Consider the following 45588-nt stretch of genomic DNA (forward strand, 5'->3'; position numbering starts at 1 on the left):
GCACGGGCATCGCCGCCCGTGCCACCGACGAGTGCGGGGTCGTCACTCGGCGCCCCAGATCGCGAGGAAGTCGTCGCGGAACGTGGCCGGCCCGAACCATTCGCCGGATGCCTCGGCCTCGGCGCTCAGCTCGACATCGCCGATCGTGTCGCGCGTGAAGAGCCGGAACGGGATCTCGTACTCGGGCAGCTCCGTGCCGAGCTGCATGCGCATCGCGATGTCGGCGGCGACCCAGCCCTGGAACACCGAGGCCTGCCCGGCGGCGGCGTAGAGGAAGTTGTCGGCCTCGAGCTGCTGCAGCGCACCGAGCTGCGCGGCGCTCACGGCGCCCTTGGTGTCGGCGAGGCGACCGGCCTGCTCGACACCGCCCTGCGTCGGCTGCAGGTGGTTCGCGAACTGCGGGAACACGTAGCCGATCTCGGGGTGCTGCAGCAGCGCCGAGCTCGTCGACGACGGGATGAGCGGGAAGTTCGAGCTCGAGATCTCGTTGACGATGATCTCCCCGTCGGGGAGCACCCCGTTTGCCTGCTCGAGCGCCTCCTCGGCGGTCAGCGCCGCCGAGCCGTCGGTGGCCTCGTTGAAGAGCACCTTGCCGGTGCCGCCCGAGTCGAGCGCGATCCACTGGAAGAGGCCGACGAGCTGGTCGACAGCGGCGTCGGGGCCGTACTGCAGCGTCTCGGATGCCGGGTGCTCGGGCATCTCGTAGTTGTTGTTCAGCACCACGGGGATACCGGCGGCCTGCGCCGCGTCGAGCGCATTCGACGCCATGCCGTAGGGAATCGCGTCGGTGATGATCGCGGCGGCGTCGGCCTGCGTCGCCTGGGTGATGCACGAGTCGATCTCGGTCGGCGTCGCATTGCCGTTGCAGATCTGCACATCGACGTCGACCGCGGCGAACGCCTCGGTCACCGCTTCACCGGTGACGTTGAACTGCGGCGACTGCTGGGTGAGCGGCACGTAGTAGACGGTCGTGCCGGCGAGCGAGGCGACATCGCCCGTCGGCTCGGTCGGCACGGGGTACTCGTCGCGCGGTTCGAGCAGCGCCGCGACCGCCGCCTCGAGGTCGGAGCCGGAGCCGTCGCTCGCGCCCGGCGAGGCCGAGGGGTCGGCCGTCGCTCCGCCCGAACAGGCGGAGAGCAGGATGACGGCGGCGCCGATCGCGCCGGCCGTGACGAGGGCGCGCCCGCGGCGCGACCGTCGGTTGGTGCTGGTGATGGGAGTGATGTGCATGGTGTGCCTCCTGGGCATCGTTGCGAGGAGCGGATGGTGCGGTGCGGTGCGGTACCGTGCAGTTCGGTGCGATTCGGTGCGGATGGTGCGGTTTCAGCGTCTTCGGCTGAGCACGGTCGACAGGGTGACGGCGATGACCAGCACCCCGCCGTAGAAGACGTTCGAGACCCACGACGAGGCGCCCAGCAGCTGCAGGCCGAGCACGCCGGTCGCGAGGAAGTAGACGGCGATGAGCGCGCCGAGCGGGGTGAAGCGGCCTGGCTGCAGGATCGCGGTGCCGAGGAACACCGCGGCGAACATCGGCAGCAGGTACATGTTCGCCACGTTCGGGTCGAAGCCGCCCGTCGCCGAGGCCGCGATGACGCCGCCGAGTCCGGCGATCAGGCCGGCGATGACGAACGCGCCCATGCGGATGCGCGTCACGCGCACGCCGGCGAGCCTCGCCACCTCGCGGTTCGCGCCGACGAAGCGCATGTTGCGACCGAGCGGCGTGAAGGCGAGCACGTAGGCGAACCCGAGCATGAGGGCGAGGCCCAGGTAGAAGGTGATCGGCAGGCCGAGGAGGTTGAACTGCAGCGCCTGGCCGAGCCAGCCGGGCAGCCCGCTCACCGCGGTCATGTTCGCGATGCCGAGCGAGATGCCGAGCAGCACCGTCGACATGCCGAGTGTCACGACGATCGTGTTGACGCCGACCTTCACGATGAGCCACGCGTTCACGAGCCCGACGAGCGTCGAGGCGACGATCGCGGTGATGATCGCGAGCCACACGTTCCAGCCGTACGTCGTGTAGAGCACCGGCACGACGATCGCCGCGAACCCGAAGTTCGCCGCGACCGACATGTCGACGAACTCGCCGACGATGATCGTGACGAGCAGGGCTGCGGCGAGGAAGACGAGCGCCTGCTGCCCGCCGAAGATCGCCCGGAACGCGCCGTAGGTGAGGAACGTCTGCGGCAGGAGCACCGCGAACAGCACCGCCATCGCGATCCAGACGCCGATCACGGCGAACCGCTGGGGAATGTCCCTGGCCCACGAACGCGGCGGCGGCGTCGGGTCGACGCGCTGCACGACGGCCGTCTCGGGGATGGTCTTCATCGCGGAACCGGGCATGGCGCGGTCACTCCTGTCTGCGCTTCGTCGCGCGACTCGGCTCGCGGCGTGTGCGCCGCGGGATCTGGGTGCCGTCCGGTGACGGCAGATTCTTGGACTAGATGGGCAGGTCGAACATGCGCTTCGCGTTGCCCGACATGACGAGCTCGCGGTCGGCGGCCGAGATCTCGACCTCGTGGTCCATGAACTCGACGCCCTGGCTCATCCAGCTGTAGAAGACGGGGAACGAGGAGCCGAAGAGGTAGTGGTCGGCGCCGTTGATCTGCAGCGCGGCCTCGATCTGGGTCTTGCCCCACGAGTGCGGGTGCGTGAGGTCGAAGAAGATGTTCTCGCGCAGGTACTGCTGGATCTTCTCGCCGCCGGTCGGGTCGAGTCGCTGCAGCGCCTCCGCCTTGTTCGGCCGGTGGGGTGTCATCAGCGCCGTGTTCGCGAACCAGTTGCCGCCGAGCATCGTGTGGATGAAGCGCAGGTTCGAGAAACGGTCGAACATGCCGCTGAAGAGCTCGCGACCGACGGCGGTCGACTGGTCGATGATGCGGCCGTACTCGCGGCGGAGGTTCGTGTAGTCGACGACCGAGCGCCACTCGACCGGCAGCGGGGTGTGGTGCACGATCACGGGCAGCCCGAGCTCGTTCAGCACCTCGAGGTAGGGCTCGAAGGTCGGGTCGTCGAGGTAGAGCTGCCCGTAGTGGCAGGCGAGCTGCACGCCGACGGCGCCGCGATCGACGCAGCGCTTGAGCTCGTCGATCATGTCGGCGCGGCCCCACGGCGGGAGGCACACGGTGGCGAAGAGCCGGCCGCCCGATCGCTCGGCGATCGAGAACGCGTTGTCGTTGACCGCCTTGCAGGTCTCGAGGTCGAGCCACTCCTGCCAGACCGGCACCCGCATGATGCCGTAGTCGACGCCGGCCTCGTCCATCGCGGCGAGCTTCGCCTCGGCCGAGTAGTCGCCCTCGACGTAGTTGAGGTTCTGGTGGCCGGCGGGCTTCTCGAGGATGAGGTGCCGCTTGCCGGACTCCATCGTCTCGACCCTGGCGATCTCGCCGAAGCCGCGCGGCGCGCTGCCGAGGAACCCGTTCAGGATCTTCTCGTTCGAGAACAGATCCTCGGGCAGGTGGTGGATGTTGATGTCGACGACCGTCATTGGTCCGGCTTCCTCTGCGTGGGCGGTGGGGCGATGGTGCGGTGCGAGTGGCACTGGCCGCAAATGTACGTTGCGGATGCCGCGGGCGACAGGCCGCGGCCTGCACGCTTAGTTTGCACAGATCGCGGGTCCGTCATGCCCTCCCCGTGGCTAGCCTGCAATCACGCCCGCTGTCGCCGGGCGGAACCGAACGCCGCTCCGCACCCGGAGCAGCCCGCACCCAGAGGGAGGCACGACGTGCGTCGATATACTTCGAACCCGTGCGGACGCCTTCCCCGGAGCGCGATCCGCAGCGTCACGGACCCGAAGGAGCGTAGTCGTGGACCGGTTCGCCGTCATGCGGACGCTGGTCTCAGTCGCACATGCGCCCTCGTTCAGCGCCGCAGCGGCCGAGCTCAGCATCTCGCCCTCGCTCGTCTCTCGTCATGTCGCCGACCTGGAGAGCCAGCTGGGCGTGCGACTCGTGAACCGCACGGCCCGGTCGGTCTCGCTCACGCTCGACGGCGAGCAGTACGCGGAGTTCGCGGAGCGAATCCTGTCGGAGATCGACGAGCAGGATGCCACGCTGTCGCACACGAAGCGCTCGTCGGAGGGCCGGCTGTCGATCATCAGCCCGAAGTGGATCGGCCTGCAGGAGCTCGGCCTCGCGGTCGGCGAGTTCCGGCTCGAGCACCCCGGCATCCGCGTCAAGCTGCAGCTCGGCGGCATCTCCGACCGCACGCACGACTTCCTCGACCAGGGGTTCGACATCGCGTTCCATGCGCGGCATCCGTCGGACTCGCGGGTCAAGGTGCGACGCATCACGGACCTGCCGTTCATGCTGGCCGCGTCGTCGGGCTACCTGGAACGCCGCGGTACGCCGGCGTCGCCGCCGGAGCTCAGCGATCACGACCTGCTGACGCACACGGGCGACCCGGTGTGGCATCTCGGCGAGGGCGATCAGGCGACACGGCTTCGCGTGCAGGAACCGGCGTTCACGTCGAACGCGTACTCGATCATCGAGCAGATGATCGAGCTCGGATGCGGCATCGGCCACGTGCCGCGAACCCTAGTGCAGCATTCGACGCGCGCGGCCGAGGTGGTCGAGGTGCTGCCGCACCTGCCCCCGCCGACGCGCTCGCTGTACGCCCTGCACGCACCCGGCGACGCCACCCCCGAGCGGGTCAAGATCTTCCTCAGGTTCATCACCGACTGGTTCAAGCGCGCTCCGTCGAGCTGACGAATCGTCGCAGCCGGTGCCCGGCACCGCGTTCCCCGAAAGGAGCGCCATGCCTGCGCTGACCGCCCGTGACCTCGAGATTCTGAACATCGAGACTCGTGACCTCGAGACCCGTGACGTCGAATACGGCCACGACGGCACGCGGATGATCGGCCTGCTCGTCGCCCCCGAGGGCGCCGTCGGCCTGGGGACCGTGCTGCTGCTGCACGACGCGTTCGGCCTCGGCGAGGACACCATCGCGCACGCTCACCGGTACGCCGACCTCGGCTACGCCGTGTTCGCCGCCGACGTGTGGGGCGATCGGCACCAGCCGGCGGGCGGCCCCGACATCGGCCCGCTCATCGGCGCCATGGCGGCCGACCGCGGTGAATGGATGGCGCGCGTCGCCGCCGCCCATCGCACCGCTGCGGCCCGGCCCGAGGTCGACGCCGAGCGCATCGTCGCGCTCGGCTACTGCTTCGGCGGTGCCGGCGCCCTCGAGTTCGTGCGCACGGGCGGCGACGTCGTCGGCGCCGTCAGCATCCACGGCGGCCTCGACCTGCTCGACCGAGACTGGGCTGCCGCGACATCCGGAATCGACGTGCTCGTGTGCACCGGCTCGGCCGACCCCATGGCCACCGCCGAGCACCGCTCGGCGCTCGAGGCCGACCTCGACGGCGCGGGCATCGGCTGGGAGGTCGCCCTCTATAGCGGCGTCAGGCACGCGTACACGAACCCGAGATCCGACCTGCCGGGCATGCCGCCCGGTGTCGGCTACAGCGCACGCGCTACGGCGCGCTCCTGGCAGTCGACCCGGCAGTTCCTGGCCGAGCGCTTCGGCGAAGAGACTCGCGCCGGCGCCTGAGCGTCGACTCGATACGACCAGCGCGCGAAGGTGCGCGCATGAGAGAGGATCCATTCCACTATGCACGACATCGCGATCATCGGTGCGGGGCCCGGCGGCCTCGTCACAGCCCTGCGCCTGCACCAGCAGGGAATCCGCACGCGCATCTACGAGAGCGTCCCCGAGCTGAAGCCCCTCGGCGTGGGCGTGGACATCAAGGTCTACGGCACGAAGGAGATCGAGGAGCTGGGACTGCTCGAGGAGTTCCGCGCCATGTCGGTCGACGCCGTCGACTCGATCTTCTACAACCACTACGGCCAGGAGATCTACGCCGAGAAGTGCGGCGTGCACATGGGCTACGAGCACGAGCAGCGCTTCGTGCACCGGGGCTCGCTGCAGATGCTCTTCTACCGCACTGTGCTCGAGCGACTCGGCGAGGAGTCGGTCGTGCTCGGCGCCCGGGTCGTGCAGTACACGCAGGACGAGACGGGCGTCACGCTCGACATCGAGCACCGCGACGGCCGCACCGAGCAGGTGCGTCACGACGGGGTCATCGCCGCCGACGGCATCAAGTCGCCTGTGCGCCGCCAGATGCACCCGAACCAGGCGGAGCCGGTCTACTCGGGCATCACGATGTACCGCGGCACCACGCTCCGTGAACCGATCCGCGACGGCCACACGATCCTGCACATCGGCGACCCCCGCATCTCGACGATGATCGTCTACCCGATCGTCGACGACTTCGAGGGCACCGGCAAGCAGCTGGTCAACTGGGTAGTCGAGAAGGAGGGCGAGGAGACGATCGAGGACTGGAACCAACTCGGTTCCGTCGACGACATCGTGTCGCTCTACGAGACGGTCGACATCGACTACGTCGACATCCAGCAGCTGATCAGGGACGCGCGCGAGGTCTACCTCTTCCCCCTCATCCGCCACGAACCGCTCGACAACTGGGTCGACGGCCGCGTGGTGCTGCTCGGCGACGCGGCGCACGCGATGTACCCGCGCGGCGGCAACGGCGTGTGCCAGGCGTTCCTCGACGCGCGCGTCGTCGCCGAGCAGCTCGCGAACCACGACGACCCGCACGCCGCGTTCGTCGCCTACGACACTGCGCGCCGCGAAGGCGTCAACCGCATCATCATGTCGATGCGCGGTGAGGGCTACGAGGTGATCCGCCGCATGGTCGCCGAGCGCACCGACGGCAAGCCGTTCGACGACATCGAGCAGGTGCTGCCCCTGGCCGAGGCGGATGAGATCTTCAGCGGCTACCACCGCCTGGTCGGCCAGCCACGACCCGGTTTCGAGGCCGGGGAGGCAACCGGCTTCCGCACCCGCGACGCTGAGGAAGCCGCGCGATGACCAAGGTGACGACGGCGGATGCCGCGACCGCCGGGGCATTGCGCGCGGTCGAGGAGCGCCGGCTGCAGGCCCTCTTCGACGGCGACCTCGCGACCCTCGACGCGCTCTTCGACGAGACGCTCGTGCACATCCACGCTCCCGGACTGACGCACTCGAAGACGCAGTTGCTCGAGCACGTCGCGACCCGCCGGCCCTACCTCGGCACGAAGCGCGGCGACCTCGACATCCGCCTCATCGGCGACGTCGCCGTCATGACGGGCGACCTCGAGAACCGGCTCCGCACCAAGGAAGGCGGTGAGCGCACGCTCGGCGGAGTCGCCACCCAGGTGCTGGTGAGGGCAGCGGATGCCTCCTACGGCTGGCGGTTCATCCTGTTCCAGTTGACGCCGACCGCCGAGCAGGCCTGGGGCGCGCTGCCGTCCGAGCAGGACGCCCAGGCACGACAGGAGACCCGATGAAGCTCGCGCGATTCCGCAGCGGCGACGGCCCGATCAGGCTCGGCCGGGTGGACGGCGACACGGTCACCGACCTCAGCGCCGTGCCGGGCGTCGACACCTCGCTCCGGGCGATCCTGCCGCGGCTCGGCGAGCTGCGCGCCGCGATCGAGGGTGCTGCCGGGCCGGTGCACCGCATCGCCGACGTGCGGCTCGAGGCACCCATCGACGACCCGCAGAAGTTCCTCGGCATCGGCATGAACTACCGCGAGCACGCGGTCGAGGCCGCGGCCGCCGGCATCCCGACCCCCACGAGCCAGATGTGGTTCAACAAGCAGGTCTCGTGCATCAACGGACCGTTCGACGACATCGAGAAGCCGCTCGTGTCGGACGCGCTCGACTACGAGATCGAGCTCGGCGTGGTGATCGGCCGGCGCTGCCGGCACGTCGCCGTCGAGGACGCACGTTCCGTCATCGCCGGCTACCTCGTCGTGAACGACGTCTCGGTGCGCGACTGGCTGCAGAAGCGCTCCCCCACGTTCACGCTCGGCAAGTCGTTCGACACGCACGGCCCGATCGGCCCGTGGCTCACGACCGACGACGAGATCGACGACCCGCTCGCGCTCGACATGCGCCTCACGGTGAACGGCGACGAGCGGCAGCGCTTCGGCACCGACGACATGATCTACGACATCTACGAGCAGATCGCCTACCTCACGCAGGTCATGACGCTCATGCCGGGCGACATCCTCGCCACCGGGACGCCCGCGGGCATCGGCGCACCGACGGGCCGGTTCCTCGTGGACGGCGATGTCGTGCGCGCCGAGATCGAGGGGCTGGGCGCAATCGAGAACCGCGTGGTGCTCGCGGGGCGTTGAGATGGCCCGTCGGCGCAGCATCCATCTTCCGGGTCATCTGCATCGCAACCCGATTCCTGCCGCGAGCCGCATCGGCGCGCACGTCCAGTCGGGGGCGCTGACGGGCCGCGACCCCGCGACCGGTGCGATGCCGCCCGGCCTCGACGCGCAGTGCGCCAACGCCTTCCGGCAGATCCGCGCCGTGATGGCGGCGGCCGGCGGCTCCCCCGACGACATCATCAAGCTCACGGTGCAGCTCGTCGATCCCGACGACCGCGAGGCGCTGAACCGCGAATGGCTCGCCATGTTCCCCGACCCTGACGACCGGCCCGCGCGGCAGGTCATCGCGGCTCGCTTGACCGGCGGCGCCCTGGTGCACTGCGACCTCGTCGCGGTCCTCGACGACTGAGTCCGAAGCTCCGGATGGCGCAACCTGACGTTGAACGGACCGCATCACTCGGCGCGAATCTATATGTGACGATATATATGTCGATTGGAACATCGACAGCCCTCGGACCGGCGCAAGGGTGCGCCGGCGGGCCTATGTGAGGAACTCCACATGAGCGATCGCAGCATCCTCGTCGTCGGCGGCGGCATCGGCGGTCTCGCCACCGCCATCGCCCTCCGCGCCAACGCGGGACTCGACGTCACCGTCATCGAGAAGCAGGCCGACGTGCACTCGTCGGTCTTCGGCGTCGGCATCATCCAACCCGCGAACGCGATGCGCGCGCTCGACGCGATCGGCTGCGCCGAGGCGTGCATGGCCGACGGCTACGGCGCCACTGAGTGGGGGTCGATGCACGACCTCGACGGCGGCAAGCTCCGCGACATGACGGCGACGCGCATCGAGGGCGCCGAGTACCCGGCGATGAACGGCATCACGAGGCCGCGACTGCACGAGATCCTCACCGCGAGGGCGCTCGAGGTCGGCGTCGTGATCCGCTACTCGACGGCGTTCGACACACTCGAACAGCACGAGGACGGCGTGACCGTGCGCTTCGAAGACGGCGGCTCCGAGCGGTACGACCTCGTCGTCGGCGCCGACGGCGTGCGATCGAAGGTGCGCGAGCACGTGCTCGGCGTCGAGCTCCGGCCGTACTACATCGGCCAGAGCGCGTTCCGCCTGAACATGCCCCGACTGCCCGAGATCGACCGCATCATCCTGCAGCCCGGGCCGACCGGCATGGCGGGCTTCGTCCCGATCGGCAAGGACCTCGCCTACTTCTTCTTCAACGCCGAGTACGAGCGCGACCAGCGGCCGAAGGGCGACGAGATCTACCCGGCGCTGAAGCAGCACCTCGAGGGCTTCGGCTGGCTGACCGGGCAGCTGCGCGACGAGTTCCTGCGGCCCGACGCCGACATCGTGCTGCGGCCCGAGGAATCGCTCATCGCCCGTGCGCCGTGGCATCGCGGGCGCGTGGTGCTGATCGGCGACTCCGTGCACACTGTCACGCCCCACCTCGGGCAGGGCGCGGCGCAGGCGATCGAAGACGGCATCGTGCTCGCCGAGGAGCTGCGACGGCATGACGACGACCACGAGCCCGCGTTCGACGCCTACACGGCCCGCCGCTACGAGCGCTGCAAGCTCGTCGTCGACACGTGCCTCGCGATCGCGGAGTGGGAGAAGGGCCAGAAGCCGGGCTTCGACAACATCGCCGCGACGAACCTCGTGCTCGACACGCTCGCGCAGCAGTACTGAGCAGTGACCGACCCGCTCGCCGACCTACACTTTGCCCAATGGGATCGACCGACCGTGACACGCGCGCACCTCGCCTGCTCGAGCAGGATGCGTCGCTGCAGCGCGTCGCGATCACGCTCAGGGAGCTCGCCTGGACCATCCACCGGCGGGCTCCCGAGCGCGCCCACGTCGGGCCCATCCCGACGACCGAGGTCGCGCTGCTGAAGCAGGTCGTCGACGGCCCCGGGGCCACGGTGGGCGAGCTCGCCCGCACACTCGGCCTGCGTCAGTCGAACACGTCCGCTGCGCTCCGCTCGCTCGAGGGTCGCGGTCTCATCACCCGCGAGAGCAGCGCGGCCGACCGCCGGGTCGTGCGCATCTGGGCGACACCCGACGGCGTTCGCGAGCACGAGGCGATCGCCGACGCGTGGAGCGCCGATGTCATCGACGCCGTCGCGGCGCTTCCCGAGCGGGAGCGCGCGAGCATCGAAGCCGCGACCGAGGCGCTCGCGCTGCTGCACGAGCTGATGCGGAAGCGAGCTGAACTCGACCGCTCGTGAACGAAGGCTGCGCGGGGAGAAAGACCCGAACCTTCCCCCCGCGCGATCACCATCGCCACCTCGGCGTACGAACCCGAACCGTCCCCCGATGGTCGATCGCATTTGCGTGATCAGGTGGTGATGGAGTCACGCGCCCTATGTCGCGTGTTCGTCACGCTAGGGGCATCGGACACCGAGCGGCAACACGAAGTTTTCAGATGATGAACAGCGGTGCCATCACGCCTGAGAGGCCGGCTTGCGCCACACCGACACGTGCTTCGTCGAGTCGTCGGTGAACGCGCTGCCGTCCCAATCGGCGACGCGCCGCTCCAGCTCGAGCCCCGCGATGCGGGCCATGAGGTCGAGCTCTGCCGGCCAGGCGTAGCGGTGGCGGGAACGACCCGGGCGGTACGCGTCGCCCTCGCGCGTGAAGTGGTGCGACGTCAGGATCTGCTCGGCGAGCTCGAAGGTGTCGAAGCCGAGGTGCTCCTCGGAGACGTCGAAGGGCACCGCGACCTGCCCGGGCGGCAGCCACCGCAGCGGCGGCACGCCGAGCTCGACGACGAAGCGCCCGCCGGGCGCGAGGTGCCGCGCGGCGTTCATGAAGCACTCGACCTGTTCGTCCTGCGTGAGCAGGTTCGAGATCGTGTTGTAGACGAGGTAGACGAGGCTGAACTCGCCGGCGACCCGAGTGGTCGCCATGTCGCCGATCGTGACCGGAAGGGTCGCCTCGTCGACCTTGCGCCGCAGCACCTCGGCCATCGGCTCCGAGAGCTCGATGCCGACGACCTGGACCCCGCGTTCGCGGAGCGGCACGCCGACGCGACCCGTGCCGATCGCGAACTCGAGCGCCCTCCCGTCGCCGGCGAGCTCGGCGAGAAACTCGACGGTCGGCCCGAGCACGGCCGGCGACGTCATCTCGCGCTCTTCGGCGTCGTACCGTTCGGCGGTCGCCCGAGTCCAGAGTTCGCTGCTCGTCATGGATTCCACTCTGGCACGGCCGACTGGCGGGCGAACAGGCGGATCAGGCGAACACGCGATCAGGCGCCCGACTGCCCCAGGCGATCGGTGCCGATCTGCAGCGAGAGGCGCGACGCCGCGTCCTGCAGGCGCTGCACGAGCGACGGATCAGCGTGGGCGCCGACCTCGCTCGGCAGCGACACGGCGAGCGAGGCGGTGATGTCCGCGGCCGTCACGGGCACGGCGATGCAGGTGTAGCCGATCGCGTACTCCTCGCGGTCGACAGCCCGCTCGCGCGAGCGCTCGAGCTGGTCGAGCAGCACGCGCCGGTCGCTGATGGTGTGCGGCGTGAGTTCGGCGAGCGGATGCCGCGACACGTAGTCGAGCCGCTCGTCCTCGGGCAGCACGGCGAGGATCTGCTTGCCGAGCGCCGTCGCGTGCGCGCTGCTGTGCAGCCCCACCCAGAGCTCGACACGCGGATTGTGCACGGCATCGACGATGTCGACGAGGTGCACCTCGCCGTCTTGATATCGCGAGAGGTACGCGGTGGCGCCGAGCTCCTCGGTCACGCCGCGCAGCGCCGTGCGCACGCGCGAGAGGAACACGCCGTGGGCGGCGTCGGCCGTGACGAACGCCGGGAATCGGGTGCCGAGCAACAGGCCGTCGGGCTCGCGGGCGAGGTAACCCTCGTGCACGAGCGTGCGCACGAGGTTGTAAGTCGTGCCGGGGGTGAGGCCGCTCTTCGCCACGAGGGCCTTCACGGGCATCGGGCGGGGTTCGTTCGCGACGATGTCGACCAGTCGAAGGGCGCGCTGCACCGAGCCGATCAGAGTCGGATCCGAGTCTCGGGCGTCGGGTGACGGCATCGGTTTCCCCCCTCCGACAATGGTAGCCCCGCGCCTCGGCATCGAGTTAGATGGTCGGTGACCCTTCGATGAAGACGAGGTACGTGCATGACGGTTGTGGAACGTTCCGGCCCGGTCTGCATGGCTCTCGCCCTCGTGCTCGGGCTGGCCGCGTGCACGGCCGGAGAGGTCGCACCGACGAGCCCGGTCGTGCAGCTCGGCGCCCCCGGCGAGGAGAACCACACCCTCTCCCCCGACGAGTCGCTGAACCTCGAGTCACCGAAGCACACCGAGGCCGACGAGCAGTTCATGCTCGACATGATCGCGCACCACGACCAGGCCATCACGATGACGGGGTTCGTCGACGATCGAACGGATGACCGCGACATCCGGCTGCTCGCCGAACGCATGCAGGTCAGCCAGCAGGATGAGATCGACCTCATCACCCGGTGGCTGCAAGACCGGGTGGTGCCGCTGAACGACGCGCGGGCGGGCGGGCACGACGGCCATGACGCCGACGGACACCAGATGCCCGGCATGCTCACCGAGGAGCAGCTCGCCGAGCTCGAGGCGGCCGACGGGGCGGAGTTCGACCGGCTGTTCCTCGAGTACATGATCCAGCACCATCAGGGTGCCGTGCAGATGGTGGACGAGCTCTACGCCGCCGGCGGCGGGCACGAGTCGGAGATCGACCAGTTCGCCCGCCACGTCGAGTCCGACCAGGGCGTCGAGATCGCGAAGATGCAACAGCTGCTCGCCGCTCGCGCCTCCTGAGGGCGCTCGCCCTTCGTGAGGTGGCGCCCGGAGGCCGCTAAGCGGTCTCCGGGCTCCCTCATCAGAAGGTCGCTGCGAGCGCGTTCAGCGCCTGCACCAACGCGGAGTCGGCGGCAGCGCCCGACTTCTTGGCGGCGTTGTCGAGTTGCGCCGCGACGGCGTTGCCGCTCGCGGGGCCGTCCGCGAGCTTCTCGGCCTTGTCGACGTGCTTGAGCACCTCGCGCAGCGCCTTGCCGCTCAGGCTGCCATCGCGCTCGGCCTGGTCGATGTACGACCGGGCCACGGCGAAGCTCGCCTCGTGCACGAGGCGAGTCTGCAGCTGGGCGTTGAACTGCGCGAGCTCGATCTCGCCGGCCGCGGCGATCTCGTTCTCGGACAGCTGGTCGCTCGCGGTGAGCGCGAGGCTGTCGAAGCCGCGCGCGATCTCACTGCCGAGCACGTTGCCGTTGTACCAGTAGGTCGACCAGTACCCGGCGAGGTTCAGCCCGGCCGGGTTCGGCGTGTTCACCGGACCGCGGTCGAGGTAGGCGATCTCGGTCGGGTTCGACGTGTCGGTGAAGTCGATGACCGAGAGGCCGCCCTGGTACCAGGCCTGCACCATGATGTCGCGACCGGGCACCGGGATGATCGAGCCGTTGTGCGCCACGCAGTTCTCCTGCGCCGTCTGCGGCACCGGCAGCTTGTAGTAGCTCCTGAACTCGAGCTTGCCGTCGACGATGTCGAAGAGCGCGTTCGCGCCCCACTCGGGCTGGTCGGTCACGCGGCAGCGAGCGGCGGTGCCGCCACCCCACTCGTCGGTGAAGACGACCTTGGTGCCGTCGTTGTTGAACGTCGCCGAGTGCCAGTACGAGTAGTTCACGTCGGAGACCGCGTCGAGCCGCACCGGATTCACCGGGTCGGAGATGTCGAGCAGGATTCCGTTGCCCTGGCACGCGCCGGCGGCGAGCCCGATCTCGGGGAACGCCGTGATGTCGTGACACGTGTTGGTGTTCGGGTTCGGCGAGTACGGCGTGCCCGACGGGTGCAGCGGCTGCGTCGGACCGTTCTGCAGTCCGTTGAACGCTCCCGTCGCGGGGTCGCTGAAGATGCGCGGCTGGCTCACGACGGCGGCCGAGGCCGGGTCGGCGAGCGGCACCTTGATGACGTCGATGCGCCACTGCGTCGGGTTGCCCGTCGTGACCGGCGTCGTGCTCGCGGGAGCGTTCTCGCAGCCCGGGAGCTCGAGGGGCGAACGCACGCCCGACGTGCCCGAGTTGTAGATGTACACGTTCTCGGTGTCGTCGGGGTCGGCGACGAGCGTGTGCGTGTGCGAACCGCGGCAGGTCTGCACGCCGGGCAGCTGCACCGGGTTGTCGATGTCGCTGATGTCGAAGATGCGCACGCCGCGGAACCGCTCGGCATTCACCGCACCGGGCGCGCCCTGCGTGCCGCAGTCGATGCGGCCGCGCGTCTCCTCGACCGACATGAAGAGCAGGTCGCCGTAGACCGACACGTCACCCTGGCCGCCCGGACACACGAAGGATCCGCGCAGCGTCGGCGCCGCGGCATCCGATACGTCGTAGACCTGGAAGCCGTTGAAGTTGCCGACGATCGCGTTGTCGCCCGAGAACGCCAGGTCGGAGTTCACGAAGCCGAAGTTGCCGGGATTCGCGTCGAACGGCGCGACGCGCGGCGTGCTCGAGAGCAGCTCGATGTTGCTCGCCGCCGTCTGGGCATCGAGATAGCCCGGCGGCAGGTCGATGCGCGGGTCGTCTTCTGCGGCGGCCGCGCCGGCCGTCGCAAGGGACGAGCCGAGCAGCAGAGCTCCGGCAAGGGCGAGCGCGCGTCGGCGCCATCGGATGTTGCGGGGTGCGGTTCTCATCGGTAGTTCCCCTCTCTCGCTTCATTGCGATCGATGCCCTCCGACGGGCGGGCGGCACAACGTCGTGCCGCACGCGGCCCCAGGGAGGCCGATCTCTGGGTCCAACGTATCGGGAGGCAGGGGATCTGCGCAGCTACGAATTTCGGCGCGCAATCGTCTCGCGGTGCACGGTCAAGCCCCACACCTGGGGGTTCCGCCTCCGGGGCGGGCATCGATGCCTGAGCAGCGGCGAAGCCGCATCCGATCGTTTCGCGAAATGCGTATGCCAGTTCCGCCTCAGCGCTGAGGCGGAACTGGCATACGTATTCGGACGAAGATTGGCGCGGCTCGAGAATCGCACGAATCGGGCGCGAGTGCGGGTTCGAACTCCGGAGTCGAGCGCGGGCCGTTGGAACGCTCGCGTCCGCAACGCCGCGTTGCGGCAGACCGCGAGCGCGAGCGCGAGTCAGCCCGCGCTGAGCACCTCGCGTGCGTGCCGGTACTTCTCGGCGAGGCGCACCTGCACGTCGAACTCGAGGCGACGCACACGCCACGGGGCGGTGTTGTCATCGAGGTCGGCGAGCTTCACGCGGCGGGCCACGGGGTGGCGGCTGATGCGGGCGTAGTACGCGTCGTCTGCGACATCCGGAGTGCGGGTCAGGAGCTGCACGATCTCGACGACCTCGGGCTGGACGCCCGCCTCGAGGAGGTTCTGGGCGGTGACCGCCGTGTCCTCGAGCACGTCGTGCAGCCAGGCCGCCGCGACGAGCACCGGCTCGTTCACCGGGTCGAAGCGCTCGGCCACGCGGCCCGGGTGGTCGATGTACTCGGCCCCGATCTGGTCGAGCTGGCCGCGGTGGGCGGCGAACGCGATGCCCTTGGCGAGCGCGACCTGAGCCGCCGCGTCGACGTCGTGCCCGAGTCTGGGTGCGGGTCCGGGCGCGAGCGGCGCGACGGGGCCCGTCACCGAGATCGGCATCTGGGTGACATTGGCGGGCATCGCGGATGCCGCGGGCTCGACCTGCTCGAACCTGTTTGAACCGATCACTGGGTGGTACTCCTCGATCATCTGGTCGTCATCGTCATCGTGGGCTTGGGGGTCGGTGGCCGTCGGCAGCGCGAGCGTCGGCTCGGGCGTCGAGTCGACGAACTGGGCGAACGGTACGTGCACCGGCACCGGATACTGCAGCTCGATCACCTCGGTCGGCTCGCCCTCGGCGAGCGCGAGGTCGTCGTCGGCGGGCTCGAGAACCGGCGGCGCTGCCGGATGGACCGACTCTGCGACATCCGTCGGCACCGCGACATCCGCCGGCTCCGTGATGCTCACCGGCTCCGCGACATCCATCACTGCAGCCTCCGCAGCCGCCTCAGCCGCCTCGGCCGCCTCGGCGAGCGGGTCGCGCCCGAGCACCGGGCGCACGAAGTCGAGTTCGGCCTGCAGCTCGGCCATCTCGCGCGCGTCGAGTTCGAGGAGGGATCGGGCGTTGCCCTCGCCGCGACGCACGAAGTAGTCCTCGTCGACCTCGGTCAGCTTCTCGCCGTCGCTCGTCGTGAAGTAGCGGAGGCGCCCGGCATCGGTCACCGGGATGATGACCTCGACGAACTCTCCGCTCGGCTCCTCGCTGCAGAGGTAGTAGCGCTGCACGTCGCGCGGTGACGGTTGCCTCCCCCACTCCGGCGCCGGAAGGCGTCGCGGGCGCAGGGTGCCGCCGGCGTCTGCGCTGCGGCGACCCGGCCGTGGCGCGAGCTCGCCGTCGGACGCGCCGAGCCCGTACACGGGCTGGTCGTCGGGGTGGGTCGTCACTCGGGCTCCTGGGCTGCAGCACCGACAGGGCGGGGGGTCGACTCGGGCGACGTCGGGTGGGGGTGCCGGTGCGCTCCTCCGATGCTAGGGCGGTTCGGCGCGCAGCGCATGCTTTTCGCCGTGTGGCGCAGTATCGGCAGTCCGGCTGACGACCCCGGCGCCGGTGGCGTCAGCTCGGCGGCCGCCAACCACCCTCGGAGCGGACGGCGCCCGTGATCCGCCGGCTGATGACGCTCAGCTGCTGGGACTGCGCCTTGGTGAGGGAGTCGAACACGAGCCGCCGCACGAGTTGGACGTGTCCGGGTGTCGCCGCGCGAACGAACTCGAGGCCCTGACTCGTCAGCGTCGCGAGGGTGATCCGCCCATCGGCCGGGTCGGGCGCGCGGCGCACCCAGCCCTCGCGCTCGTGCCGGTCGACCGCGCGCGAGAGCCGCGACAGCGTGCTGTTCGCGAAGCCCGCGAGATCGCTCATGCGGAGAGTGCGATCCTCGGCCTGGGAGAGGGCGAAGAGGATCCCGAAGTCGAAATGGCTGATCCCGGAATCGCGCTTCAATTGCGCGTCGAGCGCCGCGGGCACCCATTCGAGGAGTGTCGCGAAGGCCGACCAGGTCGCGAGCTCGTCGCGATCCAACTCGTCGGCGGAGTCCGGGGCAGTCATGCGCCCAGACTAGCGAAAACTTGCTCAGGAAAGTGAATCGGCGTAACGTTCACTTTCTCAGGAAAGTAAATTGCTGCGAATGGCAGCCGGGAAGGACGACATACGACATGGACCTCGAGCTCGCAGGCAGGAGAGTGTTCGTCAGTGGATCCACTCAGGGGATCGGGTACGCCGTGGCCGAGGCATGTCTGGCCGAAGGCGCGTCGGTCGTCGTCAACGGGCGTGGCGAGCGTCGCGTCGCCGACGCCGTCGAACGACTTCGCGCATCAGCCCCTGGCGGCGACGTGTCGGGCATCGCGGCCGACCTCGCCGACGCCGTGCAGACGCGCTCGCTCCTCGACGCGCTCGGGGAGGTCGACGTGCTGATCAACAACGCCGGGCTCTTCGACGTCGCACCGTTCGCCGACATCGATGACGAGGACTGGTCGCGGTACTTCGAGATCAACGTCATGAGCAGCGTCCGCCTGTCGCGGCGACTCCTCGAGCCGATGCTCGAGAAGGGCTGGGGGCGGATCATCTTCGTCGGCACCGAGTCGGCGATCGACGTGCCCGGCGACATGATCCACTACGGCGCCACGAAGGCCGCGTCGCTCGCGCTGAGCAACGGACTCGCCAAGCTCACCCGGGGCACCGGAGTCACCGTGAACACCGTCCTCGGCGGACCGACCTACTCCGACGGGGTCGCTGCGACGGTCGAGCAGATCGCGTCCGCCCACTCGATGGACCCCGACGAGCTGAAGTCGAGCCTCGTGCGCAGCTCGTCGCTCATCCAACGGTTCATCGAACCCTCGGAGATCGCCAGCCTGGTCGCGTACCTGGCCAGCCCGCTCTCGTCGGCGACGAACGGGGCTGCCCTCAGGGCCGACGGCGGGGTGCTCCCCACCGTCAGCTGAGTCGGCGTCAGCGCTCCCGCACGATGCCGTCGGCCCGCACCGCCACCCACTGCACGAGCGGCAGCATGTGCTCCATGAGCTCCCGGCCGAGGTCGGTCAGCGCGTACTCGACCCGCGGCGGCACCTCGGGATACGACGTGCGCGCGACGATGCCGTCGGCCTCGAGGGTGCGCAGCGTCGAGGCGAGCATCTTCTCGCTGATGCCCTGCACCTCGCGGCGCAACTCGCCCCACCGGTGCGTGCCGTCGGTGAGGGCGAGCAGCACGAGCACACCCCACTTGCTCATGATGTGATCGAGCACGACGCGCGTCGAGCACCCTTCGGAGAAGACCTCGCCCGATGTTTCGCGGATCTCCGCAAGACTTACCACCATGCCCGTACCCTACCGGGCGGCAGTGAGCGCGGCACCCTCCCTCGGCTGCAGTGCGTCGAGCGGGTAGGAGCGAAGCGGGAACGGCGCGGGCGTCTCGGTGAAGAACGAGTACGAGACCGCGCCGTCCACGTCGTGATGACGCACCCAGGCGCGGGTGTACGGACCGCCGGCACCGACGTGCTCGACCACGATGAAGTCGTACGGCGCCGAGGCATCCGCGATTCGGATGCCTCGGGCCGCGACGGCACCGGACGGAGCGGCCAGCAGCGCGAGGTAGCCGTCGACGCCGTCGGCGACGGGGACCGCCGGGTCGATGTCGTCGAGCGCGGATGCCGCGAGCCGAAGCACCGAGAACGACGCGACGGTATCGGATGTTGCGTACATGGGACTCCAATCGGGGAAGGGTGAGCGGGATGCCGCATCTCGGGGCGGCACCCCGCTCTGCCCTGGGAACGACCGTGGACCGATCGCCGAGCCCCAGGGCGGCTTCGAGGTCACGGGCTCTCGACGGCCCGCGACGGTGCTCGCGAGGTTGCTCGCGACGTCACCAGCGGCGCTCGACCTCTTCGACGTGGCCGAAGACGTCGCTGAACTCCACGACGTCGCCGCCGTCGAGCTGGATGACGCCCGAGTAGTGGCCGAAGCACGTGTCGCTGCGACTCAGGATGATCCACCGGTCGAACGCGTGCTTCAGGTGGCGCTGCGGCGTGAACTCGACCGAGACTCCGGGGCCGCGCAGCGTCCACGGGGCGAGCCAGTCGCTCGGGTCGTAGCGCCAGTCGAGGTGCGAGCTGATCTTCGTGAGGCGGCCGTCGATCCGCACCCAGTTCTCGGTCGAGGGCGTGCCGTCGGTCCACTTGCCGCCGAACTGCAGGCCGAGCTCCTCGCCGTTCGCGGTTCGGCCGTTGCCGGCGCCCCAGTTCCAGAACGTGAAGTACGGCCAGCGACCGCGACCCCGGTCGTGCACGGCGTACGACGTCGCCGCCTCGATCTCGTGCGTCACCCCGTCGACGACGATCACGCCCTCGGCGCGCAGGCAGTTGTCCTTCTTCGTGTACTGGAACTTGCGGTCGCTCCAGGGAACGACGACGCCCATCGACTCGTGGCCGTCTTCGGCGAGCACCCGGACGTCGACCTCGATGCGGGGCGACCGCGCGTGCAGCACGGTGTCGTCGCCGGCCGGGGTCATGCGCACCACGACGTCCTTGCGGGATCCCTCCATCGGCTCGCCGAGTCGGCGGTCCTTCAGGCCGCCGCGCTTCGGGAACCAGGTGTTGCCGCCCTGCCGGATCTCCTCGTACGTGGATCGGTCGAGGTGGGTGACCGAGACGTTGGCGCGGTAGTCGTGGTGCGAGATGTTCATCGTGAAGATCAGCGTCGGCGTCACGATCGACCAGTACTCGAAGCGCTTGTTGCGCCCCCACCCGCGCAGCTGCGTGCGGTGCAATGCGGTGCGCGTCCACCCCACGGCCGCCGGGTTGAGCAGCCCGTTGTCGAGGCAGAGGTCGACCGGGGCGGTGATCTCGCGCTCGGTGATGCGTTCGCCGCCCGGCATGACTTCCTTGACGGGGAGTCTCACTGACGTTCTCCATTCATTCGGTTCATTCGATGTTCGACTGCAAGCACGGTCGTTCCGCGGTCGAGCCGCGTCATCCCTTCGTGGCGCCGTCGGCGAGGCCGCGGATGAGCCACTTCTGCACGATGAGGGCGAGGATGACGACCGGCACGACCGTCACCATGCCGGCGGCCGAGAGCGCGCCCCAGTTCGCCCCGGTCTCGGTGTCGCCGGCCATGCCCGCGATGGCGACGGGGATCGTCGTAGCGTTCCGGTTCGTCAGCACGAGGGCGAAGAGCAGTTCCTCCCAGGCGAGGATGATGCTGAAGATGAAGGTCGAGATCAGGCCGGGCGCCGAGATCGGCACGATGATGCGGAAGAAGGCACCCATCCTCGAGCAGCCGTCGAGCATCGCCGACTCCTCGAGCTCCTTCGGCAGCGCGAGGAAGAACCCGCGCATGAGCCACATGACGTACGGGATGACGAACGAGCAATAGGCGAGGATCAGCGTGATGTGAGTGTCGGTGATGCCGAGCGTGCGCGCCACGAGGAACATCGGCACGGCGAGCGCGATGGGCGGCACCCCGCGCGACACGAGGATGAGCACGCCGATGGTCGCCGCGCCGCGGATCTTCAGGCGCGAGAGCGCGTAGCCGGCCATCGCGCCGGCCACGAGCGAGACGATGCCGGCACCGAGCGCCACGATGATCGTGTTGATCAGCTTCGGTCCGAGGTCGCCGCGCTCGAAGGCCGAGAAGTACTGGTTCAGCGTCGGCTCGAAGAAGATCGTCGGCGGAACCGTGAAGATGTCGCGCTGCTCCTTGAACGACGTCAGCAGCATCCAGAGCAGGGGCAGCAGGAAGAGGATGCAGATGATGACGCCCGACCAGATGCGGGCGCGTTCGCCGCGGGTTCGCGGGGCGACCGGGGCCGGCGCCCGCTCGGCGGAGGGCAATTGCCCGTCCCCGGTGCGCGTGCGGGAATCGGTGCGCCTCCGATCGGTGAGGGTGCTCACAGTCGGTCCTCCAACTTCTTGCTGCCGTAGAGAAAGACGAAGGTCAGCGCCATCGTGATGACGAGTACGATCACGGCCATCGCCGACGATTCGCTGAACTTCAACAGGCGGAAGGCCTGCTGGTAGATGTAGAGGTTCACGACGTTGGTCGCCTCACCGGGCCCGCCGTTGGTCGTGGCGAGCACGACGTCGAACATCTTCACGGCGCCGAGCCACCGCACGATGAACGTCGCCGCGATGATCGGTGCGAGCAGCGGCAGGCTGACGGAGCGCAGCGTCTGCCACCAGTTCGCCCCGTCGACCTTCGCCGCCTCGAAGATGTCCTTCGGCAGCGCGAGCAGCGCGGCCGAGGCGATGAGCGCGACGAAGGGAACGGAGCGCCACGTGTCGATCAGCACGATGCTGACCATCGACATCGTGGCGTCTCCGAACCAGTCGATCGGCGCGACGCCGAACAGCCCGAGGAACCAGCTGACCCCGCCCCAGAGCGGATCGAGGATCATCTTCCAGATGCCGCCGGAGACCACCGGCGCCACGACCATCGGGATGAGGAAGAGCGCGCGGATCGCTCCGCGCCCCTTCCACTCCGCGTTCAACAGGTACGCGATGGCGAAGCCCAGGACGATCTGGAGCGGCAGGGCCATCACGAGGTAGATCGCGGTGACGACGAGCGAGTTCTGGAACGTCTCGTTCTCGAAGGCCGCGGTGTAGTTGTCGAAGCCGGCGGGGCCCGACGGTGCGAACGACGCGAGATCGAACTCCGAGAAGCTGATCTGGAGGGTGTACATCAGGGGGTACGCCAGCACGGCGACCAGCAACAGCGTCGCGGGGAGCATGAACGTCCACCGGCTGATGATGTCGCGCAGCCGCGATCGCTGTCGTGCCCTGTTGCTGCTTCTCGAGAGTTCGATGCTCATGCGTCTGCTTCTTCTACTTCTTCAACAGTTCGTCGATCTGCGTGGCGGCCTTCTCGAGCGCCTCGGCCGAGGAGACCTGCCCCTGAACCGCCGCGCTCGTCTGGTCGGCGAGGATCTCCTGGATCGCGTTCGACTCCGGGGTGCGCGGGCGCCACATCTCGCCCTCGGCGGCGACGTCGTACGCCTCCTGGAGGGTGGTCAGGACGGGCACGAGCCACTCCTCGCTCGGAGCGGTCGCGAGCGTGGACTTGCGAGCGGGGAAGGAGCCGAGCGTGTTGGTGGTCCAGACCTCCCCCTCCTTCGAGCTCATCCACTGGAGGAAGGTCCAGGCGGCCTCGGGGTTCTTCGAGTTCTTGAAGACCGAGCCGCTCCAGATGCCGCGGTGGGTGCTCGCGCTGACGTCGCCGGCGGGCATGGTCTGGATGCCGACCTGGTCGGGCGTGAGCGTGGTGACGGCCGGATCGACCGCGGCGCTCTTGTAGGCACTCCCCCACGTGAAGATCGTGGCGATCTTGCCCTGGCGGAACGCGTCGAGCGGTTCGGTGTAGTTGTAGGTGCCGGCACCGGGCGGCGCGTACTCGAGCAGGTCGACCTGCGTCTGCAGTGCCGCCTCGCCCTCGTCCGTCTCGAAGGCCGGGTCGAGCGAGTCGTCGAACAGCGCTCCGCCGTTGGAGTTCAACACGGCCTGCCAGAACGGCGGCGAGAGTGCGCCGCGCATCCAGGTGAGGCCGACGGCCCAGGAGTCGACCTTGCCGTCGCCGTCGGTGTCCTGCACGAGCTTCGGAGCCTCGTCCATGTACTGGTCCCACGTGAGCTCAGGAGTCGGGGCATCGAGGCCGGCCTTCGCGTAGAGGTCCTTGTTGTAGAACATCAGGAGCATGTTGGAGCGCAGCGGAACGCCGTACTGCCCGCCGTCCCACTCGCTCGATGCGAGCGGCGCCGTGTTGAAGTCGTCCCAGTCGTACTCGGGATCGGTCCACTCGTCGGCGTCGCCCTTCAGCTCGTAGAGCACGCCGGCGTCGGCGAGCTGCGGCGTCCACGGGTCGTCGAGCGTGATGAGGTCGTACTCGGGGTCGACATCGGTGCCGTTCAGCATGCCCTTGGCGAGCAGTTCGGTGTACGGAATCGAGTCGATGGTGACGTCGATGTACGGGTACTTCTCGTTGAACTCGGGAACGAGCTGCTCCTGCCACACCTGGGCGAAGGCGTCGTTCGACATCATCGTGATCTCGACGTGCTGGTCGGCGGTTCCGAGACCGCCGCCATCCGCGGCGGGAGCGTCGTTCGAGCCGCTGCACGCCGAGAGGGCGAGTACCGACATGAGGGTTGCTCCTGCGAGAAGCGTCACGCGATTCCGCGGACGCCTCCGACCTGTCTGAGTCATGCTGTTCATCTCCTCGTCGTTGAATGGATGCGCGCGGCTGCTCGGTGCAGAGCTTCCGGTCGGAGCGCCGCGAACTGCGCCGTGCTCCTCGATCCCGCTGGCGTCCGGGTCGTCCGGGCGGCGGCCGCAGAGACACTCAATCAGAACATTCCACATATTGCAACGTGGAAATACTGATTTGTGTCAACGTTGCAACATGCTTCACTACGATGTGAGCGTGGAACCGACTGACGACCTCCCCCCGCCGAAGAAGAACGGGCTGCCGACGCTGAAGGACGTCGCCGCCGTCGCCGGCGTCTCCTATCGCACCGTCTCCAACGTGGTGAACGGCCACAAGTACATCAGCGACGCCACGCGAACCAGCGTCGAGGCCGCCATCCGCGAGCTCGGGTACCGACCGCAGCACGCGGGACGGCAGCTCCGAAGCGGCCGGAGCAAGCTGCTGACGTTCTCGGTGCCGTTCATCTCGCACCCGTACTTCGCGCAGCTCGCGCACGCGGTCGTCACCGAGGCCGAGAAGGTCGACTACGACGTCGTGATCGACGAGACGCGCGGCCTGCTCGAACGCGAACTCCGCGTGGCGGCCGGCTTCCGCACGATCCTCACCGACGGCATCCTCTTCAGCCCGCTCTCGATCGATCTGGCGAGATTCGAAGCCGAGCGCGGCGATACCCCGCTCGTGCTCCTCGGCGAGCGCTTCCGCAGCGCGAAGATCGACAGCGTCGTCGTCGACAACGTGCAGTCGAGCTACGACGCGACCACGTGCCTCATCGAGGGAGGTCGGCGACGCCTCGCCTTCCTCGGCAAGGTGCAGGCGGGAACGATCGGCGCGGCTCCCGCCGACCTGCGCATGCGCGGCTTCCTGCAGGCGCTCGAGGCGCACAGCCTGAGCGCCGACCCGGCCCACATCATCGAGGTCTCGCGATGGGATCAGCTCCACCCCGACGGCGACTACTCGCGCGAAGAGGGCTACGAGCGCACGAAGGAGCTCATCCCCCGCATCTCGGAGGTCGACGGCCTCGTCTGCGCGAACGACCTGCTCGCCATCGGCGCCCTCCGGGCGTTCCGGGAGGCCCGCATCAGCGTTCCCGACCAGATCGCGGTCGTCGGCTGGGACAACACGGCCGAGGCGGCGTACGCGGCCCCCTCGCTCACCACGATCGCGCCCGACCTGGGCGAGATCGCGCGGCTCGCCGTGCATGCACTGCTGCGGCGCCTCGATCATCCCGATGCCGTGCCGAAGACCGATTCGGTTCCGTACACGCTCGTTCAGCGAGAGTCGACCGGCGCTCCCGAGACATCGGCCTGAATTCTCGCAAAACTGACGAGATCGTGCGTACCTTACGTGAAAGTGGGTACCTCCAATGGGGAAGGTTTGCACGGGGCATCCGGTTGGCAGGTGGTGACCGCAACCGGAAGGACCGCTCCACCATGACCATCCTCATCACCGCTGCCTCGGGCCAGCTCGGCCGTCTCGTCGTCGACGCGCTGCTCGCGCGCGGCGCCGCGCCCACCGACATCGTCGCGACGGCCCGCGACACCTCGAAGCTCGAGCAGTTCGCCGCCCGCGGCATCCGCACCGCCGAGCTCGACTACGCACGCCCCGAGACCATCGCGCCGGCACTCGACGGCGTCGACACCGTGCTGCTCATCTCGGCATCGGTGCCCGGCGGGCGCGTCGCGCTGCACCAGAACGTCATCGACGCCGCGAAGGCCGCCGGCGTCGAGAAGCTCGTCTACACGAGCGCGCCCCGCGCCACCACGACGAGCCTCGTACTCGCGCCCGACCACAAGGCCACCGAAGAGGCCATCGCGGCCTCCGGCGTCCCCGCCGTGATCGTGCGCAACAACTGGTACACCGAGAACTACGCGGCGGATGTCGCGCGCGCCGCGTCGACCGGCGTCATCGCGTCGTCCGTGGGCGACGGTCGCGTCGCGAGCGCGACCCGCGCCGACCTCGCCGAGGGCGCCGCCGTGGTGCTCCTCGAAGACGGTCACCTCGGCGAGGTCTACGAGTTCGGCGGCGACGTCGCCTGGAACTTCGACGACCTCGCCTCCGCGGCCGGCGACGTGCTCGGCCGCGAGGTCGTGTTCACCCGGCTCACCACCGAGGAGCAGGTCGCCGCACTGCAGTCGGCAGGACTCGACGCCGACACGGCCGGGTTCGTCACGGCGATCAACACGGGCATCCGCGAGGGCGACCTCGCCGAGACCGATGGCACGCTCTCGCGCCTGCTCGGCCGCCCGACGACGACGCTCGTCGACGGGCTGCGTGCGGTCACCGCCGTGCAGGACGACGCAGCGGCCTGAACGAAGCGGCGGGGCGCGCTCCCACTCCACGTGGGGTGTCGCCCCGTCGCGCTGCTACCCGTTGCGGCGGCCGAAGCGAGCGAGCAGGTGCCATGCCTTCTTGACGTGCTGCGGGTCGAGATCGGTACGTGATCGCACCAGCCCGAGCCGGTGCGGGTCGAGTGCACCGCCCGCGTTCTCCGCGACGCCCGCAGCCAGTTCGGAGATGCGCTCACCTCGATACTCCGGGTGACTGCGCAGCAGTGCCGACGAAGCCGCATACCCGGAGTGCCACTCGATCGGGCAGCCGAGCCTCCGTGCGGCGGTCTCGACGCCCGAGTCGCGATACGAGGGATCGAGCACGAGCGCCTCGACATCCGCTTCGAGGTCGATCGGACCGTGCACCTGGGCTTCGACGTAGGCATCGAGCGGATCGTCGAATCCATACTCCTCGACGGCGTCGTCGAGGTCGAACCGGTCGGCGGTGCCGAAACGCGTCGGGCCGAGCACACTGTCGGGGACGCAGAACGTCGTGCGATCGAGCACGTCCTCGCGCAGCCGCAGGTGGCTCGAACCGAATCGCGGCGAGCCGCCGTACTCGTCGCCATCGAGGCTCAGCGAACCGTACTTCGGACGTGCCTCGGGTTCGCTCTCGTCGTAGTGGCCGCCGAACAGCCGGCGCTCCCACCGCCATCGATCACCGCCCGGCTTCGCAGTGAGCCCGCCGTTGCTGATGCCCGTCTCGAACTGGGATCGGTACGTGCGATCGAACGCGAGCGCCTCGATGACGGTGCCGCCCCGGTACAGCGCATCGGGGTGGAAGTGCACGGTGATCTTCGCCCCGCGCCGCAGCGCGCCGCCGGTCGAGACGGCGCGCACGTGGTCGAGTGCGGCTTCGATCCGGTCGTTCTCCTTCGACACGACGTCGATTCTGGCAGACGGTGCGAGCCGTCGACCGGTTGTCGACGGCCTACAAGGCGTTCGCGGCATCCGGTCGGGCACGCAAGACTCGACGGCATGCCCGTGACACCTCGACGCCTGGCCCTCGGCATGAGCCTGTGGATCCCGAACCTGTTCAGCGGCATCCGCGTGAAGCGATTCGCCCCCGACTGGACGAGCGCGACCGTCGAGCTGCACGTCAACGTCTTCACCCGCAACTACGTGAAGACCGCGTTCGGCGGATCGATGTCGGCCATGACCGACCCCTATTTCTTCATGCTCGTCATGCACCAGATCGGCCGCGACTACATCGTCTGGGACACCCGCGGCGAGATCGAGTTCGTCAAGCCCGGCCGCGGAGTGCTGACCGCGCACTTCGCGGTGTCGCCCGAGAAGACGGCCGAGCTCCGCGAGCGCGCACGCGGCGGCGCGAAGGTGCTCGAGTGGTTCGAGACCGAGATCACCGACGGTGACGGCGATGTCGTCGCCCGGGTGCGGCGCGAGGTCTACGTGCGCGAGAAGAAGCGCGTGACCGCACCCGGCTCCGTCTCGTAGTCGCGCGTCGATCCGGCGTCGGAGCGCGCTGCGAGTGCGATGCCGACGGTGCGGGCGCTGACGGCGGGGCGCTGCCAGAGCATCCTCCGAGCGTTGCCGTCAGAGCTGTGCCAGGTCCCCCTCATCAGTGAGGGGGAACTGGCATGCGCGTTGCCGAGATCTGCTTCGCGGCCGAGGGCCGTTCGAGGTCGAGCACGAATCGACCGCACGAGACCGAGCGAGTGACGGATGCCGCGGCATCCGCTCAGCGCTTGACGTCGTAGACCTGCTTGACGATGCCGTTCGAGTAGGCCTCGCACTCGACGAGGTCGAGCTGCGTGTGCGGGTCGCCGTCGCCGAAGAGGCGCTTGCCGTCGCCGAGCAGCACCGGGAAGACGAGCAGGTGGTACCGGTCGACGAGGCCGGCCGCGGCGAGGCCCTTCGCGAGGGTCGCGCTGCCGTGCACGATGATCGATGCGCCGTCGCCCTCCTTGAGCTTCGCGACGTCGTCGAGCGAGCGCAGCACGTGGGTGTTGTTCCACTCGGGGTCGGTCAGCGTGCTCGAGACGACGTACTTCGGCATCGCGTTGTACTCGGCGAAGTCGTCTTCCATCGTCGGCCAGATCGGTGCGAACTCGTCGTAGCTGACCCGTCCGATGAGCATCGCTCCCGCTTCGAGCTGCTCCCGGCCCTTGAGCTCGTAGGCCGCTTCGACGAAGGGGACGTCCTTGAACGTCCAGCCGGCCCGCGGGTGCGATCCGCCGCCGGGCGAGTCGATGACCCCGTCGAGGCTGATGAACTCGGTGACGATAAGGGTGCGCATTTCGTGATTCCTTCCGAGTCGGTATCTCCGCTCTCATTCTGGACGTCGAACGGGAACGCGCCAGATCGACATCGAGCAAGAAGCCAGCACCAGCACCAGCACCAGCACCTGCACCTGCACCTGCACCTGCACCTGCACCTTGTGAGGCTCACCCCGGCGGGCGGATACTGACGCCATGGCTCCGGCCGACACGCTGCAGGTCATCGACTGGGTCGCGCGCTACGACGAGCTCGCGGCCCGTCGAGCCGTGCTCACCGCCGGTGAACTCGACGCCTTGGGCCTCGCAGCGTGGTTCCTCGGCCGTGAAGCCGAGAGCGAGCGTGCATGGGATGACGCGCACCTCGCCTACCTCGACGCCGGCGACGCGGATGCCGCGATCCGCTGCGTGTTCTGGCTCGGCTTCACCCTGGCCGACCACGGCGAGGCCGTGCGGGCGGGCGCGTGGATGGCGCGGCTGTTCGAGCTGACCGGCTCCGTCGAGGCGACGCCGGACAACGCCGCGACGGCGGCGCTCTGCCGGGCGGTCGGGGCATTCGCGAGTGGTGAGTTCGAGGCATCCGTCGACCTCGGCGAGCGCGCGGTCGACCTCGCACATCGCACCGGAGACGTCGACACGGAGGTGCTGGCGACCATGGGCCTCGGGCGTGCGCTCATTCACGCCGGCCGCATCGGCGAGGGCTTCGCGTGCATGGACCGCGTCATGCTCGCCATCTCGTCGGGCCGGGTGAGCGATCGGGTGGCCGGCCCCGCCTACTGCGCCGTCATCGCGAGCTGCCTCGATCGCTGGGACGTCGATCGTGCCCGCGTCTGGACCCGCAGCCTCGGCGACTGGTGCGACGCGCAACGCGGGCTCGAGCCGTTCCGCGGCGAGTGCTCCGTGCACCGGGCGGGCGTGCTGCGACTGCTGGGCGAGTGGCCCGAGGCCGTGCTCACCCTCGAAGCCGTCTGCGAACGCGAACGCCGCGCCGAGACGCTCGAAGACGCCTACTACGGGCTCGGCGAGCTCTGCCGGCTCGTCGGCCGCCGTCGCGACGCCGAGGCCGCGTACCGGCGGGCTGCCGAGCTCGGGCGCGAGGTGCAGCCCGGCTTCGCACTGCTCGCACGCGACGCCCGACGATTCGCGGCCGCCCGCAGTGGCGTCGCCCGTGCACTCGAGACGAACCCGGTTCCAGGAGCCCGAGCCGAACTGCTCGCCGCGCAGGTCGAGCTCGAGGTCGAGCACGGTGACCGCGCGGTCGCCGCCCGGGCCGCGACCGCGCTTCGCGCGATGGCCGAGCAGCTCGGCACCGTCTACCTCGAGGCGCAGGCCGACCGAGCAGAGGCCCGACTCCTGATCGGCACGGATGCCCCGGAGCAGGCGCTGCCCCTGCTGCGCCGGTCGTGGGCGGTCTGGCGCCGACTCGAGGCCCCCTACGAGGCGGCCGTCACCCGTGTGCTCATGGCGCGGGCGAACCGAGCCTGCGGCGACGAGGAGGCGGCGCAACTCGAGTTCGACGCCGCACGCACGGTGCTCGCGGGGCTCGGTGCCGTCGCCGACCTCGACCGACTCGAACGCCTGGCCGCCGAGAGCGGGGGTGCCGCGGCATCCGCCGGCCTCACGAGGCGCGAGCTCGAGGTACTGCGACTCGTCGCGAGCGGCCGCTCGAACCGGCAGATCGCGGGAGACCTGTTCCTCAGCGAACGCACCGTGGCGCGGCACGTCAGCAACATCCTCGGCAAGCTCGGCCTCGGCAGCCGGTCCGCCGCCACGGCCTTCGCGTTCGAGCACGGGCTGAACACGCCGAGCTGAGCGCCCGGCCGGATCGGGCGTTCCCGATCTGGTCATTTCTGCCGACGCGGCCACCCTGCGCCGTCCGTAGCGTCGCGTGAAAAGGAGGGCCTCATGTCCACCACCATCGACACCGCGGTGATCGGCGCCGGCGCCGCCGGCCTGATCGTCGGCAAGCACCTCGCCGATCACGGCGAACGCTTCGAGCTGTTCGACGAGCACCCGCGCGTCGGCGACTCCTGGCGCGAGCGCTACCGCTCGCTGCGGCTGTTCACCCCGCGCCCGTACATCAGCCTGCCCGGCCTGCGCATCGACGAGGGCCGCTTCGCGTACCCCACCGGCGCGCAGATGGGCGACTACCTCGAACGCTACGCACGGCATTTCGCACTGCCCGTGCGCCGCTCGACGAGGGTCCTGTCGCTGACTCGCACCCGCGACGGCCGGTTCCGCCTCGAACTCGGGAACGGCGACGAGGTGACGGCCGAACGCGTCGTCGTCACGACGGGTGCGCACCGCATCCCCGTCGTGCCGCCGTTCGCGAGCGAGCTCGATCCGTCGATCCGCCAGCTCCACTCGCTCCACTACCGCGGGCCCGAGCAGCTCGCCGACGGCCCCGTGCTCGTCGTCGGCGCGGCCAACTCCGGCACGGACATCGCACTCGAAGCCGCGCGCAGCGGCCACGCGGTCACGCTCGCCGGACGGCATCCGGGTCACGTGCCGGTCGACATCGACACCCCGATCGGCAACCTCCTGGCCGGCGTCTTCATCTCGCGCCTGCGCCGGATGACGATCGACACCCCGAAGGGCCGGGCGATGAAGCGCGCCGTGCTCGCCCACGGCGTGATGCTCGTGCGCAACAAGCCGGCAGCCCTCGAGCGGGCGGGCATCGTGCAGCTCGGCCGGATCACGGGCGTCGGGCCCGACGGCCCGGTCAGCGCCGACGGCACGGTCGTCGAGGCGGCGACGGTCGTCTGGTGCACGGGCTCGCGACCCGACCTCGGCTGGATCGACATCGACGGCGTCATCGGCCCCGACGGCCGCCCCGTCGAGGAGCGCGGCATCGCGAGCGGATGCCCCGGACTCGCGTTCGTCGGCATGCCGTTCCAGTACTCCGTGGCATCCGCGACGCTCATGGGCATGGACCGCGACGCGCGCTTCGTCGTGGACGCGCTCAGCAGCGCGCCGCGCGCTGCCGTCGCGAACGCCTGACCCCGCGGCATCCGCTCTTCGGAGGCAGAGGTCCGCGCCGTCCCGCCGACTTGACCACCACCGGGCCCTGTGTTCGGATGAGCAGCATGCAGATCTTCGCCGGATGGGTCGTCGTGCTCGCCGGCGCTGCCATGACCACGTGGTCCACGCAGCTGCTCGTGCGGGCGAATCCGGGCCGACGGATTCCGTATCTCGTCAGTCCCGAGCAGACGCCGCGGCGGTCGATCCTGTTGCGCGCGGGCGGCGCGGGCGTGCTGGTTCTGGGCGCCGCACTCCTGGCCCCGCTGATCGACGTCTTGGGCGTTGCGCTGATCGTCTGCGGCTTCCTGCCGTCACTGGTGTGGATCGCGATCCACAACCGCCGAGCGGCGGCCAGTGCCGAGGCGGACGCCCGCTAGCTCGACGACGTCACGCGGATGCCGCGACATCCGCTCTACGATCGCACCATGAGCGAAGCGCGGGACCCGGACGGATCCGAGGAGTCGAACCGACCCGACGGACCGTGGTGGACGGGCGAGGACGAGGTCGGCGGCATCGGGTTCGCACGGTTCTTCGCGTACACGGGCCTGTTCATGGCGATCGCCTCGCTCGTCATCGCCGTGATGGCACCGCTCGAGGGCGACGCGCTCCGCACGGTGTGGATCACGGGCTTCGCGGCGACGTCGATGTGGATCGCGTTCATGGCCGCACCCCGGTACCGCAGGGAGGGCGTGCGGGTCTCCCCCGCGGTGCCGATCACGATGGCGCTCGGCGGGCTGACGATCGCGATCATGATCTACGCCTTCGCCGCGATCGCGCTCGCCTCGACGGGCGTCGAGCTTCCCGCTCCGGCGCACTGGTTCGGCGGGCCGACCGCGCCGAGCGGCGTGAACGTCTGACCCCTCGCCGCAACTCGACGTCGCAGAACGTCACACGGAGGCCGTGACCCGGCGTCATCCGACGACGCGATGCGCCACCCGACGACACCGAACGGGCGCCCCGCGCGTCGTATGCCGTCATAGGCATTCACAGTGCGACACGCGTCGCACCGCGGCATCCTGCGCTCAATACGGTCGTGCTCATGCACCGAATCCGCACCTCCTCCGCGCCGTTCGGAGGCCGTCGTGGCTGACCTCGACTGGCTCTCGATCGCCGCGTTCGCCCTCATCGCCGTGCTCTTCGTCGGGCTCTTCCTGCTGCGCCGCGCCGGAGCGAAGTTCACGCTGCTCACGGTCATCGCGCTCGTCGTCGGCATCGGCGTCGGCCTCGCGTTCCAGGGGCACCTCGACTACGTCGACGTCATCGGCACGATCTACGTCAACATCATCACGGCGGTCGTCGCGCCGCTCATCATCGTCTCGGTGCTCTCGAGCGTCACCTCGCTCGGCAGCCTCGCGAAGCTGCGCACGATCGGCCTGAGCTCGGTCTTCTGGCTGCTCACCACGAACCTCATCGCGATCCTGCTGACCCTCGGGCTCGCGCTCGCGACGGGCATCGGCAAGGGGGCGAACCTCGAACTCGCGGGCGTCGACGGAACGGCGCTCACCGGACTCCTGGCCCCGCTCGACGAGGTCATCGTCGGCCTCTTCCCGCACAACGTCGTCGGCGACATCTCGTCGAACAACATCATCGCGATCATCCTCTTCACGCTCCTGATCGCGATCTCGTACCTGATCGTCGCCGACCGGAACGCCGAGAAGGTGCGGCCGTTCAAGGAGTTCGTGGATGCCACGCGGCGGGTGCTCTTCAAGGCCGTCGGGTTCATCATCGCCCTGACCCCGTACGCGGTGCTGGCGCTCGTCGCCGTCACGACCTCCACGGCGGTGGCCCGCATCGAGACGGCGCTCTCGCTCGTCGGCGTGCTCGTCATCGCGCTCGTCGCCTGCTTCGTCGACGCCTACCTCGTCAACGGCGTGCTGCTGCGGGTCTTCGCCGACCTGAACCCGCTGCGGTTCTTCCGCCTGCTGACCCCGGCGCAGTACACGGCGTTCACGACGCAGTCGAGCATCGGCACGCTGCCGCTCACGATCTCGACCCTGACGCGCAAGATCGGCGTCTCCGACGAGGTGGCGGGCTTCACCGCCCCGATCGGCACGACCATCGGCATGCCCGGCTGCGCCGGCATCTGGCCCACGCTCGTGGCCGTCTTCACGGTGAACGCCCTCGGCATCGAGTACACGCCGCTCGACTACGTCGTGCTCGTCGTGCTCGGCCTGCTCGTCTCGCTCGGCACCGCCGGCGTTCCCGGCACCGCGATCGTGACGGCGACGGCGGTGTTGACCGCGGTCGGACTGCCCGTCGAGGTGCTCGTGCTGCTCATTCCGATCAGCGCCATCGCCGGCACCGCGAGCACCATGGCGAACGTCACCGCAGCCGCCACGAGCGCCGCGATCGTCGCGCGCCGCGCGGGTGCGCTCGACGACGAGATCTTCGCCGGCCGCGCCGTGCACCGCGACGACCTCGGCGAGGACGTCCCCGTCGAGACAGCCCATCACGGCGTCGAAGCCGATGCCGCTGCGCCCGACTCCGCCACGACCGAACTCGCCGCCCGCCGCTGATGCGGCCGACCAGAAGGACGACCCTCATGACCTCCCGATTCGACAGCGCTCGCCGCGCTCGCGGCCTCCGCGGCTTCGCGGCGACCCTCGTGCTCGCGATCACCGTGCCGACGCTCGTGCTCATCAGCAGCAGCCCCGCTTCCGCCGCAGGCGACGTCTGCGACCTCTGCTCGATCAACTTCGACCTCGGCGCCTGCGAGAACGCCGGCGGGTACCCGTACGACAGCACGCAGGAGGACCCGCCGCCCGCGCTCGGCGGCGGCAGCGCTCCGGCGCCCGCCCCTGCACCCGCTCCGGCTCCTGCTCCGGCTCCGGCGCCCGCACCTGCTCCGAACGCCGGCACCTCCGGCGGCACGACGGGCTCGACCGGGGGCAGCTCGTCGGGTTCGTCGGACGACTCGGCCGACGCCGCCCAGACGCCGGCCGGCGCTGCGGCACCCGCGGCCGTCGCGGCCACGGCTCCCATCGCCCCGGCTGCGCCGCGCCTGACGGCCAAGGGCAGCTCGCTCACCGTCACCTGGGCCGCACCGGCCGACGGCGGTTCCCCGGTGACGGGCTACAGGCTGTCGCTCAACAAGGGCACCGCCATCCCCCTTGCGGCGAGCGCCACTTCGCACACGTTCAAGGTGCTCGGCGCCGGCGCCTACACGGCGACGCTGATCGCCACGAACGCCGTCGGCGAGTCGCCCGTATCGAGCGTGTCGAAGTCGGTGACCATCAGCGCATCGACCGCCGAGCCCACCGCTCAGGCCGTCGAGACCGCCGCCGCCACGAGCGGCGGGGCACCCGAATGGCTCGCCGGCGCCGGCATCCTCGTCGCCCTCGTCGCCGTCGGAGCACTCGCACTGCTCGGACAGCGACTGTTCGCCCGGCGCCGCACGAGCGCGGCGCCCGTCAGCGACCAGCCCGACGAGACATCCGTGCCCGAATGACCGGCCCGGCCCACCCCCACCAGAAAGGAAGCACCGTGCCCGACCACCAGCGCCCCACCCAGAGGCGGGCGGCGATGCTGACTGCCCTCGCCATCGCCGGCACCGTCGTGCTCGGCGGTGTCGCGGCGGCCCCGGCCACCGCAGCCCCCGCGAGTCCGACCGACACCGTCGACTACTTCGACGACGCCTACGAGGGCCTCGGCTCCGACAGCGTCTACGAGACCGTCACGTTCGAACGGTTCGAGTACCTGCTCGGCCAGGAGGGGCGCTTCGCGTTCCTCATCGGCGGACCCGAGGACGCGCAGACGGCGGCGACCGTCGGCCCGATCAACGACGTCGCGAAGGCGGCCGGAGTCGAGCGGATCTACAACTTCGACCCGCGCCTCGACGGCGACCGACTCGACATCCGCACGACGACGAACGCCGACGTCGCACCGCTCTGGGCCCGGCTCGTGGCGAACGCACTCGGCAAGGACACGCAGACGCCGTTCGACGGCACCGACGACCCGACGCTCTTCGTCTACGACTCGGCCCACGTCGAGGGCGGCGCGGAGGACCGCATCGTCTCGGCGATCACCACCCCGGTGACCGCGGAGCAGCTCGCGGACCCGGCCGCGCTCACCGCCTACAAGGCCGAGGTCGCCGCGGTGCTCGGCACGGCAGCCGACCTCGACACGAGCGACCAGTTCACGTTCACCGAAGAGGTCGTCAACGCCAAGCACGCCTCGGCCTACGGCGGCCGCGACGTCTACGGCGGCGCCACGGTGCTGGGCGAAGCCGATGCCGACTGGCGCGTCCAGACGGTCACCTACCCCGAGCTCGTGAACCTGCTCGAGAGCGACGGCGACTACGTGCTGCTCTTCGGCGGCACCTGGTGCCACAACACCCGCGCCGTGCTGAAGGAGGTCAACCGGCAGGCGGTCGCGAACGACGTCGCGAAGGTCTACTTCTTCGACCTGCGCCTCGACGGCAACTCGGGCAACGACCTGCACATCCGCGACACCGGCTCCGAGTTCGCCGACTTCTACGGCGACCTCGTCACCAAGTACCTGCCGAACCTCGTGACGCAGTACGTGCCGGGCGTCTCCGGCCAGGTCGACTACTTCCCGGGCGGCGACACCTCGAAGGCCCTCGCGACCGCGAAGAAGCTGCAGGTGCCGTACCTGCTCGAGTACGACCGCTCGCGCACCCTGGGCGGCCAGCCCGCGCCGATCGCACAGCAGTGGATCCACTCCAACGGCGACGGCACGTACAAGGAGTACATGACCGAGTGGTGGTACGTGAACGACCTGCCCGGCCGTTACGCCGACCGGCCCGACCCCGCCGGGCTCGCCGCCCAGCTCGCGTTCGCCGATGAGGCCATCGCCGCCCTCGGCACCTTCTTCGACGCGCTGCCGTACGACCCCGAGGTCGTCGCCGCCGCACCCGACGCGCCGGCCGCCCCCGTCTCGACGGTCGCCGGCGCCGGTGTGACCGTGTCGTGGACGGCACCCGCCGACGGCGGCTCGCCGATCACGGAGTACCTCGTCTCGCTGAACGGCGGCGCCCCGGTCTCGGCGCCCGCGGGCACGACGACGCGCACCTTCACCGGGCTCGCAGCAGGCGAGTACACCGCGACGGTCGCCGCCCGGAACACCGTCGGCACCTCCGCGGCATCCGCTGCGTCGGCCGCCGTGACCGTGGCGGCGGCGCCCGCCGTCGACCCGACGACCGTGAAGGGCTCGGTCGCGGTGACCGGCGACCTCGTGCCCGGCGGCCGCATCACGGTCGTCGGCACGGGCCTCGCGCCCGGCACCGGCGGCTTCGCGGTCGAGCTCCACTCGACGCCGCAGACGCTCGGCTCCGCGACGACGAACGGCGACGGCGGATTCACCTTCACGGGAACCATCCCGGCTGCGACGCCCGCCGGCGCACACTCGATCGTCGTCACGATCGACGGCGTCGAGGTCGCGAGCGCGTCGATCACGGTCGCATCGGCCGGCTCCGGCGCGGGTTCGAGCGCGGGTCTCGCCTCGACCGGCACCGCGTTCGTCGACGTGCTCGGCTGGCTCGCGTTCGCGCTGATCGCCGCCGGCGGCGCGGCGTACGCGATCGTGCGGGTCCGGGCTCGGCGCGTGAACTGACGACCGCACGAACCGAACGGGGGTGGATGCCACGCGGCATCCGCCCCCGTTCTCGTCGCCCGGTGCCCTCGCGATTGTTGGGGAGAGTCCGACTTCCCGACGACGGTTGCCCGCGTCGGCACGGCACGTGCAGCATGATCGGTGCAGCGGAGTGACGACGTCAGGAGGACGCGTGGATTTCGAGGTCGACGACATCGAGCAGCGCGCGTCCGCCGGCACCCTGCCTCCGTGGGACGACGTCGAGTCGCTCGTCCACGCGGCCTATGAGCGCAACCGCGACGTCGACGAGGGCGACGTCGCCGACTACATCCCGATCCTCGGCGAGGCGGACCCTGCACTGTTCGGCGTCGCGGTCGTCGAGGTCGACGGCAGCGTGCACGACGCGGGCGACGTCGACCGGCTCTTCTCCATCCAGTCGATCTCCAAGGCGTTCGTCTACGCGCTGGCGTGCGAAGAGCTCGGCCACCAGCCCGTGCTCGACCGCATCGGCGTGAACAACACCGGCCTGCCGTTCAACTCCGTGATGGCGATCGAGCTGAACGACGGACACCCGCTGAACCCGATGGTCAACGCCGGGGCGATCGCGACGACCGCGCTCGTGCCCGGAGACGACGCCGACGCGCAGTGGGCGTTCATCGTCGCGGGCCTCTCCCGCTTCGCGGGGCGCGCGCTCCAGCTCGACGACCTGGTCTACCGGTCGGAGGCGGCGACGAACCAGCGGAACCGGGCGATCGCCAGGCTGCTCGAGAGCTACGGCCGGCTCGAACGTGATCCCCTCGAAGCGGTCGACGTGTACACGAAGCAGTGCGCGCTCCTCGTGAACGCCCACGACCTCGCGGTAATGGGCGCCACGCTCGCCGACGGCGGCGTGAATCCGATCACGGGCGTGCGGGTGGTCTCTGCCGAGGTGTGCCGTGACACCCTGGCGGTGCTCGCCGCGAACGGGCTCTACGAACGATCGGGCGAGTGGCTCTTCGAGATCGGACTGCCCGGCAAGTCGGGCGTCGCCGGCGGCATCGTCACCGTCTCCCCGGGCAAGGCCGGCATCGGCACCTATTCGCCGCGCCTCGACAGCGCCGGCAACAGCGTGCGCGGCCAACGCGCGACCGCCCATCTCTCCCGAAGCCTCGGGCTCAATATCTTCGCGTCCGCACCGCACGAACGCACCCAGGAACGGAGTCAGCCATGACCTCGAGCACGCGCTCACCGCAGACCGGCACGGCCGTGAAGGCATCGTGGGCGCCCATGATCGGGCTCTTCCTCGCCCAAGTGCTCATGTCGTTCAACGTGGCGGCCCTGCCCGTCTCGATCGGCGGCATGGTCGAGGAGTTCGGTGTGCCGCCGACCGCCGTGAGCACCGCGATCGTGACCTACGGACTCATGGTCGCGGCCCTCGTCATGGTCGGTGCGAAGCTCGGGCAGCGATTCGGCTGGGTGCTCGTCTTCCGCATCGTCGTCGGACTGTTCGGTCTGGCCGAGCTCATGATGGTGTTCGCTCCGACGATCGGGTGGGTCATCGCGGCCCAGGCCTTCGCCGGGGCATCCGCCGCCATCATCGTGCCGTCGCTCGTCGCGCTCATCGCCGAGAACTACCACGGCCCCCAGCAGGCGACCGCGATCGGCTCGCTCGGCTCGGCGCGCGCGATCTCGGGTGTGAGCGCGTTCCTCATCGGCGGCGCGCTCGGCACCCTGGTCGGCTGGCGTCCGGTCTTCCTCATCCTGCTCGTGCTCGCCATCGTCGTCTTCGCACTCAGCTTCACGCTGCGCTCCGACAGGGGCGACCCCGGCATCAAGATCGACCTCGTCGCCGCGCTCTTCATCGGTTCCGGCATCGTGCTGCTGACCCTCGGCTTCAACAACCTGAACACCTGGGGGGTCGTGCTCGCGACGCCGAACGCCCCGTTCGACGTGCTCGGCCTCTCGCCCGCACCGATCTTCGTGGTCGTCGGCCTCATCCTCGGCCAGGCGTTCTTCGTGTGGACGCGCCGACGCACTCGCGAGGGCAAGGTGCCGCTCGTGAGCCTCTCGGTGCTCGGCTCCTCGCGCGAACGCGCCGCGGTCTACGCGATGTTCGTGATCGTCTCGCTCGAGGCCGCGATCAACTTCACGGTGCCGCTGTACATCCAGATCGTGCAGGGTCGCACGCCGTTCGACACCTCGCTCGCGATGATGCCCTTCAACATCACGGTCTTCGTCACGGCGACGCTCGTGGTGCGGTTCTACCGGCGTTACGCACCCCGCACGATCGCGTTGTTCTCGTTCATCCTCACGACCGTCGCCCTGCTCTGGCTCTCCTTCGTGGTGTCGAACGACTGGGAGACGCTGCCGACCATCGCGGGACTGATCGTGTTCGGCATCGGCCAGGGCGCACTCGTCACGCTCGTCTTCAACGTGCTCGTGACGTCGGCGCCGAAGGAGCTCGCGGGCGACGTCGGCTCGATCCGCGGAACGACGCAGAACCTCGCGTCGGCCGTCGGCACCGCCATCGCGGGCGCGATGCTCGTCACGATCCTCAGCATGAACATCGCCCAGGCCGTCGTGAACGACGTCGAGATCCCCGATGAGGTGGTCGCCCAGGTCGACCTCGGCGAGGTCAACTTCGTGAGCAACGACCAGTTGCGCGAAGTGCTCGACGCCACGGACGCCACGGACGCCCAGGTCGACGCCGCGGTGCAGATCAACACCGACGCCCGGCTCAGCGCCCTGAAGCTCGGCCTGCTCATCATGGCCGGCGTGAGCGCACTCGCGATCATCCCGGCGAGCCGCCTGCCGAAGTACCGCCCCGAGGAGATTCCCGACCCGTCACCCGCGGAGTGACGCGACCGATCGGCCGCTCGGCTCGACCGCGCTGACAGCCGCCGACCGGAACGTCCCCCAGTCCGGGGGTGATTCGGGGGATTCCGTCCGTTTCCGAGATGCGGCGAACCTAGACTCCCTTCAACCCCAACGAGTCCGCGCCGCGCAACCCGAAATTCCGCCGTGGGCTCCCCGTGCCGACTCGATTCGGCGTACCCGAAGGACCCCATGAAACGCACGCTCTCCGCGCTCGTGATCGCCGTGCTCGGCGCCGGCATCGCCGTCGTCGGCACCGCCGCGCCGGCATCGGCATCGACGCCCTCGGTCACTGCGAGCTGCATCTCGCTCGACGTGAACCTCACCGGCTACTCGACCGACCCCGGCGCCGCCGAGGTCACCGAAGAGGTCGTCGTGACGCCCGCCGTCGACGAGGTGAGCCACACCGACTACCGGTACGAGAAGTGGAAGCTCGGCATGTGGCTGATCCCGTATGCGACGGGCGAGTTCCGCTGGGTCCACAAGGATGTCGGCGACTACGACGTCTACGACTGGGGCTTCTACAAGTTCACCGGCGCGACCCAGAAGCACATCGACGTCGAGGCGAAGCCCGCCATCACCGAGACCGTCGTCGTCACCCCCGCGGTGCCGGCGAACCCCACCCCCAACACGGTCACCGTCGAGATCGACGGCGACGTCGTCGTCGACACCGCGTTCGGCGAGTCGTTCGACCAGTCGTTCGCACTCGACAAGTTCACCGAGCAGCCGTACACGGTGACCGTCACCTCGTTCGACGGCGAGGGCGCCGGCACCTGGCAGGGCACCTCCTCGGCGTGCGCACTCGGTGCGGCGAACGCCGCCGCGGTCATCGCGGCCCCGAGCTGCGGCGTCGTCGACGTCACCGTCACGAACCCCGCCCTCGCCGCCGACGCGATCAACGCGACCACGTCGGCCGTGGTCTACATCGACGGTGAGGCGAAGCACTTCCTCGCGATCGCCGAGAACGGCGCCGAGCAGCGCACCATCTCGTTCGCCGAGGACTCCGGCGACCACGGGGTCGTCGTCCGCACCGGCCCCGCGCACGGCGACGTCGTGCTCGCATCGACGACCGTGCTGACCGACTGCGAGGAGAACGCGGGCCCCGTCGAGCCGATCGTCGGCGAGCTCTCGGTCACGGGCAGCCTCACCCCCGGCGGCGCCATCACCGTCACCGGCACCGGCTTCGCGCCGAACACGCAGTACGACGTCGAGCTCCACTCGACGCCCCAGGCGCTCGGCACTGCGACGACCGACGGCGACGGCGACTTCGTCCTCCCCGCCACGATCGGCGCCACCACCCCGGCCGGCGACCACGACGTGGTCGTGCTGCTCGACGGCGACGAGATCACGAGCACCGGCATCGTGGTCGCCGCGGCGAACACGCCCGGAGCGACGGGCTCGAACACGACTCCGGCTGCGGCCTCGACGGCCGGCGCGAAGTCGACCGCCGGCCTCGCCGAGACCGGCGTCGACGCGAACGGCATCATGCTGCTCGCCCTGGCGATGCTCCTCGCGGGCGGCGCCGCCTTCGGCATCACGCGCGCCGCACGCTCGCGCGCCTGACGCATCCGAACGACCGAGGCCCCGTGGCGCATGCCACGGGGCCTCTCGGCGTTCCGGCCGCTAGGCTCGACCCAGTGACACGGGGTGCCGTGCACCGCTTCACCCGAAGCGGGCATGGCTGAGAACACACCCGTCGAACCTGATCTAGTTCGAACTAGCGAAGGGATGTCGCGTTGAGCGATCGTCTGTCCATCGACCCTGCCCACTCGAGCGCACAACTGCTCGACCGACTCCGCGACCGCGTGCCGCTCGTGCAATGCATCACGAACACCGTGGTCTCGGGCTTCACCGCGAACTCGCTGCTCGCGATCGGCGCCGCCCCGGCCATGGTCGACATCGTCGGCGAAGCGGCCGCCTTCGCGCGAGTCGCGAGCGGCCTCCTCGTGAATCTCGGCACGCCGTCGCCCGAGCAGCGCGCCGCTGCTCGCGAGGCCGTCGGCGCCGCCCACGAATCGGGCACGCCGTGGGTGCTCGATCCGGTCGCCATCGGCGCCCTGCCCATCCGCACGGCGCTCGCGCACGAACTCGTCGAGCTGCGACCCGCCGTCATCCGCGGCAACGCGAGCGAGATCCTCGCCCTCGCGGGCGTCGGAGCGGGCGGCCGCGGCGTCGACGCCGCCGACTCGACCGACGCGGCGGCCGAAGCCGCCGCACTGCTCGCCGCCCGGTTCGGCTCGGTCGTCGCCGTGTCGGGTCCGGTCGACCTCATCACCGACGGACGCAGCACGGTGCGCATCTCGAACGGCGACCCCCTGCTCACTCGCGTCACGGGCGGCGGATGCGCCCTCGGGGCGGTGACGGCCGCGTTCGTCGCGATCGCCGACGACGCCTTCACCGGTGCGGTCGCCGCGACCCTCGTCTACACGGTGGCCGCGGAGGTCGCCGCGGCCGGCGCCGAGGGTCCCGGCACGTTCGCACCCAGGTTCCTCGACGCGCTCGCGGCAGTCGGCCCGGCAGAGGTGCGGGAGCGCGCACGCGTCTCGAGCACCGTCGGAGACGTCGCAGGGGCATCCGCCGCCGCGGCGTTCGGCGTCGTCGCCGGAGCCGACGCGTGAGCGCGCGCACGGCACTCGACCTCTCGCTCTACCTCGTCACCGACGCAGCTCTCTGCGGCGAGCGCGGTACCGTCTCCGTCGTGGCCGAGGCCGTCGCCGGCGGCGTGCGCGTGGTGCAGGTGCGCGACAAGGGCGCCGAGGCATCCGCACTGCTCGCCCAGCTCGAGGCTCTCGCCGACGTCATCGACGGGAGGGCGGCCCTGCTCGTGAACGACCGCCTCGACCTCGCGATCGCGGCGCGCGCGAGCGGCGTGCCCGTCGACGGCGTGCACCTCGGCCAGGGCGACGCTGCGGCCGCTATCGCGCGCGACCGGCTCGGACCCGACGCCGTCATCGGACTCACCGCGAACACGCCCGCCCACCTCGAGGCGCTGCGCCGGATGCCCCGTGGCACGGTCGACTACCTCGGGGTCGGCGTGATCCGTCCGACCGCGACGAAGCCCGATCACCCGCCGGCCCTCGGCATCGACGGATTCAGCCGCTTCGCCGCGGAGGCGGAACTGCCGTGCGTCGCGATCGGCGGCATCGTGCCGGCCGATGTCGCGCCGCTCCGCGAGGCCGGGGCCGCCGGCGTCGCACTCGTCTCGGCGATCTGCTCGGCCGACGATCCTCGGGCGGCCGCTCGAGATCTCGCCGACCGATGGGAGGCCGCGCGATGACCGCTCGAGTGCTGAGCATCGCCGGCAGCGACCCCTCCGGAGGTGCCGGCATCCAGGCCGACCTGAAGTCGATCTCCGCCGTGGGCGGCTACGGCATGGCCGCGATCACCGCATTGACCGCCCAGAACACGCGCGGTGTGCGCGACGTCCACGTGCCGCCGGCGAGCTTCCTCGCTGCACAGCTCGACGCGATCTCCGACGACATCACGATCGACGCCGTGAAGCTCGGCATGCTCGCGAACGCCGAGGTCATCCGCACCGTCGCCGACTGGCTCGAGCGCACCCGCCCGCCGATCGTCGTGCTCGACCCCGTCATGGTCGCCACGAGCGGCGACCGCCTGCTCGACGCGGACGCCGAGTCGGCGATGCGCGAGCTGCTGCCGCTCGCCGACCTCGTCACCCCGAACCTCGCCGAGCTCTCGGTGCTCGCAGGCTCCGGCGAAGGGCCGCCGGTCGTGGCGACGACCTGGCCCGAGGCGATCGCACAGACCGAGAGCGTCTCGGCGAGGTATGGGGTGCGAGTGCTCGCGAAGGGCGGCCACCTCGCCGGCGACACCGCGCCCGATGCGCTCGTCGACGCCGCCACCGCGACGATCGTCGAATTCGGGGGTGAACGCATCGCCACGACCGCGACGCACGGCACCGGTTGCTCGCTCTCGTCGGCGATCGCGACCCTCGCCGCCGAGCACGGAGACTGGCCGGCCGCGATCGCGGAGGCCCGCCGCTGGCTGCGGGAATCGCTGCGTCACGGCGAGGCCCTCGGGGTCGGCGGCGGGCACGGCCCGGTCAACCACTTCGCCGGCCTCTGGTCGCGCGGCGGCACTCGCACCGCGCCGACGCCGGCCGAGGTCGAGTTCGAGTGGTGGGCCGGCATCGCCGACGTGCGAAGCGAGATCGACGAACTGCTGTTCATCCGCGGACTCGCCGACGGTTCCCTCGCACGCGAACCGTTCCTCGCCTACCTCGCGCAGGACGCGCTCTACCTCCGCGACTACGCTCGCGTGCTCTCGGAGGCCGCGAGACTCGCACCGGATGCCCCGGCGCAGGCGTTCTGGGCGAACTCCGCCCACGGATCGATCGTCGGCGAGCTCGAGTTGCACGAGAGCTGGCTCGGATCGGAGGCCGGCACCGCGGCATCCGCATCGCCCGATGCGACGACCACCGCGTACCTCGACCACCTGCTCGCGACCGCGCAGCGCGGCGATCACGCCGTGCTCATCGCGGCCCTGCTGCCGTGCTTCTGGATCTACACCGACCTCGGCGAACGCCTCGCCGCGGGCGAGTTCGGCGAGACCGCCCTCGATCCGGGGCATCCGTACGCCTCGTGGCTCGCGACCTACGCCGATCCCGGCTTCGCCGTCGCGACGCGCGACGCGATCGGCTTCGTGACGCGGGCGGCCGCGGGCGCGACCCCCGAGCATCGCGAGCGGATGCACCGCGCATTCGTCGCCTCGGCGCGGCACGAGTCGGCGTTCTTCGCGGCGCCGCTCGCGGCCGCGGGGGCGTCGGCGACATCTGCGACGTCGACGCCGACCGGGGCGGTGACCGCGTGAGCGGCGGGGCGACGGCACTCGAGACGGCGCCCGCCGAGGGCGCCTCCTCCGACCCGGGGCGAAGCCGCCGTGCCGTCACCGCGGCGGCCTTCGGCACGGTGCTCGAGTGGTACGACTTCTTCCTCTACGGCACGGCGGCGGCGCTCGTCTTCCCGACGCTGTTCTTCCCCGGCGACGACCCGCTCACGAGCCTGCTGCTCTCGTTCGCCGTGTTCGCGACGGGCTTCGTGGCGCGGCCGCTCGGCGGCCTCGTCTCGGGACACCTCGGCGACCGCTTGGGCCGGCGCCGCGTGCTCGTGGCGACGCTCGTCACGATGGGCGTCGCCACCGCCCTCATCGGCCTGCTGCCGACGCACGCGCAGATCGGGGCGCTCGCGCCCGTGCTGCTCGTCGTGCTGCGGCTCGTGCAAGGGCTCGCGACCGGCGGCGAGTGGAGCGGCGCCGTGCTGCTCGCCCTCGAGCAGTCGCCCCTGCGGCGCGGGTTCCGCGGGGCGTTCATCTCGAGCGCGGTGTACGTGGGTCTCATCCTCGGCAACCTCGCCTTCATGCTGCTCGTCGCGCTCCTCGACGACGAGGCGCTCTTCGCCTGGGGTTGGCGCGTGCCGTTCCTCGCGAGCCTCGTGCTCGTCGCGATCGGGTGGCGACTGCGCCGCCGAGTCGACGAGTCGCCCGAGTTCGTCGCGATGCTCGAGGCCCGTCGTGAGGCGCGCAGACCCGTCACCGAGGTGCTCCGCCGGCCCCGAGGCGTCCTCGCCGTGTTCCTCGTGCGCGTCGGCGTGAACACCACCTTCTACGTCGTGTCGGTGTTCTGCCTGGGCTACGCGTCGACCGTCGTCGGCCTGCCGCGCGAGGTCACCCTCACCGCGCTGCTCGTCGGGGCCGCGGTCGCCGCGGTGCTGTGCCCGTTCTGGGGTGGGCTCGGCGATCGCGTCGGCCCGCGCCGACTCGTGGCGTGGAGCCTCGTCGCGTTCGCCGTGCTCGCCGCACCCCTCTTCCTCGTGCTCGACACGGGGTCGGCGGCGCTCGTCATCGGCGTCGTGGTCGCCGCGATCGGCATCGTGAACTCGGCCTCCGACGGAGTGCAGCCCGCGTACTTCACGGCGATGTTCGACACGCGCGTGCGGTACTCGGGCATCTCGATCGGTCGCGAGGCGGGAGCGATCGTCGGCGGCGGGCTCGCCCCGCTCGCGGCGACCGCGCTGCTCGCCCAGTTCGGGCACTGGTGGCCGATCGCCGTGATGATGGCCGTCGCCGCACTCGTCGGACTCGTCGGCACGGCGATCGCGCCGCGCGAGCGCGAGTAGGCGCGGGTTCGGCGGCACGGCCGACACCCCGAGACGCGAACGGGCCCGCCTCCATCT

The 45588-nt window shown here is 70.1% G+C and carries 43 protein-coding genes and 1 riboswitch; of the genes, 27 read left to right on the forward strand and 16 right to left on the reverse strand.

Features of this window, described 5'->3' with window-relative positions; genetic code table 11:
- Positions 1-42 precede the first annotated feature (42 nt).
- The 3 genes from ACFTQE_RS10010 to ACFTQE_RS10020 all read right to left on the reverse strand — a co-directional run bounded on the left by ACFTQE_RS10010 (position 43) and on the right by ACFTQE_RS10020 (position 3484).
- Positions 43-1230: a sugar ABC transporter substrate-binding protein gene (locus ACFTQE_RS10010; protein ID WP_376924915.1), complete on the reverse strand. Its 1188-nt coding sequence runs from the start codon at positions 1228-1230 to the stop codon at positions 43-45.
- Positions 1231-1323: 93 nt separating this feature from the next.
- Positions 1324-2340 (reverse strand): ABC transporter permease, encoded by a 1017-nt coding sequence (locus tag ACFTQE_RS10015; protein ID WP_376924916.1) that lies wholly within the window; start codon positions 2338-2340, stop codon positions 1324-1326.
- Positions 2341-2437: 97 nt separating this feature from the next.
- Positions 2438-3484: an amidohydrolase family protein gene (locus ACFTQE_RS10020; RefSeq protein WP_376924917.1), complete on the reverse strand. Its 1047-nt coding sequence runs from the start codon at positions 3482-3484 to the stop codon at positions 2438-2440.
- Positions 3485-3803: 319 nt separating this feature from the next.
- Here ACFTQE_RS10020 and ACFTQE_RS10025 point away from each other — a divergent pair, with 319 nt between their 5' ends.
- The 8 genes from ACFTQE_RS10025 (at position 3804) to ACFTQE_RS10060 (ending at position 10414) form a co-directional block, all read left to right on the forward strand.
- Positions 3804-4703: a LysR family transcriptional regulator gene (locus ACFTQE_RS10025; protein WP_376924918.1), complete on the forward strand. Its 900-nt coding sequence runs from the start codon at positions 3804-3806 to the stop codon at positions 4701-4703.
- A gap of 49 nt (positions 4704-4752) precedes the next feature.
- The gene (locus tag ACFTQE_RS10030; protein ID WP_376924919.1) at positions 4753-5547 is read left to right on the forward strand and encodes a dienelactone hydrolase family protein; all 795 of its coding nucleotides are present in this window, start codon (positions 4753-4755) and stop codon (positions 5545-5547) included.
- A 60-nt stretch (positions 5548-5607) separates the two neighbouring features.
- Positions 5608-6885, forward strand: a complete 1278-nt coding sequence (locus ACFTQE_RS10035) for an FAD-dependent monooxygenase (protein WP_376924920.1) — start codon at positions 5608-5610, stop codon at positions 6883-6885.
- Positions 6882-7343: a nuclear transport factor 2 family protein gene (locus tag ACFTQE_RS10040; protein WP_375835570.1), complete on the forward strand. Its 462-nt coding sequence runs from the start codon at positions 6882-6884 to the stop codon at positions 7341-7343. The genes ACFTQE_RS10035 and ACFTQE_RS10040 overlap by 4 nt, the downstream gene beginning before the upstream one ends.
- Positions 7340-8197 (forward strand): fumarylacetoacetate hydrolase family protein, encoded by an 858-nt coding sequence (locus ACFTQE_RS10045; RefSeq protein WP_376924921.1) that lies wholly within the window; start codon positions 7340-7342, stop codon positions 8195-8197. The genes ACFTQE_RS10040 and ACFTQE_RS10045 overlap by 4 nt, the downstream gene beginning before the upstream one ends.
- Position 8198: 1 nt before the next feature.
- Positions 8199-8585, forward strand: coding sequence for a RidA family protein (locus ACFTQE_RS10050; RefSeq protein ID WP_376924922.1), 387 nt, complete (start codon positions 8199-8201; stop codon positions 8583-8585).
- A 150-nt stretch (positions 8586-8735) separates the two neighbouring features.
- On the forward strand, positions 8736-9875 hold the full coding sequence (locus tag ACFTQE_RS10055) for an FAD-dependent oxidoreductase (protein ID WP_376924923.1): 1140 nt from the start codon (positions 8736-8738) through the stop codon (positions 9873-9875).
- A 38-nt stretch (positions 9876-9913) separates the two neighbouring features.
- Positions 9914-10414, forward strand: a complete 501-nt coding sequence (locus ACFTQE_RS10060; protein ID WP_376924924.1) for a MarR family winged helix-turn-helix transcriptional regulator — start codon at positions 9914-9916, stop codon at positions 10412-10414.
- A 216-nt stretch (positions 10415-10630) separates the two neighbouring features.
- Here ACFTQE_RS10060 and ACFTQE_RS10065 read toward each other — a convergent pair whose 3' ends face one another.
- Both ACFTQE_RS10065 and ACFTQE_RS10070 read right to left on the reverse strand, forming a co-directional pair.
- The gene (locus ACFTQE_RS10065) at positions 10631-11374 is read right to left on the reverse strand and encodes a class I SAM-dependent DNA methyltransferase (protein ID WP_376924925.1); all 744 of its coding nucleotides are present in this window, start codon (positions 11372-11374) and stop codon (positions 10631-10633) included.
- Between the two features lie 59 nt (positions 11375-11433).
- A complete protein-coding gene (locus ACFTQE_RS10070) occupies positions 11434-12171 on the reverse strand; it encodes an IclR family transcriptional regulator (RefSeq protein ID WP_376924926.1) in 738 nt (245 codons plus the stop codon).
- Positions 12172-12306: 135 nt separating this feature from the next.
- Between ACFTQE_RS10070 and ACFTQE_RS10075 the strand changes: the two genes are divergently transcribed.
- Positions 12307-12972, forward strand: coding sequence for a DUF305 domain-containing protein (locus ACFTQE_RS10075; protein WP_376924927.1), 666 nt, complete (start codon positions 12307-12309; stop codon positions 12970-12972).
- Positions 12973-13033: 61 nt separating this feature from the next.
- Here the strand turns inward: ACFTQE_RS10075 and ACFTQE_RS10080 are convergent, their stop codons facing one another.
- The 3 genes from ACFTQE_RS10080 to ACFTQE_RS10090 form a co-directional block, all read right to left on the reverse strand.
- Positions 13034-14833 (reverse strand): LVIVD repeat-containing protein, encoded by a 1800-nt coding sequence (locus tag ACFTQE_RS10080; protein WP_376924928.1) that lies wholly within the window; start codon positions 14831-14833, stop codon positions 13034-13036.
- A gap of 445 nt (positions 14834-15278) precedes the next feature.
- On the reverse strand, positions 15279-16616 hold the full coding sequence (locus tag ACFTQE_RS10085) for a hypothetical protein (protein ID WP_376924929.1): 1338 nt from the start codon (positions 16614-16616) through the stop codon (positions 15279-15281).
- Between the two features lie 169 nt (positions 16617-16785).
- The gene (locus ACFTQE_RS10090; protein WP_376924930.1) at positions 16786-17274 is read right to left on the reverse strand and encodes a MarR family winged helix-turn-helix transcriptional regulator; all 489 of its coding nucleotides are present in this window, start codon (positions 17272-17274) and stop codon (positions 16786-16788) included.
- 107 nt (positions 17275-17381) lie between these two features.
- On the opposite strand from ACFTQE_RS10090, the gene ACFTQE_RS10095 reads away from it, so the two are divergent.
- Positions 17382-18167: an SDR family NAD(P)-dependent oxidoreductase gene (locus ACFTQE_RS10095; protein ID WP_376924931.1), complete on the forward strand. Its 786-nt coding sequence runs from the start codon at positions 17382-17384 to the stop codon at positions 18165-18167.
- 7 nt (positions 18168-18174) lie between these two features.
- Here the strand turns inward: ACFTQE_RS10095 and ACFTQE_RS10100 are convergent, their stop codons facing one another.
- The 6 genes from ACFTQE_RS10100 to ACFTQE_RS10125 form a co-directional block, all read right to left on the reverse strand.
- On the reverse strand, positions 18175-18540 hold the full coding sequence (locus ACFTQE_RS10100) for a winged helix-turn-helix transcriptional regulator (RefSeq protein ID WP_376924932.1): 366 nt from the start codon (positions 18538-18540) through the stop codon (positions 18175-18177).
- Positions 18541-18549: 9 nt separating this feature from the next.
- Positions 18550-18924 carry a hypothetical protein gene (locus ACFTQE_RS10105; RefSeq protein ID WP_376924933.1) on the reverse strand — a complete coding sequence of 125 codons (375 nt, stop codon included), beginning with the start codon at positions 18922-18924 and terminating at the stop codon, positions 18550-18552.
- A gap of 160 nt (positions 18925-19084) precedes the next feature.
- The gene (locus ACFTQE_RS10110) at positions 19085-20119 is read right to left on the reverse strand and encodes a DUF2804 domain-containing protein (RefSeq protein ID WP_376924934.1); all 1035 of its coding nucleotides are present in this window, start codon (positions 20117-20119) and stop codon (positions 19085-19087) included.
- Positions 20120-20189: 70 nt separating this feature from the next.
- Positions 20190-21110, reverse strand: a complete 921-nt coding sequence (locus ACFTQE_RS10115) for a carbohydrate ABC transporter permease (RefSeq protein WP_376924935.1) — start codon at positions 21108-21110, stop codon at positions 20190-20192.
- Positions 21107-22027 carry a carbohydrate ABC transporter permease gene (locus ACFTQE_RS10120; RefSeq protein WP_376924936.1) on the reverse strand — a complete coding sequence of 307 codons (921 nt, stop codon included), beginning with the start codon at positions 22025-22027 and terminating at the stop codon, positions 21107-21109. Before ACFTQE_RS10120 ends, ACFTQE_RS10115 begins: the two co-directional genes overlap by 4 nt.
- A 13-nt stretch (positions 22028-22040) precedes the next feature.
- A complete protein-coding gene (locus ACFTQE_RS10125) occupies positions 22041-23348 on the reverse strand; it encodes an ABC transporter substrate-binding protein (RefSeq protein ID WP_376924937.1) in 1308 nt (435 codons plus the stop codon).
- A 280-nt stretch (positions 23349-23628) separates the two neighbouring features.
- Here ACFTQE_RS10125 and ACFTQE_RS10130 point away from each other — a divergent pair, with 280 nt between their 5' ends.
- A complete protein-coding gene (locus ACFTQE_RS10130) occupies positions 23629-24720 on the forward strand; it encodes a LacI family DNA-binding transcriptional regulator (protein ID WP_376924938.1) in 1092 nt (363 codons plus the stop codon).
- Positions 24721-24842: 122 nt separating this feature from the next.
- Positions 24843-25721 carry an SDR family oxidoreductase gene (locus tag ACFTQE_RS10135; RefSeq protein WP_376924939.1) on the forward strand — a complete coding sequence of 293 codons (879 nt, stop codon included), beginning with the start codon at positions 24843-24845 and terminating at the stop codon, positions 25719-25721.
- Positions 25722-25775: 54 nt separating this feature from the next.
- Here the strand turns inward: ACFTQE_RS10135 and ACFTQE_RS10140 are convergent, their stop codons facing one another.
- Positions 25776-26621 (reverse strand): DUF3626 domain-containing protein, encoded by an 846-nt coding sequence (locus ACFTQE_RS10140; RefSeq protein WP_376924940.1) that lies wholly within the window; start codon positions 26619-26621, stop codon positions 25776-25778.
- Between the two features lie 96 nt (positions 26622-26717).
- Between ACFTQE_RS10140 and ACFTQE_RS10145 the strand changes: the two genes are divergently transcribed.
- Positions 26718-27194, forward strand: a complete 477-nt coding sequence (locus ACFTQE_RS10145; protein WP_376924941.1) for a DUF4442 domain-containing protein — start codon at positions 26718-26720, stop codon at positions 27192-27194.
- A 244-nt stretch (positions 27195-27438) separates the two neighbouring features.
- On the opposite strand, the gene ACFTQE_RS10150 is transcribed toward ACFTQE_RS10145, so the two are convergent.
- Positions 27439-27996: a dihydrofolate reductase family protein gene (locus ACFTQE_RS10150; protein WP_376924942.1), complete on the reverse strand. Its 558-nt coding sequence runs from the start codon at positions 27994-27996 to the stop codon at positions 27439-27441.
- 175 nt (positions 27997-28171) lie between these two features.
- Here ACFTQE_RS10150 and ACFTQE_RS10155 point away from each other — a divergent pair, with 175 nt between their 5' ends.
- From ACFTQE_RS10155 to ACFTQE_RS10220, 14 genes are all read left to right on the forward strand, one after another.
- Positions 28172-29785 carry a LuxR C-terminal-related transcriptional regulator gene (locus ACFTQE_RS10155; RefSeq protein ID WP_376924943.1) on the forward strand — a complete coding sequence of 538 codons (1614 nt, stop codon included), beginning with the start codon at positions 28172-28174 and terminating at the stop codon, positions 29783-29785.
- Positions 29786-29878: 93 nt separating this feature from the next.
- Entirely contained in the window at positions 29879-30973 is a 1095-nt protein-coding gene (locus ACFTQE_RS10160) for a flavin-containing monooxygenase (protein WP_376924944.1), read from the forward strand.
- Between the two features lie 86 nt (positions 30974-31059).
- A complete protein-coding gene (locus tag ACFTQE_RS10165; protein WP_376924945.1) occupies positions 31060-31371 on the forward strand; it encodes a hypothetical protein in 312 nt (103 codons plus the stop codon).
- Between the two features lie 48 nt (positions 31372-31419).
- Positions 31420-31851: a hypothetical protein gene (locus ACFTQE_RS10170; protein WP_376924946.1), complete on the forward strand. Its 432-nt coding sequence runs from the start codon at positions 31420-31422 to the stop codon at positions 31849-31851.
- 225 nt (positions 31852-32076) lie between these two features.
- A complete protein-coding gene (locus ACFTQE_RS10175; RefSeq protein ID WP_376924947.1) occupies positions 32077-33510 on the forward strand; it encodes a dicarboxylate/amino acid:cation symporter in 1434 nt (477 codons plus the stop codon).
- Positions 33511-33536: 26 nt separating this feature from the next.
- Entirely contained in the window at positions 33537-34442 is a 906-nt protein-coding gene (locus ACFTQE_RS10180; protein WP_376924948.1) for a fibronectin type III domain-containing protein, read from the forward strand.
- A gap of 74 nt (positions 34443-34516) precedes the next feature.
- Entirely contained in the window at positions 34517-36565 is a 2049-nt protein-coding gene (locus tag ACFTQE_RS10185) for a fibronectin type III domain-containing protein (RefSeq protein ID WP_376924949.1), read from the forward strand.
- 172 nt (positions 36566-36737) lie between these two features.
- Positions 36738-37754, forward strand: coding sequence for a glutaminase A (gene glsA, locus ACFTQE_RS10190; protein ID WP_376924950.1), 1017 nt, complete (start codon positions 36738-36740; stop codon positions 37752-37754).
- On the forward strand, positions 37751-39382 hold the full coding sequence (locus ACFTQE_RS10195) for an MFS transporter (protein ID WP_376924951.1): 1632 nt from the start codon (positions 37751-37753) through the stop codon (positions 39380-39382). Before glsA ends, ACFTQE_RS10195 begins: the two co-directional genes overlap by 4 nt.
- A 207-nt stretch (positions 39383-39589) precedes the next feature.
- Positions 39590-40960, forward strand: coding sequence for a hypothetical protein (locus ACFTQE_RS10200; RefSeq protein WP_376924952.1), 1371 nt, complete (start codon positions 39590-39592; stop codon positions 40958-40960).
- A gap of 70 nt (positions 40961-41030) precedes the next feature.
- Positions 41031-41143: riboswitch (TPP riboswitch) on the forward strand.
- A complete protein-coding gene (thiM, locus tag ACFTQE_RS10205; protein ID WP_376924953.1) occupies positions 41134-42015 on the forward strand; it encodes a hydroxyethylthiazole kinase in 882 nt (293 codons plus the stop codon). It overlaps the preceding riboswitch by 10 nt.
- Positions 42012-42674, forward strand: a complete 663-nt coding sequence (thiE, locus tag ACFTQE_RS10210; protein WP_376924954.1) for a thiamine phosphate synthase — start codon at positions 42012-42014, stop codon at positions 42672-42674. Before thiM ends, thiE begins: the two co-directional genes overlap by 4 nt.
- A complete protein-coding gene (locus ACFTQE_RS10215; protein WP_376924955.1) occupies positions 42671-44227 on the forward strand; it encodes a bifunctional hydroxymethylpyrimidine kinase/phosphomethylpyrimidine kinase in 1557 nt (518 codons plus the stop codon). Before thiE ends, ACFTQE_RS10215 begins: the two co-directional genes overlap by 4 nt.
- Positions 44224-45531 (forward strand): MFS transporter, encoded by a 1308-nt coding sequence (locus tag ACFTQE_RS10220; protein ID WP_376924956.1) that lies wholly within the window; start codon positions 44224-44226, stop codon positions 45529-45531. The genes ACFTQE_RS10215 and ACFTQE_RS10220 overlap by 4 nt, the downstream gene beginning before the upstream one ends.
- The last annotated feature ends 57 nt before the right edge of the window (positions 45532-45588 follow it).

Origin of the sequence: Agromyces sp. NPDC056965 (genome assembly GCF_042673425.1) — a bacterium.
Lineage (GTDB): Bacteria > Actinomycetota > Actinomycetes > Actinomycetales > Microbacteriaceae > Agromyces.

Excerpts from the sequence above, each read along its gene's own strand:
- ACFTQE_RS10010 (WP_376924915.1), bottom strand. The coding sequence starts at position 1,230 with ATGCACATCACTCCCATCACCAGCACCAACCGACGGTCGCGCCGCGGG.
- ACFTQE_RS10015 (WP_376924916.1), bottom strand. The coding sequence starts at position 2,340 with ATGCCCGGTTCCGCGATGAAGACCATCCCCGAGACGGCCGTCGTGCAG.
- ACFTQE_RS10020 (WP_376924917.1), bottom strand. The coding sequence starts at position 3,484 with ATGACGGTCGTCGACATCAACATCCACCACCTGCCCGAGGATCTGTTC.
- ACFTQE_RS10030 (WP_376924919.1), top strand. The coding sequence starts at position 4,753 with ATGCCTGCGCTGACCGCCCGTGACCTCGAGATTCTGAACATCGAGACT.
- ACFTQE_RS10035 (WP_376924920.1), top strand. The coding sequence starts at position 5,608 with ATGCACGACATCGCGATCATCGGTGCGGGGCCCGGCGGCCTCGTCACA.
- ACFTQE_RS10040 (WP_375835570.1), top strand. The coding sequence starts at position 6,882 with ATGACCAAGGTGACGACGGCGGATGCCGCGACCGCCGGGGCATTGCGC.
- ACFTQE_RS10045 (WP_376924921.1), top strand. The coding sequence starts at position 7,340 with ATGAAGCTCGCGCGATTCCGCAGCGGCGACGGCCCGATCAGGCTCGGC.
- ACFTQE_RS10050 (WP_376924922.1), top strand. The coding sequence starts at position 8,199 with ATGGCCCGTCGGCGCAGCATCCATCTTCCGGGTCATCTGCATCGCAAC.
- ACFTQE_RS10055 (WP_376924923.1), top strand. The coding sequence starts at position 8,736 with ATGAGCGATCGCAGCATCCTCGTCGTCGGCGGCGGCATCGGCGGTCTC.
- ACFTQE_RS10060 (WP_376924924.1), top strand. The coding sequence starts at position 9,914 with ATGGGATCGACCGACCGTGACACGCGCGCACCTCGCCTGCTCGAGCAG.
- ACFTQE_RS10065 (WP_376924925.1), bottom strand. The coding sequence starts at position 11,374 with ATGACGAGCAGCGAACTCTGGACTCGGGCGACCGCCGAACGGTACGAC.
- ACFTQE_RS10075 (WP_376924927.1), top strand. The coding sequence starts at position 12,307 with ATGACGGTTGTGGAACGTTCCGGCCCGGTCTGCATGGCTCTCGCCCTC.
- ACFTQE_RS10080 (WP_376924928.1), bottom strand. The coding sequence starts at position 14,833 with ATGAGAACCGCACCCCGCAACATCCGATGGCGCCGACGCGCGCTCGCC.
- ACFTQE_RS10090 (WP_376924930.1), bottom strand. The coding sequence starts at position 17,274 with ATGACTGCCCCGGACTCCGCCGACGAGTTGGATCGCGACGAGCTCGCG.
- ACFTQE_RS10095 (WP_376924931.1), top strand. The coding sequence starts at position 17,382 with ATGGACCTCGAGCTCGCAGGCAGGAGAGTGTTCGTCAGTGGATCCACT.
- ACFTQE_RS10100 (WP_376924932.1), bottom strand. The coding sequence starts at position 18,540 with ATGGTGGTAAGTCTTGCGGAGATCCGCGAAACATCGGGCGAGGTCTTC.
- ACFTQE_RS10105 (WP_376924933.1), bottom strand. The coding sequence starts at position 18,924 with ATGTACGCAACATCCGATACCGTCGCGTCGTTCTCGGTGCTTCGGCTC.
- ACFTQE_RS10120 (WP_376924936.1), bottom strand. The coding sequence starts at position 22,027 with ATGAGCATCGAACTCTCGAGAAGCAGCAACAGGGCACGACAGCGATCG.
- ACFTQE_RS10125 (WP_376924937.1), bottom strand. The coding sequence starts at position 23,348 with ATGTCGGTACTCGCCCTCTCGGCGTGCAGCGGCTCGAACGACGCTCCC.
- ACFTQE_RS10135 (WP_376924939.1), top strand. The coding sequence starts at position 24,843 with ATGACCATCCTCATCACCGCTGCCTCGGGCCAGCTCGGCCGTCTCGTC.
- ACFTQE_RS10145 (WP_376924941.1), top strand. The coding sequence starts at position 26,718 with ATGCCCGTGACACCTCGACGCCTGGCCCTCGGCATGAGCCTGTGGATC.
- ACFTQE_RS10150 (WP_376924942.1), bottom strand. The coding sequence starts at position 27,996 with ATGCGCACCCTTATCGTCACCGAGTTCATCAGCCTCGACGGGGTCATC.
- ACFTQE_RS10155 (WP_376924943.1), top strand. The coding sequence starts at position 28,172 with ATGGCTCCGGCCGACACGCTGCAGGTCATCGACTGGGTCGCGCGCTAC.
- ACFTQE_RS10160 (WP_376924944.1), top strand. The coding sequence starts at position 29,879 with ATGTCCACCACCATCGACACCGCGGTGATCGGCGCCGGCGCCGCCGGC.
- ACFTQE_RS10165 (WP_376924945.1), top strand. The coding sequence starts at position 31,060 with ATGCAGATCTTCGCCGGATGGGTCGTCGTGCTCGCCGGCGCTGCCATG.
- ACFTQE_RS10170 (WP_376924946.1), top strand. The coding sequence starts at position 31,420 with ATGAGCGAAGCGCGGGACCCGGACGGATCCGAGGAGTCGAACCGACCC.
- ACFTQE_RS10180 (WP_376924948.1), top strand. The coding sequence starts at position 33,537 with ATGACCTCCCGATTCGACAGCGCTCGCCGCGCTCGCGGCCTCCGCGGC.
- ACFTQE_RS10185 (WP_376924949.1), top strand. The coding sequence starts at position 34,517 with ATGCTGACTGCCCTCGCCATCGCCGGCACCGTCGTGCTCGGCGGTGTC.
- ACFTQE_RS10195 (WP_376924951.1), top strand. The coding sequence starts at position 37,751 with ATGACCTCGAGCACGCGCTCACCGCAGACCGGCACGGCCGTGAAGGCA.
- ACFTQE_RS10200 (WP_376924952.1), top strand. The coding sequence starts at position 39,590 with ATGAAACGCACGCTCTCCGCGCTCGTGATCGCCGTGCTCGGCGCCGGC.
- ACFTQE_RS10215 (WP_376924955.1), top strand. The coding sequence starts at position 42,671 with ATGACCGCTCGAGTGCTGAGCATCGCCGGCAGCGACCCCTCCGGAGGT.